Origin of the sequence: Pseudomonas kielensis (assembly GCF_014236655.1) — a bacterium.
Taxonomy (GTDB): Bacteria; Pseudomonadota; Gammaproteobacteria; order Pseudomonadales; family Pseudomonadaceae; genus Aquipseudomonas; species Aquipseudomonas kielensis.
This window is the reverse complement of sequence record NZ_JACMYG010000012.1, coordinates 57,467-112,440: the sequence shown is the minus strand read 5'-3', so window position 1 is coordinate 112,440 and position 54,974 is coordinate 57,467. Positions and strand designations below refer to the sequence as shown.

The 54,974-nt window shown below is 64.2% G+C and carries 55 protein-coding genes (2 of these 55 running past the window's edge); 22 read left to right on the top strand and 33 right to left on the bottom strand.

Features of this window, described 5'->3' with window-relative positions; all coding sequences use genetic code 11:
• Both aguB and H7995_RS14175 read right to left on the bottom strand, forming a co-directional pair.
• A protein-coding gene (gene aguB, locus H7995_RS14180) for an N-carbamoylputrescine amidase (protein WP_166591801.1) crosses the window boundary here: on the bottom strand, positions 1-90 show its start. 825 nt of this gene lie to the left of the window's left edge; 90 of the gene's 915 nt are visible here — the first part of the coding sequence; it begins with the start codon at positions 88-90; its stop codon lies off the left edge, out of view.
• A gap of 4 nt (positions 91-94) precedes the next feature.
• Positions 95-1,147 (bottom strand): agmatine deiminase family protein, encoded by a 1,053-nt coding sequence (locus tag H7995_RS14175; protein ID WP_166591800.1) that lies wholly within the window; start codon positions 1,145-1,147, stop codon positions 95-97.
• 134 nt (positions 1,148-1,281) lie between these two features.
• On the opposite strand from H7995_RS14175, the gene H7995_RS14170 reads away from it, so the two are divergent.
• Positions 1,282-2,145 carry a LysR substrate-binding domain-containing protein gene (locus H7995_RS14170; RefSeq protein WP_166591799.1) on the top strand — a complete coding sequence of 288 codons (864 nt, stop codon included), beginning with the start codon at positions 1,282-1,284 and terminating at the stop codon, positions 2,143-2,145.
• Positions 2,146-2,152: 7 nt separating this feature from the next.
• Here H7995_RS14170 and H7995_RS14165 read toward each other — a convergent pair whose 3' ends face one another.
• From H7995_RS14165 to H7995_RS14155, 3 genes are all read right to left on the bottom strand, one after another.
• A complete protein-coding gene (locus H7995_RS14165; RefSeq protein ID WP_166591798.1) occupies positions 2,153-2,818 on the bottom strand; it encodes a M24 family metallopeptidase in 666 nt (221 codons plus the stop codon).
• A gap of 86 nt (positions 2,819-2,904) precedes the next feature.
• Positions 2,905-3,297, bottom strand: coding sequence for a GFA family protein (locus H7995_RS14160; protein ID WP_166591797.1), 393 nt, complete (start codon positions 3,295-3,297; stop codon positions 2,905-2,907).
• A gap of 103 nt (positions 3,298-3,400) precedes the next feature.
• The gene (locus tag H7995_RS14155; protein ID WP_166591796.1) at positions 3,401-3,871 is read right to left on the bottom strand and encodes an Lrp/AsnC family transcriptional regulator; all 471 of its coding nucleotides are present in this window, start codon (positions 3,869-3,871) and stop codon (positions 3,401-3,403) included.
• A gap of 124 nt (positions 3,872-3,995) precedes the next feature.
• Between H7995_RS14155 and H7995_RS14150 the strand changes: the two genes are divergently transcribed.
• Genes H7995_RS14150 through H7995_RS14140 form a run of 3 tightly spaced genes read left to right on the top strand, consistent with a single transcriptional unit; the run spans position 3,996 to position 9,080 of the window.
• Positions 3,996-5,195, top strand: coding sequence for a methionine gamma-lyase (locus H7995_RS14150; protein WP_166591795.1), 1,200 nt, complete (start codon positions 3,996-3,998; stop codon positions 5,193-5,195).
• 12 nt (positions 5,196-5,207) lie between these two features.
• Positions 5,208-7,898, top strand: a complete 2,691-nt coding sequence (gene mdeB / locus H7995_RS14145; protein WP_166591794.1) for an alpha-ketoglutarate dehydrogenase — start codon at positions 5,208-5,210, stop codon at positions 7,896-7,898.
• Between the two features lie 48 nt (positions 7,899-7,946).
• On the top strand, positions 7,947-9,080 hold the full coding sequence (locus H7995_RS14140) for a branched-chain amino acid ABC transporter substrate-binding protein (protein ID WP_166591793.1): 1,134 nt from the start codon (positions 7,947-7,949) through the stop codon (positions 9,078-9,080).
• Positions 9,081-9,161: 81 nt separating this feature from the next.
• Here H7995_RS14140 and H7995_RS14135 read toward each other — a convergent pair whose 3' ends face one another.
• The 6 genes from H7995_RS14135 to H7995_RS14110 all read right to left on the bottom strand — a co-directional run bounded on the left by H7995_RS14135 (position 9,162) and on the right by H7995_RS14110 (position 14,427).
• The gene (locus tag H7995_RS14135; protein WP_185818514.1) at positions 9,162-10,178 is read right to left on the bottom strand and encodes a M14 family metallopeptidase; all 1,017 of its coding nucleotides are present in this window, start codon (positions 10,176-10,178) and stop codon (positions 9,162-9,164) included.
• Positions 10,179-10,196: 18 nt separating this feature from the next.
• The gene (locus H7995_RS14130; protein ID WP_166591791.1) at positions 10,197-11,168 is read right to left on the bottom strand and encodes a DMT family transporter; all 972 of its coding nucleotides are present in this window, start codon (positions 11,166-11,168) and stop codon (positions 10,197-10,199) included.
• Positions 11,168-11,866, bottom strand: a complete 699-nt coding sequence (locus H7995_RS14125) for an ABC transporter permease (protein WP_166591790.1) — start codon at positions 11,864-11,866, stop codon at positions 11,168-11,170. The genes H7995_RS14130 and H7995_RS14125 overlap by 1 nt, the downstream gene beginning before the upstream one ends.
• 5 nt (positions 11,867-11,871) lie before the next feature.
• Positions 11,872-12,585 carry an ABC transporter permease gene (locus tag H7995_RS14120; protein ID WP_166591789.1) on the bottom strand — a complete coding sequence of 238 codons (714 nt, stop codon included), beginning with the start codon at positions 12,583-12,585 and terminating at the stop codon, positions 11,872-11,874.
• Positions 12,586-12,856: 271 nt separating this feature from the next.
• The gene (locus tag H7995_RS14115; RefSeq protein ID WP_166591788.1) at positions 12,857-13,639 is read right to left on the bottom strand and encodes a transporter substrate-binding domain-containing protein; all 783 of its coding nucleotides are present in this window, start codon (positions 13,637-13,639) and stop codon (positions 12,857-12,859) included.
• A gap of 26 nt (positions 13,640-13,665) precedes the next feature.
• A complete protein-coding gene (locus tag H7995_RS14110; RefSeq protein ID WP_166591787.1) occupies positions 13,666-14,427 on the bottom strand; it encodes an ABC transporter ATP-binding protein in 762 nt (253 codons plus the stop codon).
• A 419-nt stretch (positions 14,428-14,846) separates the two neighbouring features.
• On the opposite strand from H7995_RS14110, the gene H7995_RS14105 reads away from it, so the two are divergent.
• Positions 14,847-15,893 (top strand): ornithine cyclodeaminase, encoded by a 1,047-nt coding sequence (locus H7995_RS14105; protein ID WP_166591786.1) that lies wholly within the window; start codon positions 14,847-14,849, stop codon positions 15,891-15,893.
• Positions 15,894-15,908: 15 nt separating this feature from the next.
• Here the strand turns inward: H7995_RS14105 and H7995_RS14100 are convergent, their stop codons facing one another.
• Complete coding sequence (locus H7995_RS14100; RefSeq protein ID WP_185818513.1) at positions 15,909-16,907, bottom strand: bile acid:sodium symporter family protein; 999 nt, start codon at positions 16,905-16,907, stop codon at positions 15,909-15,911.
• An 83-nt stretch (positions 16,908-16,990) separates the two neighbouring features.
• Here H7995_RS14100 and H7995_RS14095 point away from each other — a divergent pair, with 83 nt between their 5' ends.
• The 6 genes from H7995_RS14095 to H7995_RS14070 all read left to right on the top strand — a co-directional run bounded on the left by H7995_RS14095 (position 16,991) and on the right by H7995_RS14070 (position 23,102).
• Positions 16,991-17,779, top strand: coding sequence for an AraC family transcriptional regulator (locus tag H7995_RS14095; protein ID WP_095169077.1), 789 nt, complete (start codon positions 16,991-16,993; stop codon positions 17,777-17,779).
• A 136-nt stretch (positions 17,780-17,915) separates the two neighbouring features.
• On the top strand, positions 17,916-18,521 hold the full coding sequence (locus H7995_RS14090) for an SCO family protein (RefSeq protein ID WP_159996503.1): 606 nt from the start codon (positions 17,916-17,918) through the stop codon (positions 18,519-18,521).
• Entirely contained in the window at positions 18,521-18,991 is a 471-nt protein-coding gene (locus H7995_RS14085; protein ID WP_166591784.1) for a copper chaperone PCu(A)C, read from the top strand. The genes H7995_RS14090 and H7995_RS14085 overlap by 1 nt, the downstream gene beginning before the upstream one ends.
• Before the next feature lie 95 nt (positions 18,992-19,086).
• On the top strand, positions 19,087-19,593 hold the full coding sequence (locus H7995_RS14080) for a sigma-70 family RNA polymerase sigma factor (RefSeq protein WP_095169074.1): 507 nt from the start codon (positions 19,087-19,089) through the stop codon (positions 19,591-19,593).
• Positions 19,590-20,558: a FecR family protein gene (locus H7995_RS14075; RefSeq protein ID WP_185818512.1), complete on the top strand. Its 969-nt coding sequence runs from the start codon at positions 19,590-19,592 to the stop codon at positions 20,556-20,558. Before H7995_RS14080 ends, H7995_RS14075 begins: the two co-directional genes overlap by 4 nt.
• 102 nt (positions 20,559-20,660) lie before the next feature.
• Positions 20,661-23,102, top strand: a complete 2,442-nt coding sequence (locus tag H7995_RS14070) for a TonB-dependent siderophore receptor (protein WP_185818511.1) — start codon at positions 20,661-20,663, stop codon at positions 23,100-23,102.
• A gap of 131 nt (positions 23,103-23,233) precedes the next feature.
• On the opposite strand, the gene H7995_RS14065 is transcribed toward H7995_RS14070, so the two are convergent.
• From H7995_RS14065 to H7995_RS14055, 3 genes are all read right to left on the bottom strand, one after another.
• The gene (locus H7995_RS14065; protein ID WP_166591781.1) at positions 23,234-24,109 is read right to left on the bottom strand and encodes a hypothetical protein; all 876 of its coding nucleotides are present in this window, start codon (positions 24,107-24,109) and stop codon (positions 23,234-23,236) included.
• Between the two features lie 24 nt (positions 24,110-24,133).
• Positions 24,134-26,041: a hypothetical protein gene (locus H7995_RS14060; protein WP_185818510.1), complete on the bottom strand. Its 1,908-nt coding sequence runs from the start codon at positions 26,039-26,041 to the stop codon at positions 24,134-24,136.
• Positions 26,042-26,149: 108 nt separating this feature from the next.
• Complete coding sequence (locus H7995_RS14055) at positions 26,150-26,479, bottom strand: DHCW motif cupin fold protein (RefSeq protein WP_166590613.1); 330 nt, start codon at positions 26,477-26,479, stop codon at positions 26,150-26,152.
• A 229-nt stretch (positions 26,480-26,708) separates the two neighbouring features.
• On the opposite strand from H7995_RS14055, the gene H7995_RS14050 reads away from it, so the two are divergent.
• Positions 26,709-27,218, top strand: coding sequence for a MaoC/PaaZ C-terminal domain-containing protein (locus H7995_RS14050; protein WP_185818509.1), 510 nt, complete (start codon positions 26,709-26,711; stop codon positions 27,216-27,218).
• 63 nt (positions 27,219-27,281) lie between these two features.
• Positions 27,282-28,169: a YghX family hydrolase gene (gene yghX, locus H7995_RS14045; RefSeq protein WP_166590615.1), complete on the top strand. Its 888-nt coding sequence runs from the start codon at positions 27,282-27,284 to the stop codon at positions 28,167-28,169.
• Between the two features lie 481 nt (positions 28,170-28,650).
• Here the strand turns inward: yghX and H7995_RS14040 are convergent, their stop codons facing one another.
• The 4 genes from H7995_RS14040 to H7995_RS14025 form a co-directional block, all read right to left on the bottom strand.
• Positions 28,651-28,830 carry a DUF1289 domain-containing protein gene (locus H7995_RS14040; RefSeq protein ID WP_095169917.1) on the bottom strand — a complete coding sequence of 60 codons (180 nt, stop codon included), beginning with the start codon at positions 28,828-28,830 and terminating at the stop codon, positions 28,651-28,653.
• Between the two features lie 3 nt (positions 28,831-28,833).
• The gene (locus H7995_RS14035) at positions 28,834-29,148 is read right to left on the bottom strand and encodes a hypothetical protein (RefSeq protein WP_166590616.1); all 315 of its coding nucleotides are present in this window, start codon (positions 29,146-29,148) and stop codon (positions 28,834-28,836) included.
• 146 nt (positions 29,149-29,294) lie between these two features.
• A complete protein-coding gene (gene mqo, locus H7995_RS14030) occupies positions 29,295-30,941 on the bottom strand; it encodes a malate dehydrogenase (quinone) (protein WP_166590617.1) in 1,647 nt (548 codons plus the stop codon).
• 456 nt (positions 30,942-31,397) lie between these two features.
• The gene (locus tag H7995_RS14025; protein ID WP_185818508.1) at positions 31,398-32,012 is read right to left on the bottom strand and encodes a cell wall hydrolase; all 615 of its coding nucleotides are present in this window, start codon (positions 32,010-32,012) and stop codon (positions 31,398-31,400) included.
• Between the two features lie 152 nt (positions 32,013-32,164).
• On the opposite strand from H7995_RS14025, the gene H7995_RS14020 reads away from it, so the two are divergent.
• Positions 32,165-33,019 (top strand): CAP domain-containing protein, encoded by an 855-nt coding sequence (locus H7995_RS14020; RefSeq protein ID WP_185818507.1) that lies wholly within the window; start codon positions 32,165-32,167, stop codon positions 33,017-33,019.
• Positions 33,020-33,039: 20 nt separating this feature from the next.
• On the opposite strand, the gene H7995_RS14015 is transcribed toward H7995_RS14020, so the two are convergent.
• The gene (locus H7995_RS14015) at positions 33,040-33,255 is read right to left on the bottom strand and encodes a hypothetical protein (RefSeq protein ID WP_232534535.1); all 216 of its coding nucleotides are present in this window, start codon (positions 33,253-33,255) and stop codon (positions 33,040-33,042) included.
• Positions 33,256-33,324: 69 nt separating this feature from the next.
• Positions 33,325-33,528: a hypothetical protein gene (locus H7995_RS14010; RefSeq protein ID WP_166590621.1), complete on the bottom strand. Its 204-nt coding sequence runs from the start codon at positions 33,526-33,528 to the stop codon at positions 33,325-33,327.
• A 170-nt stretch (positions 33,529-33,698) separates the two neighbouring features.
• Here H7995_RS14010 and H7995_RS14005 point away from each other — a divergent pair, with 170 nt between their 5' ends.
• Positions 33,699-34,352 (top strand): peroxiredoxin, encoded by a 654-nt coding sequence (locus H7995_RS14005; protein ID WP_185818506.1) that lies wholly within the window; start codon positions 33,699-33,701, stop codon positions 34,350-34,352.
• Positions 34,353-34,400: 48 nt separating this feature from the next.
• On the opposite strand, the gene H7995_RS14000 is transcribed toward H7995_RS14005, so the two are convergent.
• The 4 genes from H7995_RS14000 to H7995_RS13985 form a co-directional block, all read right to left on the bottom strand.
• A complete protein-coding gene (locus H7995_RS14000; RefSeq protein ID WP_185818505.1) occupies positions 34,401-35,759 on the bottom strand; it encodes an MATE family efflux transporter in 1,359 nt (452 codons plus the stop codon).
• A gap of 183 nt (positions 35,760-35,942) precedes the next feature.
• The gene (locus tag H7995_RS13995) at positions 35,943-36,395 is read right to left on the bottom strand and encodes a GNAT family N-acetyltransferase (RefSeq protein WP_166590624.1); all 453 of its coding nucleotides are present in this window, start codon (positions 36,393-36,395) and stop codon (positions 35,943-35,945) included.
• A 90-nt stretch (positions 36,396-36,485) separates the two neighbouring features.
• A complete protein-coding gene (gene map / locus H7995_RS13990) occupies positions 36,486-37,277 on the bottom strand; it encodes a type I methionyl aminopeptidase (protein ID WP_166590625.1) in 792 nt (263 codons plus the stop codon).
• Positions 37,274-37,540: a ParD-like family protein gene (locus H7995_RS13985; protein ID WP_166590626.1), complete on the bottom strand. Its 267-nt coding sequence runs from the start codon at positions 37,538-37,540 to the stop codon at positions 37,274-37,276. Before H7995_RS13985 ends, map begins: the two co-directional genes overlap by 4 nt.
• Before the next feature lie 222 nt (positions 37,541-37,762).
• Here H7995_RS13985 and H7995_RS13980 point away from each other — a divergent pair, with 222 nt between their 5' ends.
• A complete protein-coding gene (locus H7995_RS13980; protein ID WP_182340745.1) occupies positions 37,763-39,472 on the top strand; it encodes an amidase in 1,710 nt (569 codons plus the stop codon).
• Between the two features lie 48 nt (positions 39,473-39,520).
• Here H7995_RS13980 and H7995_RS13975 read toward each other — a convergent pair whose 3' ends face one another.
• The 5 genes from H7995_RS13975 to H7995_RS13955 form a co-directional block, all read right to left on the bottom strand.
• The gene (locus tag H7995_RS13975; RefSeq protein ID WP_185818504.1) at positions 39,521-40,315 is read right to left on the bottom strand and encodes an energy transducer TonB; all 795 of its coding nucleotides are present in this window, start codon (positions 40,313-40,315) and stop codon (positions 39,521-39,523) included.
• On the bottom strand, positions 40,312-40,758 hold the full coding sequence (tolR, locus tag H7995_RS13970) for a protein TolR (protein WP_166590629.1): 447 nt from the start codon (positions 40,756-40,758) through the stop codon (positions 40,312-40,314). The genes H7995_RS13975 and tolR overlap by 4 nt, the downstream gene beginning before the upstream one ends.
• A 14-nt stretch (positions 40,759-40,772) precedes the next feature.
• Positions 40,773-41,483, bottom strand: coding sequence for a protein TolQ (tolQ, locus tag H7995_RS13965; protein ID WP_166590630.1), 711 nt, complete (start codon positions 41,481-41,483; stop codon positions 40,773-40,775).
• Between the two features lie 95 nt (positions 41,484-41,578).
• Positions 41,579-43,492 (bottom strand): phytase, encoded by a 1,914-nt coding sequence (locus H7995_RS13960; protein ID WP_185818503.1) that lies wholly within the window; start codon positions 43,490-43,492, stop codon positions 41,579-41,581.
• A 45-nt stretch (positions 43,493-43,537) separates the two neighbouring features.
• On the bottom strand, positions 43,538-46,081 hold the full coding sequence (locus H7995_RS13955; RefSeq protein ID WP_185818502.1) for a TonB-dependent receptor: 2,544 nt from the start codon (positions 46,079-46,081) through the stop codon (positions 43,538-43,540).
• A 452-nt stretch (positions 46,082-46,533) separates the two neighbouring features.
• Here H7995_RS13955 and H7995_RS13950 point away from each other — a divergent pair, with 452 nt between their 5' ends.
• The 4 genes from H7995_RS13950 (at position 46,534) to H7995_RS13935 (ending at position 50,211) form a co-directional block, all read left to right on the top strand.
• Positions 46,534-47,448 carry a GGDEF domain-containing protein gene (locus tag H7995_RS13950; protein ID WP_182340757.1) on the top strand — a complete coding sequence of 305 codons (915 nt, stop codon included), beginning with the start codon at positions 46,534-46,536 and terminating at the stop codon, positions 47,446-47,448.
• A gap of 9 nt (positions 47,449-47,457) precedes the next feature.
• Entirely contained in the window at positions 47,458-48,495 is a 1,038-nt protein-coding gene (locus H7995_RS13945) for an AraC family transcriptional regulator (protein WP_166590634.1), read from the top strand.
• Between the two features lie 80 nt (positions 48,496-48,575).
• Positions 48,576-49,781, top strand: a complete 1,206-nt coding sequence (gene chrA / locus H7995_RS13940; protein ID WP_166590635.1) for a chromate efflux transporter — start codon at positions 48,576-48,578, stop codon at positions 49,779-49,781.
• 31 nt (positions 49,782-49,812) lie between these two features.
• Positions 49,813-50,211, top strand: coding sequence for a GFA family protein (locus H7995_RS13935; protein WP_166590636.1), 399 nt, complete (start codon positions 49,813-49,815; stop codon positions 50,209-50,211).
• Here H7995_RS13935 and H7995_RS13930 read toward each other — a convergent pair.
• Together H7995_RS13930 and H7995_RS13925 are read right to left on the bottom strand one after the other, a co-directional pair.
• Positions 50,181-51,173 carry an NAD-dependent epimerase/dehydratase family protein gene (locus H7995_RS13930; RefSeq protein WP_185818501.1) on the bottom strand — a complete coding sequence of 331 codons (993 nt, stop codon included), beginning with the start codon at positions 51,171-51,173 and terminating at the stop codon, positions 50,181-50,183. The two genes, H7995_RS13935 and H7995_RS13930, sit on opposite strands and share 31 nt — an antisense overlap.
• A 144-nt stretch (positions 51,174-51,317) precedes the next feature.
• Entirely contained in the window at positions 51,318-52,763 is a 1,446-nt protein-coding gene (locus tag H7995_RS13925; RefSeq protein WP_182340766.1) for a SulP family inorganic anion transporter, read from the bottom strand.
• 202 nt (positions 52,764-52,965) lie between these two features.
• Between H7995_RS13925 and H7995_RS13920 the strand changes: the two genes are divergently transcribed.
• Entirely contained in the window at positions 52,966-53,865 is a 900-nt protein-coding gene (locus tag H7995_RS13920; RefSeq protein WP_166590638.1) for a bile acid:sodium symporter family protein, read from the top strand.
• A gap of 87 nt (positions 53,866-53,952) precedes the next feature.
• Here the strand turns inward: H7995_RS13920 and H7995_RS13915 are convergent, their stop codons facing one another.
• Positions 53,953-54,270 carry a hypothetical protein gene (locus tag H7995_RS13915; protein ID WP_185818500.1) on the bottom strand — a complete coding sequence of 106 codons (318 nt, stop codon included), beginning with the start codon at positions 54,268-54,270 and terminating at the stop codon, positions 53,953-53,955.
• Positions 54,271-54,633: 363 nt separating this feature from the next.
• On the opposite strand from H7995_RS13915, the gene H7995_RS13910 reads away from it, so the two are divergent.
• A protein-coding gene (locus H7995_RS13910; protein ID WP_185818499.1) for a TetR/AcrR family transcriptional regulator crosses the window boundary here: on the top strand, positions 54,634-54,974 show its 5' portion. The gene runs 241 nt beyond the window's last position; the window shows 341 of its 582 coding nt (coding positions 1-341); it begins with the start codon at positions 54,634-54,636; the stop codon falls past the right edge of the window.

The window sequence follows — 54,974 nt, the reverse complement described above, 5'->3', positions numbered from 1 at the left end:
CTCACGCACCCGCTGTTCGGCCTGGTCGAGGTTATGGGCCAGGTCCCAGCTGCAGGGCATCTGGATGGTAGCGATCGTCAACAGGCTCATGGCATCAACCCTCCACCGGCCAGGCCGGCTGTTGCTGGGTGATGCAATGCACACCGCCGCCGCCATGGGCCAGGTGGTTGATCCGCACGGGCACCACCGTGCGCCCCGCAAACGCGCGGGCCAACACCTCGGCCGCCGCCTGGTCTGCGCTGATGCCATAGGCCGGCATGATGATCGCGCCATTGGCGATGTAGAAATTGGTGTAGGAGGCGCAGAACACTTCAGCGCTGGCATCCACCGCCTCGCTGGCCTCATACAGTTCGATCAGTTCGAAGGGGCGTCCGCGGGCATCGCTGGCCAGTTCCAGGGCACGGCGGTTTTCCCGCACCACCTCGGCGTACACCGAGCCGCGATCGTGGGTCGCGTCCACCAGCAACACCCCGGGACGGGCAAACGCGCACACGCCATCGACGTGGCCATCGGTCATGTCGCCGGTCACCGCGTCCGGATCGCCAGGCAACCAGATGGTCTTCTTGATGCCCAGCAGGCGGGCGAAGACCTGCTCGATCTCGGCCTTGGTCATTCCCGGGTTGCGATTGGCATTGAGCAGCACCGATTCGGTGGTGATCAGCGTGCCCTCGCCATCGACATGAATGGCCCCGCCTTCGTTGCACAGTGGCGTGCCAAAACACCCAAGCCCCAGGTGATCGAGGGCCCGGCGCGCCAGGCTGGCGTCCAAGTCATGGGCCGACTTGCCACCCCAGGCATTAAAGCGCCAGCTCACCCCCGCCACACCCTGTTGCGGGTGGCAGACGAAGCTTGGGCCGGAGTCACGGCACCAACTGTCGTTGACCGCCAGTTCGATCAGCTCGATGTTCGGCCCACACCAGGCCTTGGCACTGGCGAGCGCCGAGGGGTCGACCACCATCTTCACCGGCTCGAAGCGCGCAATGGCATTGGCCACCCGGGCAAAGTCCTCTTGCACCTGGGGCAAGGTGACGCCCCAGCCGGACTCCCAGAGTGCCTGATTGTGCGGCCACACCATCCAGGTAGCCGCGTGCCGGACCCACTCGGCCGGCATCCACCAACCGTCGTTCAATTGTTCGTCGTGCTGCATGACAAGTACCTTTGAGTTAAGTCATTGTGTTCAATGAAATCGGCCTACGAGGTCTTGGCATGCATGCTACGGCTGTGAAAACGGGCAAACAAACGATGGATTTTGCGTAAAAGTGATTAGAGGAACTTATCAGTATGCTTAAGCACTGGCCGCCGCTCAGCACCCTGCGTGGCTTTGAAGCCGCCGCCCGGCTGGGCAGTTTCCACAAGGCCGCCACCGAACTGCACCTCACTCAGTCGGCCATCAGCCAGCAGATCCGCAGCCTGGAGGCGTACCTTGAACAACCGTTGTTTTTCCGCAATGGCCGCAGCGTTGCGCTGACCGATGCCGGGCATGATCTGCTCAGTACCACCCAGGCGCTGCTGCAACAATTGGCCGTGGGGATCCGCCGCCTGGGCCAGTACCAGAAGCCCAACCAACTGGTGCTCAACACCACGCCGGCGTTCGCCCGGCACTGGCTGTTGCCGCGCCTGGGGGATTTTCGTCGCCAGTACCCGGGCGTCGACCTGTGGCTCTTCAGCACCGATGAAGTCCCTGACATGAGCAGCCAGACCATCGACCTGGCGGTGCGCGATGACCTCAGCGCCCAGGCCGAGTGCAGCTTCAAGGTGTTGCACGCCGACCGCTTGTTCCCGGCATGCCACCCGAGCCTGCTGGCGATGCCCGGCGCACAGCGCAGTACCCTGCACGGCGAGCGGGAAATGGACTGGAGTCATTGGGCAGTGGAGGCTGGGATCGATGTCGGCCAGCAGGCCCAGGGGCTGAATTTTTCCGACCCCGGCTTGCTGCTGGACGCTGCCTGCGCAGGATTGGGCATGGCGTTGGTCAGCCAGTTGTTGAGCCACCAGGCCCTGGCCAATGGTTCATTGACCCCCTTGGTTGAGCAGACGATTCGGGGCCCGAACTGGGCCCTGCTGACCCATCGCGACAGCGAGAACAACCCGCTGGCGCGCAGTTTCAGCGAGTGGTTGGTGAACAATCTGCAAACGCCGCAATGATCCTTGATCAGATCAACAGGTCTTCATAGAACGCGCCAAACGGGCGCTGCGGGTGGGCGATCTGGATTTCCAGGATCCACAGACCGGTGTTGGGGTACTGGGCAAAATCGCCGAGATCACCGCCTCGGTGGATCGCGTGGGGGAAATCGCTGACCCGGTGGCCCTTGATGTCCAGGTTGAGCTTCCAGCCCATGCGCTGGGCTTCATCGGCGGCGTAACGGTACAGCTCGCTGCCGGCGACCCGCTCACTGCGCCAGTACCCTTCGACCCGCTGGAACAGCTCGCGGGCGGCCGCAGCGCAGGCGCTCATCTGTGGGTCGGAGCCGGTGGTGAAGGTGGCCCCGGCATCCCCTTCGTGGCCCTGCCAGACCACGCCCATGTCGACGAAAAAGATGTCGTCACGCCCCAGTTCCGGGTCGCCCTCGGAACGCTGCTTGAAGGTCTTGAGGGTATTGGCGCCGAAGCGGATCAGCAGTGGGTGCCAGATCCGGTCCATGCCCAGCTCTCCGAGGATCCGCTTGCCCAGCACCTGCGCGTCGGACTCGCGCATGCCCGGGGTGATTGCCGCGGCAATCTGCTCAATGGCCTGCCACGTCATCTGCTGCGCATGGCGCATGGATTGCAGTTCATAGCGCTCACCTACCGCTTCTTTGTTGCCCTGGGCCGTTGTCATCATTCATTCCCTTGGATAGAAACCGTCGATCGCTATATATTTTTATATATTGCGAAAAACTTCAACAACGGCATAGCCAAGACGCCTTACGCTTCCAGGCGCCCGCTGCCCTCACGGTCCTGCGGGTAGTGGTGGGACAGGGGAAATGCCGGCAACCAGGACTCGCGACGGATGACCCAGCTTTCGTACGTGGGCATCAACTGGTCTGGGGCATCCAGGGAACCCAGGTTGATTTCCACTTCGTCGGCGCTGCGGGCGAACACCGAGGAGCCGCAGCGCGGGCAGAAAAACCGTCCGGCGTAATCACGCGTTTCACCGGTGATGGTCACCGCTGTTTCGGGAAAAATCGCAGAGGCATGAAACAGCGCGCCGTGATGCTTGCGACACGCCAGGCAATGACACAGCCCAACCCGATAGGGCAGTCCTGCGGCTTCGATTCGGACCTCGCCGCACAGGCAACCGCCGGTAAATCGGTCCATGGTGCTGCTCCTCTGCCAGTCATCGATCAGCGCTGCCGAGTGCTACCTCGGTACGACCCTGTCGAGGGTAACAATAGCCGCTGGACAAGCGCGCCGGATCTCATCACCCCAACACTGGAATCACCCGCGAAGGCTTCACCGATTTAAACGAAAAGCTCGAATAAATCTCCTTCACCGCCGGCAAGGTCTGCAGCACTTCGCGGGCGAATTCGCCAAAGGATTCCAGATCCTTGGCCACCACCTCCAAGAGGAAATCGTAGCGTCCGGAGACGTTGTGACAGGCGACGATTTCCGGGATCTGCAGCAGCCGCTGTTCGAACGTGCGAGCCATTTCCTGGTTGTGGGATTCCATCATCACACTGACAAAAGCAGTGACGCCGTAGCCCAGGGCCTTGGGCGAGAGGATCGCCTGGTAGCCGGTGATCACCCCGCTTTCCTCGAGCATTTTCACCCGGCGCCAGCACGGCGAAGTCGTCAGGGCCACCTGGTCGGCCAGTTCGGCGGTGGTCAGGCGGGCGTTGCCTTGCAGGGCGTTCAGCAGGGCTTTGTCGGTACGATCCAGGCCGGCGGGCATATTTTGCCTCTTAATCTTGTTTTTATGGGTTTGTATTCCAATCAGGCGTTTATAAACGGGCAAGTTTGGAATTTATCGCGTTGAATTTGAGCATAGCATTGTAGGAAATCAGGGAGCGTTAACCATGAACAATAAAAACAACGAACTTGGCTTTTCTACCCGTGCGATTCACCACGGCTACAACCCGCTGGATAACCAGGGGGCGTTGATCCCGCCGATCTACCTGACGTCCACCTTCACCTTCCCCACCGCCGAATACGGCGCCGGCTGTTTTGCCGGCGAACAGCCCGGGCACTTCTACACGCGGATTTCCAACCCGACCCTGGCGCTGCTGGAGTCGCGCATGGCGACCCTGGAAAACGGCGAGGCCGCAGTGGCCTTCAGCTCCGGCATGGGCGCCATTGCCGCGACCCTCTGGACGTTGCTGCGCCCGGCGGACGAGATCATTGTCGACCGCACCCTATATGGCTGCACCTTCGCCCTGCTGCACCATGGCATCGGCGAGTTCGGGGTCAAGGTGCGGCATGTCGACCTGTCCAACCTCGACGAGTTGCGCGCAGCGATCAGCCCGGCCACCCGAATGATCTACTGCGAAACACCGGCCAACCCGACCATGCAACTGGTGGACATCGCCGCCGTGGCCAAGATCTCCCGTCAGCACTCGCAGGTCACCCTGGTGGTGGACAACACCTATTGCACGCCATACCTGCAACGCCCACTGGAACTGGGCGCGGACGTGGTGGTGCACTCGGCCACCAAGTACCTCAGCGGCCATGGCGATATCACCGCCGGCATCGTGGTCAGCAGCCAGGCACTGGCCGACCGGATCCGCTTGCAAGGCCTCAAGGACCTGACCGGCGCGGTGATGTCGCCCCAGGACGCCTTCCTGCTGATGCGTGGACTCAAGACCCTGGCCCTGCGCATGGAGCGTCATTGCAGTAACGCCCAGGTGATCGCCGAATATTTGCAGGCACACCCGGCAGTCGAGTGGGTGACCTACCCGGGCCTGGCGTCTTTTGCCCAACACGAACTGGCCTCGCGGCAGATGAAATTGCCCGGCGGCATGATCGCCTTCGAACTCAAGGGTGGCCTGGTGGACGGTCGGCGCTTCATGAACGCCCTGCAACTGTTCAGCCGCGCGGTCAGCCTGGGGGACGCCGAGTCCCTGGCCCAGCACCCGGCGAGCATGACCCACTCCACCTACTCCCCGGAGCAACGCGCCGAACACGGCATTTCCGAAGGGCTGGTACGTTTGTCCGTGGGCCTGGAGGACATCGCCGACCTGCTGGCCGACGTCACCCAGGCCCTCGACGCTTGCGCCTGAGGGAGGCCCACGATGACTACGCCAGTTTCGCGTCATGAGGGCATCCCCTGCGCCCAGGATGACGACCCGCAAGAAACCCGCGAATGGCTCGACGCCCTGGCCTCGACCCTCGCCGCCTGTGGCCCTGAGCGCGCCCGCTACCTGCTCAAGCGCCTGGAAGAATACGCCGGTGAACACGGCATCAACCGCGACGCCCAGGCCTTTTCCGCCTACCGCAACACCCTGTCGCTGGAGCAACAGGGCACCTACCCCGGCGACCTGCTGCTGGAAGAGCGCATCACCGGCCTGCTGCGCTGGAACGCCCTGGCCATGGTGGTCCGGGCCAACCATGCCTACGGTGAACTGGGTGGCCATATCGCCAGTTACGCCTCGGCGGCGGAGATCTTCGAGGTCGGTTTCCAGCATTTTTTCCGTGGCGATGGCGACACTGGCCAGCGCAACGCCGACCTGGTGTTTTTCCAGCCGCACTCGGCACCCGGGGTGTATGCCCGGGCCTTTCTCGAAGGGCGCTTGAGCGAAGAACAACTGGCCAACTACCGCCAGGAAATCAACGGCCCCGGGCTGTGTTCCTACCCTCACCCCTGGCTGATGCCGGACTTCTGGCAGTTCCCCACCGGCTCCATGGGCATCGGTCCGATCAGCGCGGTGTACCAGGCGCGGTTCATGCGTTATCTGCAGCACCGCGAACTGCTGCAGACCGAGGGCCGGCACGTCTGGGGGGTGTTTGGCGACGGCGAGATGGACGAACCCGAGTCCATTGCCGGCCTGTCCCTGGCCGCCCGCGAGCAACTGGACAACCTGACCTTTATCGTCAACTGCAACCTGCAACGCCTGGACGGCCCGGTGCGCGGCAACGGCCAGATCATCCAGGAGCTCGAAGCGCTGTTCGCCGGTGCCGGCTGGAACGTGATCAAGGTGCTGTGGGGCTCGGAGTGGGATGCACTGTTTGCCCGCGACACCGACAACGTGCTGCTCAAGCGCCTGGCGGCCACCCCGGACGGCGAATACCAGACCCTGGGTGCCCATGACGGTGCCTACAACCTGGAGCACTTCTTCCAGAAGGACCCGCACGTGCGGCGCCTGGTGGAACACATGAGCGTCGAGGAGATCAATGGCCTCAAGCGCGGCGGCCATGACTTGCGCAAACTGCACGCCGCCTTCGCCGCCGCCAAGGCCTGCAAGGGCCGGCCGACGGTGATCCTGGCCAAGACCAAAAAGGGCTATGGCATCGGCGCGGCCGGCGAGTCGCGGATGACCGCGCACCAGGCGAAAAAACTGGATGTCGCCGCCCTGCTGGCGTTCCGCGACCGCTTCCACCTGCCGTTGTCGGACCAGGATGTCGAGCAGTTGCGCTTCTATCGTCCGCCCGAGGACAGCGCCGAAATGCGCTACCTGCGCGCCCGGCGCCAGGCCCTGGGCGGTCCGCTGCCGGCGCGCAAGAGCGCTGCGCCGCAGATCCCGGTGCCGGCGCTGGCGCTGTCCGGCGGTTTTGCCCTCAAGGCCGAAGGCAAGGAAATGTCCACCACCATGGCCGCCGTGCGCCTGCTGACCGCCTGGCTCAAGGCGCCAGAGCTGGGGCCGCGGGTGGTGCCGATCGTCGCCGATGAAGCGCGCACGTTTGGCATGGCCAGCCTGTTCCGCCAGATCGGCATCTACTCGCCCCACGGCCAGTTGTACGAACCGGAAGACAGCGGCTCGATCCTCTCCTACCGGGAGTCACGCAATGGCCAGTTGCTCGAAGAAGGCATCACCGAGGCCGGCGCCCTGTCCTCCTGGGTCGCGGCCGCGACCTCCTATTCCGTGCACGGCGTGCCGATGCTGCCGGTGTACATCTACTACTCGATGTTCGGCTTCCAGCGGGTCGGCGACCTGATCTGGGCCGCCGCCGACCAGCGCTCCCGGGGTATTCTGCTCGGCGCCACGGCCGGTCGCACCACCCTCGGTGGCGAGGGCCTGCAACACCAGGACGGCTCCAGCCTGGTGATGGCGGCGATGGTGCCCAACTGCCGCGCCTGGGACCCGTGTTTTGCCGGGGAACTGGCCGTGATCCTCGACCACGCGGCCCGGCGCCTGCTGGAACAGCAGTGCGACGAGTTCCACTACGTCGCGGTGATGAACGAAAACTACCCGCAGCCGAGCCTCGACGACAGCCTGCATGCCGATGTCCTGCGGGGCCTGTATCGCTACTCGCGCAGTTGTACCGAGGCGTCGCGCATTCGCCTGCGCCTGGTGGGCTCCGGGGCGATCTTGCGTGAAGTGCTCGCTGCCAGCGAACTGCTCGCCAATGACTGGGGCATTCACACCGAGGTGTTCAGCGCCACCAGCTTCAGCGAACTGGCGCGCGAGGCCCGCGAGATCGAGCGCGACAATCGCCTGCACACTGGCGAGCCGCGCCGCAGTCATCTGCAAGACCAACTCGGCGGTCGCCAGCCGATCATCGCCGCCAGCGACTACGTGCGTGCCTGGCCGCAACTGATCGGCCAATACCTGGAGGCGCCCTACACCACCCTGGGCACCGACGGGTTCGGCCGCAGCGACAACCGGGCCAACCTGCGGCAGTTCTTTGAGGTGGATCAGCACAGCATTGCCCTGGCCGGTTTAAAAAGTCTGGTGGACCATGATGGCCTCGACGCTGGCATACTCAGCGAGGCGATCCGCCGCTACCGCCCCGATCCATCGCGCAGCGCGCCCTGGGATCGCTGAATCAACTGCAAGACCTTTATGAGTCATTACCCACAGGAGTGGAACACCATGAGTCGTATCAATAAAAAAACCACCCAACTGCTCAGCGCCATGATCCTTGCCGGCCTGTCCTGCCATGCCCTGGCTGAGGACACCATCCGCATCGGCATCGCCGGGCCGAAAACCGGCCCGGTGGCGCAATACGGTGACATGCAGTTCAGCGGTGCCCGCATGGCCATCGAGCAGATCAACGCCCGTGGCGGCGTCGACGGCAAACAGCTGGTGGCCGTGGAATACGACGATGCCTGCGACCCCAAGCAGGCGGTGGCGGTCGCCAACAAAGTGGTCAACGACGGCATCAAGTACGTGGTCGGGCACCTGTGCTCCAGCTCCACCCAGCCAGCGTCGGATATCTATGAAGACGAAGGCATCGTGATGATCACGCCAGCGGCAACCAGCCCGGAACTGACCGCCCGCGGCTACAAGATGATCTTCCGCACCATCGGCCTGGACAACGCCCAGGGCCCGGCGGCGGCGCGCTACATCGTGGGCCTGAAACCGGCCAATGTCGCGGTGCTGCACGACAAGCAGCAGTACGGTGAAGGCATCGCCACCTCGGTGCGCGATATCCTCGGCAAGGAAGGCATCAAGGTGGCGATGTTCGAAGGCATCAACGTCGGCGAACGCGACTACTCCTCGATCCTGACCAAGCTCAAGCAGGCCAATGTCGACTTCGTGTACTTCGGCGGCTACCACCCGGAAATGGGCCTGCTGTTGCGCCAGGCCAAGGAAAAAGGCCTCAGCGCCCGCTTCATGGGGCCGGAGGGCGTGGGTAACGACTCGATCTCGCAGATCGCCAAGGACGCGGCCGAAGGCATGCTGGTAACCCTGCCCAAATCCTTCGACCAGGACCCGGCCAACCAGGCGCTGGTGGCCGCATTCACCGCGAAACAGGAAAACCCCAGCGGCCCGTTTGTGCTGCCGACCTACTCGGCGGTGGACGTGATTGCCGGCGCGATCGTCGCGGCCAAGAGCGAAGACCCGGAAAAAGTTGCCGCCGCGATCCACAGCGGCACCTTCAAGACTCCTACCGGTGACCTGAGCTTCGATGAAAAAGGCGACCTCAAGGACTTCAAGTTCGTGGTCTACGAATGGCACTACGGCAAGCCGAAGACCGAAGCTGAGCAAAGCGCCGGTCTCTGACGCTATGCCGATCAGTTAAGCAATTTGCGCAGCCCTTGTAGCAACTGCTGTCGCTTGACTGATCGGCGCGCACCGCTTGCCTTAATCCGGGTCCAGCAACCCACCGTTCCAGTTGCGCGACACCTGGCTGCCGGTGAATTTCGCCACCACCATGCCCTGGGGCACCAGGCGGTCCCGATAGCGGGTGACCATCCGCCCGGCCTGCTCGGCCAGCAACACCACCTCGGAAGACGGATCCCCCGGGCGCCCGATGATCCGCGCAAACCGTTGCCCTTGCTCGACGAAATCCCCCAGCGTCTTTTCAAACACCAGCACCCCCGCACGCGGCGCCAGAATGGTTTCCATCTGGCCCATGTCCATGGCCTCCACGGGCCAGTCCGCAGGCTCACGCGCCTCATCAATGACCCCATGGCCACACAGCCAGGCATACAGGCCCTCGGCGTCCTGCGTGGCATGGTCATCGCTGACATCGCCCTGCCCGCGCAGCTCCAGGGTCGCGGCCATTTGCCGCTCGTTCCCCCCCGTACGGAGCCAGGGGGTTATCAGGGTTTCTTCGAACGAACCGTCACCGCCGTCATCCCAGATGATCACCACCTCCATGCGCATCGCCGCCGCCAGCGCGCGGCCGCGGGGCCAGAAGCTGCGGTGCAGGTAGAGGTAGGGCAAGGCTTCATCGTCGGTGTGCAGGTCCAGCACCACGTCGGCGTTGGAGGCCAATTGCACCAGGCTTTTTTGCCAGTGCTGAACCACGGTGGACGGCTGGAGCATCGCCGCCGACTGGTCGAATCCACGGTTGAAATTGTGCCCCGTGGCCTCGTGGAAACGCCCAAGAATCCGCCCCTGGCGAAACTGTCCGATGCCCAGCGGATTGGCCTGGGGCACCACCGTGACCGAGCCCTTGAGCCGGCCCGCGGCTTCGGCTCGCGCCAGCTTGGGCATCAGCAGGTGCAGCACCAGCATGCCGGCGATTTCATCGGCGTGCACCGCAGCCTGCAGGTGCACGGTCGGTCCCTGGCCATCGCCGGCGAAACGCCAGGCGCCGACCCGCACCGGGTCGCCGTTATTGTTCGGCACACTGAATGAAATATCCTCGGCCATCCCCCTGTCCTCCCCTGTTCATTGCTGCTGCTCAATGGATTGTCGGTCGCACTCGGCCTGCTCCTGCGTCACCGGCGGATACAGCGGCTGCGAGACCGAACATTCAGCACCGACCACCTCCTGGGAGCCATGCCGACCAAAGATCATCGCCAGGGTGCCGCTGACCGCGATCAACCCGGCGCCCAGGATCAGCGAGCCGTCCAGCAGCGTGCCCCAGACCAGGCTCGACAGGGCAAAGGCCCAGATCAGCCCGGTGTACTCGAAGGGGGCGAGCAAGGTCGCGGTGGCCCGCTGGAAGCTGGCGAACAGCAGGAACTGGCCGATCCCGCCCACCAGCCCCGCCGCAAGCATGCCCAGCCAGGCCGGGGTCGGTGCCGGGGTGTGGGTCCAGGGCAGCGCCACCAGCATGCACACCACAAACACCCCATTGGTGATCAGCATCTGCTCCAGCACTGAGGTCTGTTCATCGACCTGGCGTAACTGGATGTAGGTGAAGGCCCAGCACATGGCGGCCAACAGGGTCAGCACCACCGGCCAGGGGTCCTGTATCTGGGTCGGGCGGCAGGCAATCACCACTCCGACAAAACCGATGATCAGGCTCACCCACTGCCAGGCGTTGGCGCGCTCCTTGAGCATCAACGCCGCCAGCACCGTGACCATGATCGGTGCCGAGAAATACAGGGTCGTCATCTCCGCCAGCGTCAGGTCGCGGGCGGCGGTGTAATACAGCAGCCAGGCGACAATCGACAACAGGCCGCGCACCACCAGCAAACGCCGGCTCGGCGAACGCCAGGCCCGTTGCACCAGTTGCAGGCGGCCCACCAGCAGGCAGGCGACGACCACCACCAGGCCGCGCCAGAACAGGATGCTGACCACCGAGTAATCGGCCACCAGCCACTTGATAGCCGCGTCCTGCAAGGCCAGGAAGGCGTAGCCCAGGGTGCACAGGCCAATGCCCTGCAATGAACGGTCGACGCGCGAACTGTTCATCACACCGACCTGCGCACAGGGGTGCCGCGGCGTTCGACGAAGGCAAACAGCGCCTCGATCAAAAACGTCAGGCAAACGTACACCAGGGCCACCAGCAGCAACGGTTCATAGACCTGCAGGGTCTGGGCCCGGACGACGTTGGCCGCGCCCAGCAGGTCGATCACCGCGATGGTCGAGGCCAGCGCCGTGGACTTGAGCAGCATCACGCACTCGCCGGCCAGGGTCGGTAACAGCAGGCGCATCGCCCGAGGCAGGCGCACCCGCAGCAGCGCCTGGCGCGCGGTCATGCCAAAGGCCGAGGCCGCTTCCATCTCGCCCTTGGGCACGGCCAGCAGGCCACCGCGAATCACTTCACCGACATAGGCCCCCACCGACAGCACCAGGGCGAACACGATGTACCAGTAGCCATCGCGCAGGTAGGGCCAGAGGAAGCTGGCGCGCAGCAGCGGGAACTGGGCAAACAGGCTGCCCAGGCCGTAGTAGAAGATGTAGATCTGGATCAGCAGCGGCGTTCCGCGCCACAGGCTGGTGTAGAACAGGCTGGCCTTGGCCAGCAGGCGGTTTTTCGAGATCCGCGCCAGGGCCACCAGCACCGCCAGGACGAAGCCCAGCACGCTGGCGATCAACAGCAGGCTGATGGTGGTCTGCAACCCTCGGCCCAACAGGGCCGCGTACTCGGTTATCCACGCTGCAATCATGTCATTTACTCAGCCAATGGCATCCAGCGACGAATGCGTCGCTCCAGCCGTCCCGACAGGTAGTTGGACAGTAGCGTCACCGCGTAATACAGCGCGGCGGCGGTGAGGTAGAACAGCAGGTAGTGACGGGTCGAACCCGCGCCCTGCTTGGCGGTGTACAGCAACTCGTTGGTGCCGACCACGCTGATCAGGGCGCTGTCCTTGATCAGGTTGATCCACAGGTTGGCCATGCCGGCCATCGCATAGGGCGCCATGATCGGCAGGGTGACGCGCCGGAACAGGCCAAAGCCGCTGAGGCCGAAGGCTCTTCCCGCCTCGATCAGGCCGAAAGGTATTGCCTGGATTGCCGCGCGGAAAATCTCCGAAGCGTACGCCCCCTGCACCAACCCCAGGACGAGGATCGCCGCCAGTGGCCCGCTGACGTCGAGCGCGTCGTAGCCCATGCGCGCCATAAGGGCGTTGAGCAGCATGGAACCGACGTAGTACAGCAGCAGGATCAACAGCAGTTCCGGGACCGCACGGAACAAGGTGGTGTAGCCGCGCATCAGGGCGGCGATCGGTTTCGGCGCGCCCAGCTTGAGGCAGGCCACCACCAGGCCGATCAGCAGCCCGACCACGAAGGCCCCGGCGGATATCTGCAGGGTCATCCACAACCCGCGCAACAAAGCCCCACCCCAGCCTTGTTCGCTGAAGCCGATCAATTCGAACATTGCAGGCATTTCACTCTCCGGTTACCGACCGCCAACCCCCTGTGGGTCTTGCTCGCGAACGACTCAAGAACGCCGCGTTGAATCAGGCTCGGCGCGTTATCGTTAACGACCATCGCGAGCAGGCTCGCTCCCACAGACCGGGTTCACAGCATCATCATGTGCACCACTGCACCCCATGTGGGAGCTGGCCTGCCAGCGATGGCGGCCTGAGCCATGGCGCATAATCCAAAGGCCTCATCGCGCCCACAGGGGGATTGGTTGCAGATTGCGCGTGCCGTCGTCAGAAGGCGGGTTTTACGCTGGTTCCGAAGTAGTGTTGCGACAGGTCGTCATAGTCCTTGCTCGCCAGCAGGGTCTGGATCGCCTGGTCCAGGCGTGCCTTGAGTGCGGCGTCGTCCTTGCGCAGGCCGGCGCCGACGCCTTTGCCGAAGATCGGGTCGTACGGCACGGTACTCAGGTAGGCGAGGTCCTTGGCATCGGCCGTCTTGACGAACTCAGTCATGGCGGTGCCGTCGGCCATCATCAGGTCAAGACGCCCGGCGATCAGGTCGGCGTTGGCCGAGTCCTGGGTGTCGTAGTACTTCACGTCGGCGATTTTTTCGTATTTGGCCTTCAGGTAGCTGGCGCTGACGGTGGAGTTCTGCACGCCGATGATCTTGCCCTTGAGGTCATCCGGGTACTTGCTCACCGTGCTGCCCTTGGGCCCGACCACGGCGATCGCCGAGTCGTAGTAGGCCTTGCTGAAGGCGATCTGTTTCTCGCGTTCGCTGGTGACTGACATCGAGGAAAAAATCACGTCGATCTTCTTCGCCAGCAGCGAGGGGATGATGCCGTCCCACGCCACTTCCTTGATCTCGCACTCGGCCTTCATTTCGCTGCACAGCTTGTGGATCAGGTCGACCTCAAAACCTTTCCACTCACCGTTGGCCTGCTTCTCGGTGTACGGCGGATAGGGTTCGGCCGCCACCGCGAACCTGATCGGCTGTGCCTGCGCGGCGCTCATGCCGGCCAGCATCACGCAGGCCACGCCCGTCAACCAGTTTGCCAAACGTCGATTTACCATGATGTTTCCCGTCTTGTTATTGTGCTTTAGCGAGTCTGATGAGCGTTGACGAACTGCCGGCAACGCTCGCTGCGTGGGTGTACAAACACTTGGTCCGGCGTACCGCTTTCCTCGATCAGCCCCTGGTGCAGAAAAGCGACGTTGGATGAGACATCGCGGGCGAAGGCCATTTCATGGGTCACCAGGATCATGGTCCGGCCTTCTTCGGCGAGTGAGCGGATCACCCGCAGCACCTCGCCCACCAGTTCCGGGTCGAGGGCCGAGGTGGGTTCATCGAACAGCATGACTTTGGGACGCATGGCCAGGGCCCGGGCGATAGCCACCCGCTGCTGTTGGCCGCCGGAAAGAAATGCCGGGTATTCATTGCGCTTGGCGGCCAGCCCCACTCGTTCGAGCAAGGCTTCAGCGCGTTCGGTGGCCTCGGCCCGGCTCTCGCGCAGGACCTGGGTCGGCGCCTCGATCAGGTTCTCCAGTACCGTGCGATGGGGCCAGAGGTTGAAGTTCTGGAACACCATGCCCAGGCTCGAACGAATCCGCACCAGTTGCCTGGCGTCGGACACCAACGGCGCGCCGGGACGGGAATGGTTGAGGCGGATGCTTTCGCCGTCCACCAGGACGCGCCCCTGGTCCGGCACTTCGAGCATGTTGATGCAGCGCAGCAAGGTGCTTTTGCCCGAGCCACTGGCGCCGATCAGCGAAACCACTTCGCCTTCGCGGGCCGTCAACGAGACGCCCTTGAGCACCTCGATATTGCCGAAACGTTTATGCAGGCGATCGACCTCGATCATCGTCCGGGCTGCCTGAGGAGTTTCCCTGACGTCAGCATCCAGGCCTGGGATTCGCTCTACCAAGGGTGAAAACCGCATGCCAGTGCCTCGTTCGAAAAGAAGAAAGCCAAGCCCGCAACCAGCCGGGGAAAGAAGGTGCGCTCAACATAGTTCAAGCTGAACAGTCGTTCAACAGAAAACTCGGCGGGGTTCGCGTTCGATGCCAACAGGTCGTTTTCACGACAGTGCCGATGGCAGCGGCCGCGGATTGGTGGTGCACTGAATGCCACAGCCGATTCGGCTGTGGGGCTGGGGTTTTCGACCGCAACCGCTGCGCCATGGCCACGGATTGGCCGAGATTGTCCGACGATTGCCCCGACAATGGCGCTATGGCCAACCCCCTGCATCTCCCCCTCAAACACTAATAAAAAGGTACGCCTATGACCCGTTACGTTGACGTCAATGACCTGAGCCGCCTCGTCCAGGCCAAAGGCCTGACCTGCTGCCTGACTGAGATGGCCGAGTACATCCGCCAGGACTACCTGCGCTGGGAAGACTTCGAGAAATGTGCCCGCCTGGCCAACCATTCGCCCGAGGGCGTGATCGAGTTGATGCCGGTGTCGGATGCTGCGCTGTACGCCTTCAAGTACGTCAACGGCCACCCGAAGAACACCCACAACGGCCTGCTGACGGTCATGGCCTTTGGTGCGCTGGGGGATGTCGATACGGGCAAGCCAGTCCTGCTCAGCGAGATGACCCTGACCACCGCCATTCGCACCGCCGCCACTTCCGCCCTGGCCGCGCGCTACCTGGCCCGCCCGGACAGCCGACGCATGGCGCTGATCGGCAACGGCTCGCAAAGTGAATTCCAGGCCCTGGCGTTCCACACCCTGCTGGGCATCGACGAACTGAGCCTGTACGACATCGACCCGGCCGCCAGCGCCAAACTGCAGGCCAACCTGAGTACCTACCCGGCCCTCAAGATCACGATTGCCGCCAGCGTCGCCGATGCGGTGCGCGGGGCCGATATCGTCACCACCGTGACCGCCGACAAGGCCTACGCGACCATTCTCACCCCGCACATGATCGAACCCGGCATGCACCTCAATGCCGTGGGGGGCGACTGCCCTGGCAAGACCGAGCTGCACCGCGAGATCGTCGAGCGGGCCCGGGTGATCGTCGAGTACGAACCGCAAAGCCGCATCGAGGGCGAGATCCAGCAGATGCCCGCGGATTCGCCGGTGGTCGAGTTCTGGAAAGTCGTCAACGGCCAGGAACAGGCCCGAAGAAACCCCGAGGAAGTCACCCTGTTCGACTCCGTGGGTTTCGCCCTCGAGGACTACTCGGCCCTGCGCTACGTGCTGGACGTGGCCAAGGCCCTGGACATCGGCAGCGAGATTGAACTGGTGCCGACGCTACAGGACCCGAAAAACCTGTTCGCCCTGCTGCAGCCGCCCGTGGCCGCCGCGCACTTGCGCCGCGCCTGAGTAACCGCCCTCGGCTCAGGGATCGACCTGGCCCATCAGTTCGGCCACCGTCTCCGGGCGTTTGGCATACCGCTGGGCCAGTACCGCACAGACCATCAGTTGAATCTGGTGGAACAGCATCAGCGGCAGGATCAACAGACCGATGGTGCTGCCGGCGAACAGCACCTGGGCCATCGGTACGCCGGTGGCCAGGCTTTTCTTCGAGCCGCAGAACAAGATGGTGATGCGGTCTTCCTGATTGAAGCCAAAGGCTTTGCCCAGCAGCGTCGCCGCGATCAGCACCAGCGCCAGGACGATGCAGCAAGCCAGCACCAGGCCCGCCAGTTCCCACAGCGGAATCTGCTGCCACAGCCCTTCGCTCACCGCCTCGCTGAAGGCGCCGTAGACCACCAGCAGAATCGAGCCCTGATCGACGAACTTCAGCCAATGCTTGTTGCGCCCCACCCAGGCGCCGATCCAGCGGCGCGCGATCTGCCCGGCCACAAACGGCAGCAGCAACTGCAGGCTGATCTTGAGGATGGCATCGAGGGTCGAGCCGCCATCGCCGTGCACATTCAGGAGCAAGGCCACCAGCAAGGGCGTGAGGAAGATTCCGAACAGGCTGGACGCCGCCGCACTGCAGATGGCCGCCGGAATGTTGCCGCGCGCCAGGGAGGTAAAGGCAATCGCCGACTGCACCGTTGCCGGTAACGCGCAGAGGTAGAGCATACCCATGTACAGCTCGTTGCCGACCATGGGTGAGAGCAGCGGCTTGAGCGCCAGACCCACCAGCGGGAACAGTACAAAAGTCAGGCCGAACACCAGCAGGTGCAGGCGCCAGTGGCCGGCGCCGGCAATGATCGACTCACGGGACAGTTTGGCCCCATGCATGAAAAACAGCAGGGCAATCGCGGCATTGGTCAGCCAGCCAAAGCCGACCGCGACTTGGCCGCTGACGGGCAGCAGGCTGGCCAGGAGCACCACGCCGATCAGGGTCAGGGTGAAGTTGTCGGGCAGGAAACGGGGGCGGGTCATCGGGATCATCCGGGGGTTGCCAAGAACGTAGCGGCGACTCTAACGTGACTGCGTATTACCGACTAACGCCAAAGAGCCAGCAGATGCCGCCTAAAGGACATGACCAGAGCTACCGGCGCAGTGTGCCCGGGCTGCCCAGCCTGCCACGACCGGTCTACGGGCGCACCGAATCGCTGCCCAATCGCGCCCTGACCCGCCGCCACAGCCATCCCTGGGTGCAGTTGTCCTACGCCATTCAAGGGGTGCTTGAGGTGCAGACCAGCGCCGGACGCTTCGTCGCGCCGCCGCAACGGGCCGTGTGGATCCCCGCCGGCGTGCCACACCGGGTGTTCAGCTCGCCGCGCACGGAAATGCGCAGCCTGTACCTCGATTGCAGCGTCACCGCCTGGGCGCAGCCGCGATGCCATGTGCTCGGAGTCAGCGACCTGTTGCGCGAACTGATCCGCCGCTTCAGCCAGATGCCGGTGGAGTACCAGGAGGACGGCGCCCAGGGGCGACTGGTGCAGGTCCTGCTCGACCAGTTGGCCGAGGCGCCGCAGATCGACCTGATGCTGCCGCTGCCCCAGGACAGTCGCCTGCAGAAAATCTACCAGAGCCTGCAACTGCACCCGGAGCAGGCCACCACCCTGGGCCACTGGAGCGAAAAGTTCGCGGTCACCGAGAAGACCCTCAGCCGGCTGTTCCTGCGCGATACCGGCCTGACCTTTCGTGCCTGGCGCCAGCGCTTGCGCCTGCTCGGCGCGCTGACCCCGCTGGAACAGGGCGAGCGCGTCACCGACGTGGCGCTGGCCTGCGGCTACGACTCGACCTCGGCTTTCATCGCCGCCTTCCGCCAGCAATTCGGCGCCACACCCGGGGAGTTCTTTCCCTGAGCGCACGACGAGCGTGCTGCGACCAATTGTCCCGAAGCCGGCACCCTACGCCGCGATTTTGATAGGATGCTGCCCTTTCACGGTGACCCCCCTGCCAGGTCAACTCGACTGCCAGGTGGCCAAAGGGCGTTGACGCATGAGTGTTTTGATGAATCGCCGCAAGGTGATTGCAGGTATGGGGCTGTTGGGCCTGGGGCTGCTGACCGGCTGCGACACTCGCGGCGAGCTGTCGTACAAATACGGCAAGGACCTGAGTGACAAGATCCTGGGGCGCACCTTCAAGTTGAAAGACACCAACGGTGATGTGCAAACCCTGTCGAGCTTTCGCGGCATGATGCCGATGGTGTTCTTCGGGTTTACCCAATGCCCGGCGATCTGCCCCACCACGCTTGCGCGTGCGGCGAAAATCAAGAAGCTGATGGGCAAGGATGGCGACCGCCTGCAGGTGATCTTCATCACCCTGGACCCGGAACGCGACACCCCACAAGTGCTCGACGCCTACGTCAAAGCCTTCGACCCGTCGTTTGTCGCGCTGTACGGCAGCCTCGAAGAAACCGCCGCTACGGCCAAAGAGTTCGACGTGTTCTTCGAGAAGGTCCCCAGCGGCTCGACCTACACCCTGTCCCACACCGCCACCAGTTATGTTTATGACTCCCGGGGCACCCTGCGCCTTGGATTGTCCCAGTCACTTTCGGCACAAGAGTGTACGGAAGACCTGCTCACTGTCATGGAGGTCTGCTAATGACCGCAACGTTCAGCAAAAGCCGTATCAAACAGTTGGTCCTGGGTGTTTCCCTGCTGGGCCTGGCCTTGCAGGCCTCGGCCCAGACCCAAGTCGATGACGCCTGGGTTCGCGCCACCGTTGCCGGACAGCAGGCCACCGGGGCGTTCATGACCCTCACCGCCAGCACCGACAGCAAGCTGTTGGGCGTGCAATCGCCAGCGGCGAAAATCGTCCAGGTGCATCAGTCGACCATGAAAAACGACGTGATGAGCATGCAAGCGGTGGAGTCCGTCGTCCTGCCGGCCGGCAAGGCGGTGTCGTTCGACCCCCACGGCTACCACGTGATGCTGATTGACCTGGTGGCCCAGGTGAAGGAAGGCGACACCGTGCCGCTGACCTTGATCGTCGAAAACGCCAAGGGCGAAAAAGAGTCAATTGAAGTCAAGGCTCCGGTGCGGGCGCTGAACATGGCCGACCACAAGATGTAAACCAGGGTCGTGGCGCACCGGTTGGCGATTGCAGTGTTGATCCTCTCGAAGGTAGTATTGAGAACGATTCACACTAACATCTGGAAAGCCGACCGGTGCAACCCCCTTCGACCCGCAAGCTGGGCTTCTTCTTCAGCGACCATCACCGCTGGCTGTTGCAGCATATCCAGCGTCGCCTGCGCAATCACGCGGACGCCGAGGACACTGCCGCCGATACCTTCTGCCAGATGCTGGTGGCCCGGGTCGACCCCGACAGCATCGAACAACCGCGCGCCTTCCTGGCGACCATCGCCCGCCGCCTGATCTTTGACCGCCATCGTCGGCGCAAGCTGGAGCTGGCGTACCTGGAGCGCTTGTCGGCACTTCCCGAATTGCTCGCGCCCTCCCCCGAAGAACAATTGCAGCTGATTGAAGCCCTGGTGGCGATTGACCGGGCCCTCGACGGCTTGCCCCTGGTCGTCAAGGCCACCTTCCTCTACAGCCAACTGGACGGCCTGACGTACGTCGAGATCGCCCGCCGGCTGGACTTGTCCGAGCGCACCGTCAGCCGCTACATGAAACAGGCCCTGCGCCAGTGCTGCCTGAGCGAGATGAGCTCATGAGTGCGCCGCGCCTGGACCCTCTCAGCGAGCAGGCCATCGACTGGATGGTCAAGCTGCGCGCCGGCCAGCCCGACGCAGGACTGCAAGAACGCTTCGATGCCTGGCTGGCCATGGACCCTGCCCACGCACAGGCCTGGGCCACGTTGCAGGAACGCCTCGGCGGCTCGTTTAATACCCTGCGCGCCCTTGATCGACGGGTTCCCGGCCAGGCCGCGCAAGCTCGACAGTTGCTCCTGCAACCCCAGGAATCGCGCCGCGATGCACTGCGGCTGATCGCCGGCCTCGGCCTGCTCGGTGGTGGTCTGTGGCTGGGGGCGCGCAGTTCACTGGGCGACAACCTGTTCGCCGACCTGCACACCGGGCGTGGGCAGCGCCGGGACTTCAACCTGGCCGATGGCAGCCGCCTGAGCCTGAACGCCGAGAGCGCGGTCGACTTGCAGTTCGATGGACAACAACGACTGGTGATCCTGCGCCACGGCGAACTGCTGATCCAGGTGGCCGCCGATCCCCGGCGTCCGTTGCGCGTACGCACCGCCCAAGGCGAAGTGCGCGCGCTGGGCACGCGTTTCCTGGTGGCCCAGGAGCGTGATGCCAGCCGGGTTCTGGTGCTTGAGCATGCGGTCCAGGCGAGCCTGTTCGACGGCAGCCAGGCGGTCCTGCAGGAAGGCCAGTCGGCTCTGCTCTACCGGCAACGGATAGTCCGTCTCGCCGGTGATCAACGGCATCGCGCCGACTGGCTGGACGGGCGCCTGAACGTGCTCGACGAACCTCTGGAACAGGTGGTGGATGCCCTGCGCCCCTACAGCCGTGGTTTTGTCCGGGTGGCCCCCGCGATTCGCGATCTGCGGGTGCAAGGGGTATTCACCCTCAACGACCCGGACAAAACCCTGGCCGCCCTGGCGGAAACCCTGCCGATCCGGGTCCAGCGCTACAGCCCCTGGCTGACCCTGATTCAAGCGAAATGACAGCGGCCAGGATTATTTTTTGAAAATCGATCTTATTTGTGTCTGGTTTTCATTTCTTATCCCACCTATCTCCTGACACATCCACACGATCAGGAGAACGCTGTGTTTAACCCGTGGCCCAATGCCCTTTCCTTCGCCGTTGCCCTGGCAACCCTGGCCAGCCCTGCCCTGGTACAGGCGCAGAGCCTGTCCTTCAACCTCCCGGCCGGTCCGCTGGCCCGCACGCTGAATGCCATTGCCAGCCAGAGCGGGCAGATCATTTCCCTGGACCCTGCCCTGGTACGGGACAAGCTGGCACCCGCCGTGATCGGCCAGATGCCCACCGAGCAGGCCCTGCACACGGCCCTGGCCGGCAGCGGCCTGCAACTGCGCGTGACCGGGCAAGGCAACTACAGCGTCGAACCGACCACGGACAACCAGGACGCCCTGCAACTGGGGCTCACCAGCATTGTTGAACAAAGCACCGACGCCACCACCGAGGACTCGGGCTCCTACGCTGCCCGCGCGGTGACCATCGGCAAGGGCAACCACAGCCTCAAGGAAATTCCCCAGTCGGTCAGCGTGCTGACCCGCAAGCAAATGGATGACCAGGGCCTCACCGACCTCAAGGATGCGGCCAACCAGACCACCGGCCTGGTGGGCGTCCAGGGCGTCGGCAAAGGCATGATCCTGACTTCCCGCGGGTTCCAGATCGATGACTGGCAGTACGACGGCGTGCCCATCCCGCGCAATACCTACGCGCTCGGCAACTGGGCGACCCAGGACCTGATCTTCTTCGACCGCATGGAAGTACTGCGCGGTGCGTCCGGCCTGCTCCAGGGCGCGGGCAGCCCGGGCGGTGCGATCAACCTGGTACGCAAGCGCGGCCAGAACGCGCCGACCGTGGCCCTCACGGCCAAGGCCGGGACCTGGGATCACTACGGCCTGCAACTGGACGCCGGTGGCCCGCTGAACAGCAGCGCCACCGTGCGCGGCCGGGTGGTGGCAGACGAGGACCAGAGCCAGTCGTTCATCGACTATGAATGGAGCAAGACCCATTCGTTGTACGCGGCACTGGACTTCGACCTGCAGGACGACACCACCCTGGGCCTGGCCGTGAGCAATTCCGACGCCTCCGCCCGGCCCATGCTGCGGGGCCTGCCGCGCTACGCCAACGGCGATCCGGTGGACGTTCCGCGCTCGACCTACACCGGCTCCGGTTGGAACCGCTCGCACATCGACGTCACCACCGTCTATGCCGACCTCGAGCACCGTTTCAACGACGACTGGAGCGCCAAGGTCGGCGCGGTACGCATGAACGAAAACAACGACTCGACCCAACAGCGGGTGCAAAGCAGCGGGGATGGCCTCAACCTCGATGGCAGCGGTGTGCAATATGCCGACTGGGTGACCGACTTCGACTCCACCAAGGTCGGCCTGGACGCCAACCTGGTCGGCCGTTTCGAAGCCCTGTCGATGGCCCAGGAAATCATCGTCGGTGGCAACTACTCCAAGTTCACCTCCGATGACCGTATCGCCCGGACCTTCAACGACAGCAGCGACAGCATTTTTGCGATCAACCACCAGCGCCCCGCCATCAGCTACGACAGCCTGCTCAACACCCCGGGAGGGCGTGGCACCAGCAGCCGCTACGACATTCGGCAAAAAGGCCTGTACGGCACCTGGCGGGTCAAGCCGATCGAGCCCCTGACCCTGATCTTTGGCAGCCGGGTCAGTTGGTACGACTACCGCTACAGCGCCTCCAACGAGGCTGCCATCAGCCACGTCGTTACGGTCAATGAGCCCAGTAGCATGAGTGAAACCGGCGAAGTCACGCCCTTCCTCGGCGCCATCTACGCGCTCAACCCGCAATGGTCGGTCTACACCAGCTACACCGACGTGTTCCAGCCGCAAAGCGAGCGCGACGCCAGCGGCTCGGTGCTCAAGCCGGTGATCGGCAGCAACTACGAAATCGGCCTCAAGGGGGAGTTGCTGGACGGGCGGGTCAACACCTCGCTGGCGCTGTTCCGCTATGACCAGGAAAACCGCGCGGTAAATGACGTCGCGGCGGGCTATGCGTGCGATGGCTGGTACTGCTCGACGGCCTCGGGCAAGGTCCGCAGCCAGGGGCTCGACGCCGAGATCAGCGGCGAAGTGCTGGACGGCCTGCAACTGTTTGCCGGCTACACCTACAACACCACCAAGTACCTCGACGACCCGGTCAACGAAGGGCGAGTCTTCAGCCAGTGGACGCCCAAGCACATGTTACGGGTGTGGAGCGACTACCAGTTCAGCGGCGACTGGCGCCAGGTCAGCACCGGCCTGGGCTTCACCAGCCAAAGCCACACCCTGGGTTACGAGCGCACCTACGACGTCCCGGGCTACACCCTCTGGAACGCGCGCCTGGGCTATCAACTGAGCCCGGAAATCGGCCTGGCGCTCAACGCCAACAACCTGTTCGACAAACACTACTACGCGGCGGGCTACAACCAGCTCGATGGCAACAACAACTTCGGCGACCCGCGCAACCTGATGTTCAGCGTCAAATACACGCCGAGCTTCTAAATCCGTACTGTCAGGCGAGCGTGCTCGCGATGGACCTTAACAATGACGCGCAATGCCTGAGTCAATGCGTTGTGGTTGAGTTCATCGCGAGCAAACGTAGCCCCATCCGGCTCTTTCCGACCTCTGCTGGCTCAGGGAATCGCCTGGGCGATGGCCCTGGCAATGCGCGGGTCACTGAGGTAGCCGAGGATCGAATGGGGGTCGTCATGGCCGTTGTCGATGTCGGGATAGTTCTCGATCCCCGGGCCAAAATTGTCGTTGGTGAGCTCGGCCCGCAACGCGACAAAGTCTTCCGGGTCGGCACCGTTGACCCAACGCTGCACGTTGTCCGGCCGGGTCCGTGGCTTGGCGAATCCCTTGCGCACGCTGTCGATGCCCAGCGGCGAGCCGAGGGTCAGCAACAGCGAAGACTGGCGTGGCCGATCGTTTCTGGCGAATTCGCGCAGCAGGGAGTACGCCACAATCGTGCCCAGGGAATGGGACACCACGATGGCAGGTTCATCGTCCTCGAACAGCGGGCGCACCAGCTTGTTGACCTCATCGTGCACGTGCTGGTTGCGGATGTACGCGTGTGCCTGCCCCAGCACGCGCAGGGCCAGAGTGCCACGCAGCGGGGAAACGGTTTCGATGGCCCGGGCAATCGCCTTGACCCATTTCTTGTTGATGCCGGCGCCTTGCGGCACCACGGTGAGCTGGTCCTGAGCCTGGATCTGCGCTTGGGTGACCCCCAGGCGCAGGGCGATTTCTTCCAGCGCCTCGACCGCGAAGTCATCGAAGTCATCGACCGTGGCCTCGACCCCGAGGGCAATGGCCTGGTCCGGCACCTTGACTGAGCTGAGCGCCTCCAGCGTATCGCCGTAGTACGCGGCCTCGATACGCGACAGCCGGGCCAACGGATCGGGCCCATGGACCGCATAGGTTTTGTGCAGTTGGCCAAGCCAGGCATCGAGGATTTTCTGCGAACTTTTGCCTTGCTGGTTGATACCGTGGACCAGAATCATGCGCATGGTCGTGACCTCCGCGTCAGTGGCTCAAGAGAGTGGGACAGGTTCGAGTGGCTCCTGCGTGACCTGGATGTCAGCCAGTTGCGCCAAGGCCGCCTCGCCGGACGGCTGGATAACGCTGAACAGGCCCGGGCCCAGGTGCTCCACCACCTCCAGCGCCTGCTGGCGCCAGGTCGCCGCACTGACATCGCAGCGGGCGGTGGCGAGCGCGCTCCAGGCCTGGCGCATCCAGGGGATACGACCGGCAACCGGATGGTGGGCAAAGCCCGGCGTCGACTCGTAGGTGAAGCGTTGCTCGCGCTCTTGCGCGGTACGCGGTTCACGCGCCGCGACTGCGGGGATGTCGGCGTACAGCCGCCCCTCGACGGCGCTAAGCGTGCCGCCGCCGTAGAGAATGATATCCAGCGGCACCGGCTGCTGGTGCAGCCCATAGAACGCGGCCATCGAGCGCAGGCTGTCGACGTCACGCAGGCCGTCATAGAACTGCGCGGCGATGCAACCGAGGGTAATGATCCGGTGCTTGCCGTCGCGCAACAAGACGGCGCTATCGATGATAGCCTGGCGGCTGAGCAGGCCGGCCTGGGCCTGGGCCAGCAACTCGATGGCTTCCCGGCCTTCGTATTCGCTGGCACCCAGCGGGCGGTGGAACAGGCTCAGCGAGTCGGCGTCGATGATGTGCAGCGCCGCGACAAAGCCGTTGAGCACACAGACCGGGACGATGCGCCCGTCGGCCAGGGTCACCAAGACGTCACTCCAACCCAGGCTATCGCCACTGCCAGAGGACAACTCGATGCGCCACCAGCTCGGTTGCCCGTCGATGGCGCTGACCTCCGCGCTCGACGCCTGGACACTGATGACCTCGGCACCACTGACGCAGAGCCCGCACCCGGTCTCGAAATGGTCACGCACCGGGGCGCTGCCGACCTCGCTGACGAAGGCTTTGCGCCGGGCCTCACGGCCTGCCTGCAAGGCCCGGGTCTGGCTGGCCAAGGCAGCCTTGGCCGATCGAGGGGCTTTCAACCTGGCCTTGTCCACTGCCCGCACGCGGGCCTGGAGCATTGGCGGTTCGAGTTCAATCCAGGGGGCGGCCCCCGCGGTGGGCAGATTGATCTCGGCATTGAAGTGGATGGAGGGTGGTTCGGGTAATGGGGGCGGGCCCGGAATCTTCAGGTAGGTACGGTCGGTATAAAACCCCGGCCGGGGTCGCGCAACCATCCGCACCCCGTACTTGCCCGCCTGCTGGGCGAGCGTGCTGTCGAGGTAGCGCGCCAGGGACTGGCTGGTGACCAGTCTGTCCGCCCCTTCGGCATCGAAGAAGTCACCCTGGGCATCGCCCTCCAGTGCATCCAGCAAGACTTCGGTGAACAGACAGAAATCCTTTTGCTCGCCCTGGGCCTTGATCATGAACGCCTGCTTGCCGACATCGACCGCAAAGAACTGGTCCAGCTCATAGGGTCGTTGCTCCTCATCAGGCTGGAAGAGCACCGCACTGCCGACCAGATTGATGAATTGCGCGGAAAATTCCTGGCAGGCGTCACCGATCACTGAAACCTGCCGCGGGCCGTAGTACTCGAGCATGCGCTGCAGTGCGGAGACCTTGATCGCCTGACTGGAGTCTTTCTTCCAGTGGGTCAGGATCCAGTACTGGTCACCGACCGCCAATGCCGCACCGTGGCCGGCGAAAAAGATCACCAGCCGTTTGAGCAGGGCGTGGTCCGTGACCTGGTTGATGGCCTGGCTGATCGCCTCGCGCAGCAGCTCAACGGTGATTTCCGGCAGGTTGCCATCGTGTAGCAGCACGGTGATGTAGCCCTGCCCCCGGGCCCAGGCCGCCATCCGCTCCGCCGCCGTGATGGCGCCCGGCAGCGGGTCGAGCCCGCCGCCGGGCCTGGAAACCGCAATGGCAACGAATATCCGCTCACTGGCACTTGGCATGACCGCGCTCCGTTCCGGTACTGGCAAGCCCGTTGGCCGGCGTACCGGGTAGCAACCCCACCTGCAATCCTAGCAGTCACTGCGAAGGTGCGACGTGTCACGCCGGCATCAATCGACCACGAACAGCTTTGCCCCCTGGGCAGTGGAGGAACGGTGCCCTTCAGCGTCGTTGCCCACCTGATAGCTCATGCCCGGCGTCAGGGTGAACTGGCGCCCGTCTTCAAGTTCGGTGAGCAACTCCCCTTCCAGGCACAACAGGATATGCCCGCGCCAGCACCAGTGATCGGCCAGGTAGCCGGGGCTGTACTCCACCATCCGCACCCGCGTCGACGCAAACTGGCAGGTCCGCCAGTACGCCGTACCCGTTTGCCCCTCGTGCCGGGTGGGTTCGATGGTTGACCAATCGGTGGTGGCGAAGGGAATGTTTGTCAGATCCATGGGTGCCTCCTTGAGCACAGTTGATCGGCGCAAACTACCCATCCATCAGGACGGCCGATAGACACAGATGAGCTGCATTTGCGGGATACAGGCGCGCCGGGTCGATCGCGTTGCGGGCTCATGCCGACCTGGCCAGTACCTGTGCGGGTGATGAAATTGCTCATTGACGCAGGACCACCCGCCGCTTATTGATAGGCCCCGCCGATCACCTCACTATAAGGACGACTCAGTGACCAGCCTCAGACAGCGTGCCGCCCAGGGCCTGAAGGTGGGCGACAGCTTTACCCTCAGCCGCCACTTCAGCGACGCCGACATCCAGGACTTCGCGAAGATTTCCCGTGACTACAACCCGGTGCATTGTGATGCCCGCTTTGCCGAGGCTCGGGGCTTTCGGGCGCCGGTGTCCCACGGCCTGCTGACGGCCAGCCTGCTCACCGAAATCGGTGGGCAGATTGGCTGGCTGGCGGCAGGCATGACGTGCGACTTCAAGAAGCCGGTGTACGCAGGCGATCGCATCACCTGCCACTGGGTCATCACCGAGATCACCGACAACGACCGGGCCACGGCGACGGTGACCATGACCAACGAGGACGGCGTTGTGGTGTTGCAGGCCCATACCCGCGGCATCCTGCCGAGGGCAGAAGAACGGGAAATCCTCAGCCGGATGCTGGCCGAAGGCGACCCCAGCAACGGCGCCCGTGAAGTCTGCGCCCTGGCGACGCCTGCTATGCTGCCCTGACACCGCAACAGCCCGCCCCTCCTGCTGCTGGGGTCCGCCAACGATTTTCACGGGAGCGCCCAGATGAACCGTCTCACTGCGAAAGACTTTGCCCCTGAATTGCTGGAGCTCTACGACTACTACGCCCATGGGCGGATCAACCGCCGCCAGTTCCTCGATCGTGCGGCGTTGTTCACCTTCGCGGGCATGAACGCCAGTGCCCTGCTCGCCGCCCTGAGCCCCAACTATGCGCTGGCCGAACAGGTGGCCTTTACCGATCCAGAGATTCTCGCCGAGTACGTCACCTACCCCTCGCCCAAAGGCCATGGCGACGTTCGCGGGTACCTGGTGCGTCCGGCCAAGGCCAGCGGCAAGCTGCCGAGCGTGGTGGTGGTGCATGAGAATCGCGGGCTCAACCCCTATATCGAGGATGTCGCCCGACGCCTGGGCAAAGCCGGCTTCCTCGCCCTGGCGCCCGATGGCCTGAGTTCGGTTGGCGGCTATCCGGGCAACGATGACAAGGGGCGCGAGCTGCAGGCGAAGGTCGATCCGGCGAAGCTGATGAACGATTTTTTCGCCGCGATCGAGTGGCTGATGAAACACGACGCCAGCAACGGCAAAGTCGGCATGACCGGCTTCTGTTATGGCGGTGGGGTGTCCAATGCCGCCGCAGTGGCCTACCCGGAACTGGCGGCGGCCGTGCCCTTCTATGGCCGCCAGCCGGACGCCAAGGATGTACCACGGATCAAGGCGCCGCTGCTGTTGCACTACGGCGAACTGGACAAGGCGATCAACGAAGGCTGGCCGGCCTATGAACAGGCCCTGAAGGCCAATGGCAAGACCTATGAAGCCTACATCTACCCCGGCGCCAACCACGGCTTCCACAACGACTCGACCCCGCGCTACGACAAGGAAGCCGCCGAACTGGCCTGGAGCAGGACCCTGGCGTGGTTCAAGCGATACCTGGTCTAGCGGCTGCCCTGACAAGGGACCAAGTTGTTCGCAGATTTTGCATGTACCCACTCAACCTGGGGGAGCGAGCCCTGCTCGCGAAAAACCCGAGGGCGCTGCTGGGTGTCAGACTGTACGCGTCATCGTTGACGACCATCGCGGGCCAGCCCGCGCCCACCGTTATTTGCGGTGCTTGCAAATCCCGCATACACCCACTGAACCTGTAGGAGCGAGCCCTGCTCGCGAAAAGCCTGAGGGCGCTGCTGGGTGTCAGACTGTACGCGTCATCGTTGACGACCATCGCGGGCAAGCCCGCTCCCACCGTTATTTGCGGTGCTTGCAGATCCTGCATGCGCCCACTGAACCTGTAGGAGCGAGCCCTGCTCGCGAAAAACCCGAGGGCGCTGCTGGGTGTCAGACTGTACGCGTCATCGTTGACGACCATCGCGAGCAGACGGAGCGCCGCCCGACTCGCTCCCACCAAAAAGAGGGGGTAGTCCGTTCAGCTGGATTTTTTCAGTTTCTTCAAACGTAGCGTTGCCCGTTGCACCGCCGCCATCTTTTCCGGGCGCTTCATGCGTTTCCATTGGCGGATGTCGTCCTTGGTCCGGCCACAGCTGACACACAGCTCGCCGCTCAACTGGCAGACGGCGATGCACGGATTCTCGATGTCCTTGGCCATGGCTCAGCCCCGCAGCGCTTCGCAGGCGAACTGCACGTGAGTCGCGATCTGCTGGAACGCCACCTCGGCCTCCCGCAAGGCCACTGCCGTCAGCTCGAGCATGCGCTCGCCCTCACCGCTGGCCAGCGCCCGATCCAGTTGGGCCTGGTCCTGGAACACCCAGGTCACCCGCAGGCTGGCGGGGAACCGTTGATAATCGACCTCGTGGGTCAACCAGCAGAAGCCGACGATCTCGGCCTTGGCTGTTTCGCAGGCCTCGGTCAGGGTAGCGATCAGGCGGCGCTCGATGTGCGCCTGTTCGCGTTTACTCAGTGCCATGGGGGTTCCTTGAATGACGGGCAGCTAAAGCGCCCATCATACGTGAGCGGCGCCACACCACAAAAAAGCCCAGCACTAGGCTGGGCTTCTTCACATCGATTCAGAACCTGCGCGCCCCTCAAACCTGTTGAGGGGCGCTCAAGGTCTTACAGCGCCATGTCGGCCGCCGGGTTGCTCGGCAGCGGCTTGGCCGGGGCTGCCGGGGTTGCAGTCGGCACCAGGGCCGGGTTGATCGCCGGCGGCGGGGTCAGTTGCAGGACCTCGCTGGTGTAGGCCCATTCCTGGGCTACGCGGGCTGGATCATCATTGAGCTTGGTACCGTAGCTCGGCACGATCTGGTGCAGTTTTTCCTGCCAGGCCGGGGTCGCGACCTTGTCCTTGAAGACCTTCTCCAGCACGCTGAGCATGATCGGTGCCGCAGTCGATGCGCCTGGCGATGCGCCCAGCAAACCGGCGATGCTGCCGTCTTGCGAAGCCACGATCTCGGTACCCAACTTCAGCACGCCACCCTTCTCTTCGTCGCGCTTGATGATCTGCACGCGCTGACCGGCCTGCCACAGACGCCAGTCTTCAGCCTTGGCGTTCGGGAAGTATTCCTTCAGGGCGTCCATGCGGTCGGCGTCCGACAGCATCAACTGACCGGCCAGGTATTCAACCAGTGGGTACTGCTCGATGCCCACCTTGGTCATTGGCCAGAAGTTGTGAGTGGTGGTGCTGGTCAGCAGGTCGAAGTACGAGCCTTCCTTGAGGAACTTGGTGGAGAAGGTCGCGAATGGGCCAAACAGGATCACGCGCTTGCCGTCCAGCACGCGGGTGTCCAGGTGTGGGACCGACATCGGCGGTGCGCCAACCGACGCCTTGCCGTAGGCCTTGGCCAGGTGTTGCTGGGCAATGGTCGGGTTCTCGGTGACCAGGAACGAACCACCCACCGGGAAGCCGGCATATTCCTTGGCTTCCGGGATACCGGACTTCTGCAGCAGGTGCAGGGCACCGCCGCCAGCGCCAATGAACACGAACTTGGCGTCGGTCTGGGTTTCGCTACCGTCTTTGAGGTTCTTGTAGGACACACGCCAGGTGCCGTCCTCGTTGCGCGCGATGTCTTCGACTTCGCTCGACACTTTCAGCGAGAAGTTCGGCTTGGTCTGCAGGTAACCGGCGAACTGGCGGGTGATCTCGCCGAAGTTCACGTCGGTGCCCAGGGGCGACCAGGTGGCGGCGATCTTCTGGTTCGGATCACGGCCTTCCATCATCAGCGGCACCCATTGCTTGATCTGGGCCGGGTCTTCGGAGTACTGCATGCCAGCGAACAGCGGGCTGGCCTGCAGGGCTTCGTAGCGCTTCTTGAGGAACTTGATGTTGTCCTCACCCCACACAAAGCTCATGTGCGGCGTGGAGTTGATGAACGAACGCGGGTCCTTCAGGACACCGTTCTTGACCTGCCAGGCCCAGAACTGACGGGAAATCTGGAAGGCTTCATTGATTTCAATGGCCTTGGGGATTTCAACCTTGCCGTTCTTGTCTTCCGGCGTGTAGTTCAGCTCAGCCAGGGCGGAGTGGCCGGTACCGGCGTTGTTCCAGCCGTTGGAGCTTTCCAGGGCGACGCCGTCGAGACGCTCGACCATCTCCATCGACAGGCCTGGCTCGAGTTCATTGAGCCAGACACCCAGGGTGGAACTCATGATGCCGCCACCGATCAGCAGCACATCGACTTTTTTGGTTTCAGCTGCATGCACAGGCATCAGGGCCATCGACATGGCCAGGCCAAGTAGCCCCTTGTTCATTTTTTTTAACATTCGGTAATACCTAGGATAGAACGCCATTCACCCCCACTCATGATCATGAGGCGCCCTGGCTGGCAACATGCGCTGGCGCATGCCATCGAACCCCGCACTCAGGAAGACCGGTGGGTGAACATATAAGGCCGACAAACACTGTCGACTTCACGTTTAGGCCCCTCCCGCGCTGACTTTTTTGTAAGTCATTGGCTTCAGCTACATGGGTGACACTAATTTCGGATACAACATCAAGCGCAATGATTAAACAGAGTAGACCCGCTCGCTCAACTACGCCCGTCAACCGCTTCGCGGCACTCACACCCAACGCCTGAAGACGCCGGATGCCCATGATCCCCGAGGCCGCGAGCCTCCGTGCCGCGGCATTCTACCTCAGGTGCGCCGTTCAACGAACCCGCAAAGCCGGTTGATTGCAGCCTGCCACGGGCATGGGGGAAAACCGGTTACATTGCCCCCTTACTGCGCCGTGCCATTACGCGGTTTATAGAACAGAAACTGACTGGTCTCGGCCGTCTTGATGTAGGTGCGCGACCAGTCGGGTTTCACATTGCGGTCATGGAAATACAGGGCGCCCAGGGTACGGTCCTTGAGTTGCTGGTTGAGTGCCTTGCGCGCGATCTCCTTGGCTTCGGTGTATTCGCCCTCCTCCCGGACCTGATCCGAGCGCCCGTCACACCACCAGGAAAACTGGCAGGCACGGGTCTCGACGCCCTGCTTGACCACGCCACACACGGTATCGGGAAAACCTTCATGGCCCAGGCGGTTCATCACCACGCTGGCCACCGCTTCCATGTCCGCCGTGGAGATACCTTTCGCCTCCCAGTAGATCGTGCGGGACAGGCAGGTGATGGCATCGTCCAGCGGCGCCTTGCCCGCCGGATCGACCACCTGCACCTCGCCGGGGGTGATGGCCTGGGCCTTGGGTATCGGGGCCTTGTCGGCGCCTTTCTGTTCGAGGACCTCGGCCTTGTCCTCCACCACCGCCGCCGGCTTTTCCGCCGTTTCGGCCACGATCGCCTGGCTGCCCAGGAGCGCGAGTACAAGACCACTGACCATCCAGATGCAACGCATGAGCGCACCCTGCTGATAGATTGGCGACAGGCCCAAACAGTCGACACTGCGGCCGATTGACAGGCTTAAGCGTAGCTGCCACGTAAAAACCCGTTGCGCGACCCGGGGCAAGATCGCGCATCATGTGCCCAGTCAGTTCAAGGGAGACCTCCATGCGCGTCCTGTCATCCGTTTTGCGTCTTGCCACGTTGTCGCTGGCCTTAGGCTTTGCCAGCAGCGCGACGGCCACCGAGGAAAGCCAACTGGTGGAGTCGATCAACGCCTATCGCAGTCAGATCCAGCGCTGCGCGGGCCAGCCGGCCGGCGAACTGCCGCCACTGGCAGCCGACCCGCGCCTGGTGCTGTCGCCCGACAGCAACATCGGCGACCTGCAACAGGCCATGGCCCGCGCGGCCTACCCGATGGTCAACGTCCAGGCGATCACCCTCAAGGGCCCAGTCAATGCCCAGGCGGCGATGAAAGCGGTGCAGGAAAGCTTTTGCCAGGTGGTGCTCGATCCGCAGTTCGTCGATATCGGGGTCAGCCGCGCAGGCCCGGCATGGCGCATCGTCCTCGCGCGACCGCTATTGAGCGGTCGCCTGGGGGATTGGCAGGCCGAAGGCCAGAAGCTCCTGGAATTGATCAACAGCGCCCGTGCCCAACCGCGCCAGTGTGGCACCCAGGCGCTCAGCGCCACCACGCCTCTGGCCTGGAACGCCACGCTCGCCAGCGCCGCCCTGGACCACACCCGGTCCATGGCCAACAACAACTTCTTCGATCACAAGGACCGCGACGGCCGCACACCCGGCGACCGCGCGGAATTGGCCGGCTACAGCGGCCAACTGGTGGGCGAGAACATCGCCGCCGGCCAGGACACGCCGCGTAAAGTGCTCGACGGCTGGCTGACCAGCCCCGGGCACTGCGCCAACCTGATGAACCCGCAATTCAGCGAACTGGGCGCGGCCTATGCGGTCGACCCGAAAAGTGACGCGGGCATCTACTGGACCAGCCTGTTCGGCGCGCCATAACCCTGCGCCCTGCCCCGTGCCTAGCGCCGGTCATCCGACAACGGCGATGGCTCGTTAGGCCTGGGTACCTGGGGAATGGCGCCGGGCGCATCCGGGTCCATCGGGCGCTCGACATCAGTGCCCTTATCCTGGCGATCGGCATCGCCATTGACGTTGGGGTCGGTTACCGGGTCGTGTTGCCGGGCGGGATCCGGTGGATCGCTGGGGCTGGGTTGGTTAGGGCTAAACATGGCCATCGTCGTACACCTCATTAAAGACGCCTGAGGGGGCATCCGGCCCCGCCAGGCGTGCGGTTCAAATGGCAATCAGTCATTGGGCAGCGGCATATCCTTGTCACTGGGAATGCCATCGCCCTCGCTGGGTTCGTTCCAGTCCTCAGAGCGTTTGCGGGGCGCCACATCCGGACGCGCCAGCGGATCGGACACCCGTGGGTCGTCCTCCGGTGCCGGGTCGACAGTGGATGGATCATCTTCCAGGGGCTCGTCCTGGAAACTCGAGTCAGTAGACATAGTCACCTCACCGATTGAGGTCCAGAAAGCCTGGGCCGTACTGGTTGGAAGGCGGCCGCGCGCCTCGGTGCGGGCGAGATGACGAACGGTTTGCCGGTGCCAGACCAGGCGGCAAATCCCGACTAGGCTGAGTCAGGCTGCACCTCACCCCACGACACAAGGAGACTCCCATGGCATTGCGCATCAACGACCTCGTCCCCGACTTCAGCGCCGACACGGACCAAGGCCCGATCCAGTTCCATGACTGGATCGGCTCGGGCTGGGCGATTCTGTTTTCTCATCCCAAGGACTTCACCCCGGTGTGCACCACCGAATTCGGTGCGGTGGCGCAACTGGCCGCCGAGTGGGCCAAGCGTGGCACCCAGGTGATCGGCGTGTCCGTGGACAGCGCCGAGTCGCACACGAAATGGAAGACCGACATCGAAGGTTTCTGCCGCGCCAAGGCCGACTTCCCGATCATTGCCGACGAAGGCCTGGCCGTGTCCAAGGCCTTCGACATGCTGCCGGCTGAGGCCTATCTGCCCGATGGCCGGACGGCTGCCGACACCGCCACGGTGCGCTCGGTGTTCATCATCGGCCCAGACAAGAAGCTCAAGTTGTCGATGACTTACCCGATGTCCGTCGGGCGCAACTTTGCCGAGGTGCTGCGCGCCCTGGATGCCTTGCAGCTGACTTACAACGTCCCGCTGGCGACGCCGGCCAACTGGCAGGCGGGCCAGGACGTGATCGTCGCCCTGGCACTCAACGATGAACAGGCCCGGAACCAGTACGGCAGCCTGGACATCCACCTGCCGTATCTGCGCACCACGCCAGCGCCGAAGTAAGCGCAACCGACAAACGCCCGGGCCGTGGCAACGGCACGGGCAGTTGCCCTACACCAGGCGTTCGATCTTCTGATGGCGCCACACCAGCCGGTAGTAGGCCGTCTGCAGGGCCAGCATGCTCAGGTAGGCCACTGGAAAAGCCATCCACACCCCGGGCAGACCGAAATGTGCATTGAGCAGGTAGGCCACCGGCAACTCGACACCGAGGATGCAAAACAGCGAGATCGCCACCGGCACCAGCACCGTACCGCTGGCCCGCATGATCCCGCCAATCACCGACTGGAAGCCGAACACCAGCATGCTCCAGAGCATGATGTGCAACAGGTGCTGGGCCTGTGCCTGGGTCGCCGGCTCCGTGATGAACAACCCCAGCAGCCAGTGCGACAACAGGTAGCCCAGCAGCACCAGGCCGCCAGTCAACCAGACGTTGATCAACAGGCCCGTGCGCAGGATCGGGCCAATGCGCTCGACGCGCCCGGCGCCAATGGCCTGGGCCCCGAGAATCGAGGCGGTGATGGCGATCGACAGCGCGGGAAACTGCACGTAGTTGACGATCTGCGTGACCGCGCCGTACGCCGCCGTGGCCTGGGAACCGTGCTGGTTGACCAACGCCAGGATCACCAGTTCGGACAGCGAAATCACCACCATCTGCAGCCCCGTGGGCAAGCCGATCCGCAGCACCTTGGCCAGGATCACCCGGTCCAGGCGCATCGCCGCCAGCAGGGCGCGATCCGGCGCCAGCACATGGGCCTTGCGGTTCAGGCGCCAGACCAACCACAGCATCGCCGCCAGGTTACCCGCCAGGCCCGCCCACGCCGCACTCTGGATGCCCATCTGGGGCAAGCCGAACCAGCCGCGAATCAACGCCGGCGTCAGCAACAGGCCAATGCAGGTCGACACCACCAGCGCCAACAAAGGCGACAGCGTATCGCTGACCCCGCGCAACAACTGGGTGAACAGCACAAACACCAACAGCAGCGGCATGGTCCACATCATCACCCGGGCATAGGCGACCGCATCCTCCAGCACGTCCGCCGGGGTGCCCAAGCCCTGCAATGCCTGCCGGGCGAACACACTGCCCAGCAACGCCGCCACCAGGCCGATCAGCGCTCCCAGCAGCAGCGTGGTGCCGGCGATGGCCTTGACCATCGCTGGCTCCCGCGCGCCCCAGGCCTGCCCAATCAATACCCCGGCGCCAGCGCCCAGGCCGATCACCAGGGCAATGAAGAAAAACACGATGGGGAACATCCCGGACACCGCCGCCAACGCCTGGGTGCCGAGCATCTGACCGATGTAGATACTGTTGACCGTCCCCGACATCGACTGCAGGAAATTCGACAGCACCATCGGGGCGAGGAACAGCAGGTAGATTTTCCAGAGGGGATGTTGCGGAGCCGGGTTGTGCATGGAGGATCCATCTCGGACGAGCAAGAGAATGTGCTCGCCGCAGTCTACGGCAAATCACTCCGCACCTTATAGGCACTGGCGTGCCCGCCAAGATCCGCCGGGTGCCGCATGCCTCCAGGCAGTACCCGTCATCGTTGACGTCCATCGCGAGCAAGCTCGCTCCTACACGGGCGTCGACCCAGGTTATTTCAGGTCCAGGCAATAGGTGTAGTAGCCGGGGTCGCGGACGTAGCCCAGTGACTCATACAGGCGTTGCGCGGTGTGGTTGTCCGTGGCGGTTTCCAGGACCAAGCCCTTGGCCCCGGTGGCCAGGGCAAAGTCCCGGGCGGCGTTCATCAACAAGGTCCCTACCCCGCGTCCGCGGGCCTGGGAGGCGGTGAACAGGTCGCTGAGCAGCCAGGTGCGATGGGCATCGATCGAGGAAAAACTGGGGTACAACTGCACGAAACCCAGCGCCTGGCCGGACTCATCCTGCGCATAGAAGATCACCGATTCGTCGCGGGCCAGGCGCTCGGCCAGGAACTGCCGTGACTGAGGCAGGTTCGCCGGCTGGCCATAGAAACCTCGGTAGGCGTCGAACAGACCGGCGACTTGATCAAGGCTGGAGGCATCGGCACGTAGCAGTTTGAGGGTCATAGGCAACTCGGCTCAGGTCAGGGCTCGACCCTGGAGTCTAGCCAAGCCCGCCAATCGAGCACGGGCTTTTCTGAGTGCAAGACTTGGCGATCAAACAATCGGCGCAAACCCGGCCGGGGTGTCCGGCCAGGGGCTCAGCACCTCGAAGCCATCGGCGGTCACCGCCACCATGTGCTCCCACTGCGCCGAGAGCGAGTGATCCTTGGTCACCACCGTCCAGCGGTCACCCAGGGTCCGGGTGTGGGGCTTACCGGCGTTGAGCATCGGTTCGATGGTGAAGATCATCCCCGGCTTGAGGATCAGGCCCTGGCCAGGATGGCCGTAGTGCAGCACCTGCGGCTCGTCGTGATAGACCTTGCCGATGCCGTGACCGCAGTACTCGCGCACCACGCTGTAGCCCTCGCGGTGGGCCACGGTCTGGATCGCATGGCCGATATCGCCCAGGGTCGAGCCCGGGCGCACGGTGCGGATCCCGGCACACATTGCTTCATAGGTGGTCTCGACCAGGCGCCGGGCGTCTGCGCTTGGTTCGCCGACGTAGTACATGCGGCTGGTGTCGCCGTACCAGCCATCCTTGACCACCGCGATATCGATGTTGAGGATATCGCCGTCGCGCAGGGCCTTGCCCGAAGGGATGCCATGGCAGACCACCTGATTGACCGAGGCGCACACGGTTTTCGGGAAGCCGTGATAACCGACGTTGCCGGGAATGGCTTTCTGCACGTTGACGATGTAGTCGTGGCAGATTTTATCCAACTGGTCGGTGGTGACCCCCGCCTTGACGTGCGGGGTGATCATCGCCAGCACTTCAGCGGCGAGCATTCCGGCTGTACGGGACTGGGCGATCTGTGCCGGGGTATTGAGCGGGACTTTCGCACTCATCGCGTGCCCCCCCCGACCGCCCGCACTGCCGGACTCAAGGCCTGGTCCGCTGGCGCGCACAGCTGGTTCAAGTCCAGGCCACCCGCCTGTTCGGCACGAATCAGCAAGCGGCAGATATCGCTGTGGTCGAGGTTGGGATGCAACTCGCTCAACATGCCAATGCGCATCCAGTGCTCGGCCTGGGCGTTGATCGAGCGGCTGAGCGCATCGCTGGCGACACGCAGGTTCTCATGCATGCCTTCGGAAATTTTTACGATACCCATGGGGTCACTCAATATGAAATATATACGTTTCGTATATTACGCCAGTCCCGGGCGCAATCGCAATTGGCGGTTTACCGGGGTCGGTGAAGGCGTCCTTCCCCTGGGGTGATGGTCCGCGAAAATCCCCTGGGCTGATTCTTTTAACCGCGCCTTGGTGTTAAATAGCCCGCTCAGGGCGCAAGCCCGGACCCTGGCGGGTAATACAGTGCAACGAGAGCCGATATGAAACAGCAGTTTGAGGTCACCGAGGTATCCATTGCGCAGCTGCGGGCTGCGCTCGAATCCGGTCAGACAACTTCGGTTGAGCTGGTCCAGGCCTACCTTGCGCGAATCGCCGCCTACGATGGCGCCGACACCCCCACCGCGCTGAATGCCGTGGTGGTGGCCAACCCGGATGCGCTGCAGGAAGCCCAGGCCAGCGATGACCGGCGTGCCAAGGGCCAGGTCCTCGGGCCGCTGGATGGCATCCCCTACACCGCCAAGGACAGCTATCTGGTCAAGGGCCTCACCGCCGCCTCCGGCAGCCCGGCCTTCGTCAACCTGATCGCCTACCGCGATGCGTTCACCATCGAACGGCTGCGTGGCGCCGGGGCGATCTGCCTGGGCAAGACCAACATGCCCCCGATGGCCAACGGCGGCATGCAGCGTGGGGTCTACGGCCGTGCCGAAAGCCCCTACAACGCCGCCTACCTCACCGCGCCCTTCGCCTCCGGCTCCTCCAATGGGGCCGGCACGGCAACCGCAGCCAGTTTTGCCGCCTTCGGCCTGGCCGAGGAAACCTGGTCGAGCGGTCGTGGGCCAGCGTCGAACAATGGCCTGTGCGCCTACACGCCGTCGCGCGGGGTGATCTCGGTGCGCGGCAACTGGCCGTTGACCCCGACCATGGACGTGGTGGTGCCCTTTGCCCGCACCATGGCCGACCTGCTGGAAGTCCTCGACATCGTGGTCGCCGAGGATCCCGATACCCGTGGCGACCTGTGGCGCCTGCAACCCTGGGTGCCGATCCCCAGCGTGACCTCGGTGCGTCCGGCGTCCTACCCGGCGCTGGCCGCCAACGCCCAGGCCCTCGCCGGAAAACGCTTCGGCGTGCCCCGCATGTTCATCAACGCCGACCCGGATGCCGGTACCAGCGCCGCGCCAGGAATCGGTGGCCCGACCGGGCAACGCATCCACACCCGAGCGTCGGTGATCGGCCTCTGGCAAGACGCGCGCAAGGCCCTGGAAGCGGCTGGAGCCGAAGTCCTCGAAGTTGACTTCCCGCTGGTCTCCAACTGCGAAGGCGATCGCCCCGGTGCGCCGACCGTGTTTACCCGTGGCCTGGTCTCCAAGGAGTTCCTCCATCACGAACTGTGGGACCTGACGGCCTGGGCCTTCGACGATTTCCTGCAGGCCAACGGCGATCCACAGTTGCACCGCCTGGTGGACGTCGACGGCGCGCTGATTTTCCCCCACGACCCTGGCACCCTGCCCAACCGCGAAGGCGACCTGGTCGCCGGCATGGACGAATACGTGCGCATGGCCGAACGCGGCATCACCCCCTGGGACCAGATCAGCACGGTGCCTGACGGCCTGCGTGGCCTGGAACAGACCCGGCGCATCGACCTCGAAGAGTGGATGGACCGCCTGGGGCTCGACGCCGTGCTGTTCCCGACCGTCGCCGACGTGGCGCCGGCCAATGCCGATGTCGACCCGGCGGCCGCGGATATCGCCTGGAGCAACGGCGTGTGGGTGGCCAACGGCAACCTCGCGATCCGCCACCTGGGCGTGCCAACCGTCACCGTGCCCATGGGCATCATGCCGGACATCGGCATGCCCGTAGGGCTGACCTTCGCCGGTCGTGCCTATGACGATTCGGCCCTGCTGCGGTTTGCCTCGGCGTTCGAGTCCACCGGTTCCAAGCGCCTGATCCCGCCACGCACCCCGCCACTTTGACCCACAGGGGATTGGCGCCTCCCTGGCGCCAATCCCCTGCCCCCCACCTCACTTGATCCGATAATGGAAGGTATTGCGCACCGCCGGCACGGCCACCGCGCGGCCGTCCACCAGCCGTGGCTGGTAGCGAAAGGTGTTGGCCGCCGCCAGTGACGGACGCATGAACAACGGATGGCAGCCGTCGAGCACCCTCGGGTTTTCCACCTTGCCCTGGGGGTTGACGGTGTACTCCACCGAGCAGTCGCCCTCGATGTTCTTGTCCAGGGCCCGCTGCGGATAATCCGGCGCCTCCTTGCTCAACGGCAGGTACTGACGACTGTCGGCCGCCGCCTGCTGGCGCGCGCGTTCGGCTGCCTGGCGCGCCTGGTCTGCCTGATGCTGGGCCAGGCGTTGCTGCTCGGCCTCGCGTGTGCGCTGTTGATCCTGGGCCACGCGCTGACGTTGTTGCTCGGCCTCACGCGTGCGCTGCTCTTCGACCCGCTTGCGAGCGAGGGTCGCCTGTTCCAGTTTGCGGGCCTGGATCTGCGGGTCGACCGTCGGCTTGACCGGAGCCGGGAGCACCGGCGTGGCCACTGCCGGCGCAGGCGGTGCTGGCTCGACCACCGCTGGCAGCGGTTCCGCGGCGGGAGCTGGCGGCGCCGGGGGCAACATCACCAACTGGGTCCGCAACACGGCTTGCGGCGCAGGCGCTGGCATCTGCACCGACCAGGTATGCACCAGCAAGGCCAGGACCAGCACATGCAGCGCCACCGCCAGACCCGCCGCCAGGCCATTGCGCCAGAAGCCCGAGTGATCGGCGCGTGGCACCCCCAGTTCTGGATGGGCCATGCTCATGCTGGTCATTGCGGCGCCTCGGTAACCAGTCCGAGGTTGCTCACCCCGCCCTGCTGCAACGCCGCCATGGCCGCCACCACCGTGCCGTAGCCGGCGTCTTTGTCGGCGCGGATGTAGACCTGGGTCTGGCTGTTGGCCGCAACGATGTCCGTGACCTTGGCCCGCATCTCGTCCAGGGTCAGTGCGCTGTCGGTCTGCTGCCGAGTGTCGAGTTCACCCCCCAGGTTCCAGTAATAACCGCCCTCGGCCTTCACCGACAGCGTCAGGATCTGTTGGCGACTGTCGGTGGCCAAGGCTTCACTGGCGACCTTGGGCAGCTCGATCTTCACCCCCTGGGTGAGCATCGGCGCGGTGACCATGAAAATCACCAACAGCACCAGCATCACGTCGATATAGGGCACGACGTTCATTTCGGCCTTGGGCCCGTGTTTGCGTTGCGGCCTGACTAACATCGGCTCTCTCCTGCTCAGGCGGCTACGGCCAGGTTGATGGAGCCGCCGTGCAACGTGCGGTGCAGGCGTACCTGCAGCTCATTGCCGAAGGCGTAGTAACGGGTCAGCAGGGTCTGGCTGCGGGCGGAAAAACGGTTGTAGGCAATCACCGCCGGAATCGCCGCGAACAGGCCGATGGCCGTGGCGATCAGCGCTTCGGCGATGCCCGGTGCCACCGTGGACAAGCTTGCCTGTTGCACTTGGGACAGGCCGAGGAAGGCGTTCATGATCCCCCATACGGTGCCGAACAGGCCGATGTAAGGGCTGACCGAACCGACCGTGGCGAGAAACTGCAGACCCTTTTCCAGCTTGATCTCCTGCTCGCTGAGGGCCACGAACATCGCGCGCTCCACACCTTCGAGCACCACCTCGGGGGTGTTGCCGGGGTGCTGGCGCAATTGGCTGAAGGCCTGCAAGCCGCTATGGAAAACCGGTTCGATGCCAGCCTCGGGATCGCTGCCCTGCGCGGTCTCGCGGTACAGCGGCTGCAAGTCCGGGGCGCTGCGAAAGCGCTGGATGAATGCGTTGGCCTGGCGCTCGCGCTGACGCAGCACACGGCTGCGGGCAATAATCAGGTACCAGCTGAGCACGGATGCCAGTAACAGCGTGAGCATGACGGCTTTGACCAACAGACTGGCGTCGCTGATCAGCCCCCAGACGGTCATGTGTTCCAGTGTGGCCTGCATGGTGAAGCTCCTTGGTTGGCGCCCGGTGGCGGTTGCCGTGCAACGGCCGCCAGGCTATTCGATGAAAAACCGATGACAGGTTGATGACGGCGCGCTCAGGGCAACTGCAGCGCCTGGGTGACTTCGGCCCAGGGCACGAACTTGAAGTTCTGGGTCTGTTCGGGCATGCGCTTGCGCCCGTCCTGCACCACCAGCATGCCCTTGCTCCAGGCACCGCCGAGGTTGACCGCGGTGACTTCCAGGCCGTCGGTTTCCGAAGCACCGTCGATGCCGGCCGCCGCATTCAAGCCGACCCGGAAGGCGCCACGGGAGGCAAATGGCGGCTCGGCGTCCAGCACCAGATAGCTGTCATTGCCTTGGCTGGAGATCACCAGGTAGTCACGGCTCGGGCTTTGATACAGCGCCAGGCCCTCGACATCGGCGTGCAGTTGCGGGCCGACCTTGATCACGCTGGTCAACTGCGCCGGCTGATCGGCGCGGGCATCCACCGCCCAGACCCCAACGTCCTCCTCGCCCAGGAACAAGCGCTGGCGCTGATCGTCGGCCACACAGCCTTCAGGCTGGCTGTCGACCTTGAACTGACGCACCAGCTCACCCTGCACCACACCACTGGGGGCACTCAGGCGGTATTGCAGGAAGGTGCCATCCTTGCCGTTGGCAATCGCATACAGCTCGCCACTGGCAGGCTGGAACAGGCAGATGCCATAGATCTCCTTGAGCGGCGTGGCGATCTCGCCGGCCTCGCGCAACTCACCGCTGCTGCGGTCGATGCTGAACAGGCTGAGGCTGTTGTGATCGCGGTTGCTCGCCACCGCAAGGTCGACCGTCTGCTGGCCCAGCTTGAAGTTGGGCCGCACGTCGACATTGTTCAGGCGCCCCACCGACAGCTCCTGAAGCAGCTTGCCTTGCAGGTCATAAGCCAGCAGCCCCTGCTTTTTGTTGGTGCCCAGGACCCGGCTCAAGGCCGGTTGTTGCGGGTGAATCCAGATCGCCGGATCGTCCGCCGCATCACCCTGGCGCCCGACCGGCTCGCTCTGGGCCAACGCGCCGACGCTGGGCAACACTGGCGCCAGGGGCACAGGCTTGGCCTGCCAGTCCAGCTCGCCCTGGTACAAGCGCCCGTCATCGTCGTCACGCAGCAACAGTTGCAGGCCCTTGGCGGTGGCCCGCAGGGCGAGGTTTTCCGGTTCTTTCAAGCCACTCACTGCCAGCGTTGCCGCGCCAGTCCAGGCGGCGCCCTGCTGCTGGTACAGATGCAGCTGTGCCGCCTTGGGGTCGAGTGCGACCACGCCGCCCGGCACCAGCGCCATGGCCCCGGCCACCTGGCTGACATCGCCAAAGGGCGCGCGCAGGGCCACCGGCACCCGCACCACCTCGGCCTCAGGGTGGGCCGGATAGGCCCACCAGCCGACGTTCTCCTCGTTGACCAGTAACTGATTGGCGCCATCGTCGACCTGGCAGAACTGGGCCGAAGGCGGCAGCGGCACACCTCGAACTCGCTGCGGTTGCGGGTTCAACTGTGCACCGTGGCCCACCAGCCACTGCTCACCCTTGCCCTCCTCGCCCACCAGGAACAGGAACAGGTTGCTGGCGTCGTCGCGGTACAGGCACAGCCCGCTGACCGGGAAGTCCCGCGTTGGCAGATACACCGGTTGGCCAAAACGCCGCTGGCGCGGGTCGAGGCTGACCAGCAGTGCCTGTTGCCGACGGTTGTCGAGACTGGCCAGCAACACCTGCTGGCCGGCCGCCCGGCGGTCCAGGCCACTGAAGGTGCCAGGCAGGCTGGCCAGTGGCGCACCTTGTTCGTCGAGCAACAGCAAGCCATCACGCTCACTGGCCGCCAGGCGCTGCGGGCCGAGGTCGGCTGGCAGGAAAGCCAGGGTCTCAACAGTGAGACCGGGGGCCCAGGGGCTGAGGGTCAACTTCGGCCCGGCGGCCAGTGCCTGGCCCGTGCCCAGGCAGATCAAGGCGGCCAACAGGCAGCGCGTGGGGGAAAACGAAATAGTCATGGAAGTCCTTGGTGTGCAATGCCCGAATCTGTGGCAAGCAGGGAATCAAAAATGGGTAAAGGTCAGGCCAAGCTTGAAGGTCGGGCCGTACTCTTCGTATTGGGCGTTGTAGGCGCCGTGGCCGGCGTAGACGTAGTACGACTCGTCCGTGAGGTTCTGCGCCTCGAAGTTGAGCTGCAGGTTCTTGGTCAGCGAGTAACGCGCACTGAAGTCGACGAAAGTCTGGGCATCCACGTGCAGGTCGTGGGCCTTGTCGTTGATTGCGGCCAGCTCATAGAGGTAGTCGGACTTGTAGTTGGCCGACAGGCGCAGGCTGAGGGTGTCGTCTTCCCAGCCGAGCATCAGGTTGCCGACGGTGTCCGACTGGCTCGGCAGGTCGATGCTGCGTTTGCGGTTACCCCCGCTGGCGGCGTCGAAGCCTTCGATCTGCGCGTCCGAACGGCTGAAGGTGGCGTTGGCCCCCAGCAGCAGGCCGTTCCATGGGGCGGGCAGCCAGTCGTATTTCTGCGAGTAGGCCAGTTCCAGGCCGTAGAGCTTGGCGCTGTCACCGTTGGTGAAGGTGTGGGCCTCGGAGAAATCGACCCAGGCACCGCTGCCGGCGACGTCGGTGTTGTAGACGAAATTCTGGATGTCCTTGTAGAACACGAACGCCGAGATCGTGCCCGCGCGGCCCATGTAGTGCTCGATGCCCAGGTCCAGGTTGCTCGATTCCAGGGGCTTGAGGTTGGGGTTGCCAAAGGTTGCCTCGTCATCGTCGATGACAAACCCCGGCGCCAGTTGCCCGAAGGTCGGCCGCACCACGGACTTGGTCCAGGCCGCGCGCACCTGGGTGTTCTTGTCCAGTTGGTAGCGCGCGTGCAGGCCGGGTAACCAGTGGTGGTAGCTGCGCTTGCTGTCGTTGGCCTCGAACTCGCCGTCGTTGACCCCGGTGCCCTTGGCTGCGAATTCGGTGCCTTCGTAGCGCATACCGGCAATGAAGCGCCAGTCGTCGATGTCCAGGGTGTTCATCAGGTAGCCGGCGTTGATGTCCTCGCTCATCTTGAAGTCGTTGACCCGCGACTCGGTCTCGTCATAGAAGTCCGCCCGGTCGAGGCCGCCAATCAGGTTCTTGATCGCGCTGGAACTGATACCCGGGCCGAACTCGCCAAGGCGGTAGTGGACCTTGCCCTTCTGGAACTGGCTGAGGTTGAGTTGTTCATCGCTCAAGCCCAGGTCGTCGAAGTCCTCATAAACCCAGGCGTCGAGGTTGTTGTCTTTGTTGCGCCGGCTGACCTTGCCGCCGAACTTGACCTGGGACGCATAACCGCTGAGGTCGTAGTCGCGGGCCAGGTCCAGGCGCAGGTTTTTCTCGGTGTCGGTGGTTTTCTGCTTTTCCCAGTCGACCTTGTCGAGGCTGAAGTTGTCGGGGTTGTAGAAGTCCTGGCCAATGATCAGCCGCGGCTTCTCGGTGTCGTAGAAACCGCTGCCGGCAAAGTCGTCGGCGCCACTGAAGGCGGCATTGGCGATGTGCCCCGGGCTGTCTTCGCTGGAGCGGCTGTAGCCGGCCTGGCCGCTGAGGGTCCACAGGCCCAACAGGCGCTCGCCACCCAGCACGTAGGACTGGATCTCCTGGGTTTCCTCGCGCTGTTTGAGCTTGCGCTTGCCGTCGGCGTCCCCCCGTTCTGCGGCGGCCTGGGGCTCGGCGAACTCGATGCTGGTGGAGTTGCGCGTCTCGCTGTCCTTGTAGCGGCTGTAGAGGGTGCGCAGGTAATAGCTGCTCAGGTCATCGGGCTTGTAGTCGAAGTTCAGGCCGCCACCGGTGCGTTCCCGGCTGATGTCGTAGTCACGCTGCTCGAACTCCTCAAGCCTTGCACCGCGCTCGAAGTCCCAGGCGCCGCCGGTCTCGACGTTGTCCGAACCGAAGTCACGCTTCTGCCAGCTCAGCGCCGCGGCCACGCCGAAATTGTCGATGCCGTCGCCCAGGCTGAAGCGGTCGCTGATCGCCCCGGAAAATTTCGGGCTGGTCTGGTGGCTGTTCTGGTCGTAGCTGGCCTCGCTGCTGCCGGTGTAGAACAGGCCCGGGTGATCGAAGGCCGACAGGCTCTGCACATCCACGGTGCCACCGAGGGAGTTGGCGTCCATGTCCGGGGTCAGGGTCTTGATCACCGACAGCGATTGCACCAGCTCCGCCGGCAGTACATCGAGGGCCACGGCGCGGCGCTCGCTTTCCGGCGAAGGCACCAGGGTACCGTTGATGGTCACGCTGTTGAGGTCCGGACCCAGGCCCCGCACGCTGACAAACCGGCCTTCGCCCTGGTCGCGCTCGACACTGACGCCCGGCATGCGTTGCGCTGCCTCGGCCACGTTCTCGTCCGGCAACTGCGCCACGCCGTCGGCATGCACCACGCTCTTGATACTGTCGGAGCGGCGCTGTTCCTTGAGCGCCTGATCGATACTGGCGGCCTGGCCGACCACTTCGATGTGCTCGGTCTGGCCGGCGGTTTCGGCGGCGTGCAAGCGTTCGCTGGCAATCGCCAGGGCCAGGGCGGTCAGTGTGAAACTGACGAGCCCGGCGGTGCCGCTGCGCGGGTGGCTGCTGCGCTGGTACATGGTGGTCCCCCCAAGAGTCCGATGACGCCAGGCAAGAGGCCCGGCAACTGGGAGGGCACGCTAGGGGTGGGGAATGACGGTTCTGTGACAGCCTGAGCCAGGTAGCCCGGTAAACAGGGGGTTTAGCGCGGTTTTGCCGCGACAGTGAGCTGATTTGACCTCTGATACGAGGGGGCCGATCAGCATTTTGCCCTGACTTGAGAGCATCGCGAGCAAGCTCGCACCCACAGGTTTAGTGGCCGTACGCAAGATTTGCAGGCAACCAGACTGTGGGAGAGGTCGGGCGGCGCTCCGTTTGCTCGCGATGGCGATTTTCCAGGCACCATTCGCTGGGTGGCGAAAAAATCGCGTGTTCCAGGCTGAGCTGATTCGACCTCCCCGCCCCGTCACCCAACTGTCACAGACATCTGCTGTGCTGGCGCGCACTGCTCGTTCGCCAAAGGATCACGGCCATGTTCTCGGTACTCAAACCCCACCGCTGGAAACTGCTCCTGCTGCTGTTGGCCGCCAACCTGGGGCTGATCCTGCACCTGGCCTGCGGCGAGTTGAAAAGCGTCAGCGAATGGGTCTGGCTGGACATCGTCGGTGAAGGCGGCTCGGCCCTGCTGGCCCTGGTGTGGCTGGGCCTGGTGCTCAAAAGCCGGCCTGCCGGGCGGGTCACCAATTACCTGGCGCTGGGCCTGGGCTGCATCTTTTTCTCCTGGTGGATCGACAGCCTCGACGAGTTTATCCGCCTGCCCGACAGCATCACCTGGGATCACTGGCTGGAGTCGGGGCCGATGCCGGTGGGCATGCTCCTGCTGACCCTGGGCATCTATCACTGGCACCGCGAACAACTGGCGATCAGCGCGCAGATGGAAAAGCGCGAGCGGCTGTTTCGCGAACACCGGCTGTTCGACAAACTCACCCCCTTGGGCGGCGCTGACTATCTCAAGCGCCAACTGGCCAGCAGCCTCGACGAAAGCCTGGCGCAGCAGCAACCGCTGTCACTGCTGGCCCTGGACCTGGACAACTTCGCCGCCATCAACCAGGCCTGTGGCCACGCCGAAGGCGACGCCGTGCTGCAGGCCGTGAGTCACTTGCTGCTGCTCAACCTGCGGCGTCAGGACCTGCTCTGCCGCCTGGCCGGCGATCGCTTCGTGGTGCTGCTGGCCAACACCGGCGAAAGCCAGGCACGGTTGCTGGCGCTGGAGCTGCAACAGGCGGTGCACGGCCTGGCCCACAAAACCCGCCAGCACGGCGAGCGCCTGCACCTGTCGGCAAGCACCGCGGTGGTGATGGCCATGGACGAATCCCCCGAGCAGGTGCTCAAACGCCTGAACCTGGCGCTGGCCCGGGCCAAGCAGCCGCTGGCCAAGACGGCCTGAGGCGCGCCCATGACCGGCAAATCCCTGTGGTACGAAAACGACAGTCGCTTCATTCCCGGGCATTACCAGCCGGCGACCCTGATCGACCTGGCCCTGTCGCGAGAGATCGACAGCCATCGCCTGCTGCGCGGCACCGGGCTGTTTCATGAAGACATCCTGGCCGGCCAGACCCGCCTCAGTCCCCAGCAGTTTGTTGCCTTGATCGGCAACAGCAAGCGTCTGCTCGACGCCGACGACAGCAGCTTCCTGTTTGGCCAGCGCCTGTTGCCCGGGCATTACGGCGCCGCCAGCCATGCCCTGCGCCACGCGCAGAACCTGCACCAGGCCCTCGACACCCTGGTCCTGCAGCAGGCGTTGCTCAGCCCCTTGGTGACGCCGCAACTGGTGCTGGATGAGCAGTACGCCTACGTCTACTGGTTCGACAGCTGCGGCGCTGGCGAGCAGTGGCGCTTCCTGCTGGAGGCGAGCATGACCTCGCTGGTCGCCATGAGCCAATGGCTCAGCGGCCAGCGCCTGCCGTGGCAATGCAGTTTCAGCTACGACGAGCCCCGTTATGTCGAACAGTACTGGGTACACCTGGGCGAGCAGACCCAGTTCCAGCGCCCGCTGGACATGATGCGCATTCCCCGCCAGTACCTGACGCAAGCCTGGCCCGGCGCCTCCGCCACGGCCGGCCAGGTCGCCCGCCAAGAGGCCCAGCAGCAGTTGGAGCAGTTGGGCCATGCCAGCAGCTTTCTCGGCTGCCTGTACCGTTACCTGCAAAGCCATGTCCGCCAGGCGCCGAGCCTGGAGCAGGCGGCCCAGGCCTTCGGCATGAGCCCGGCCACCCTCAAGCGCAAGCTGCACAAGCACGACACCGGTTTCCAGCAGCAGGTCGACCTGGTGCGCAAACACGTGGCGCTCTACCTGTACCAGGTCAAGGGCTTGAGCAACGAGGAAGTGGCCGCCTACCTGAACTTCAACGACCCGGCGAACTTTCGTCGCTCGTTCAAGCGCTGGACCGGCAGCACCCCCAAGCTGATCCGCCAGCTATTCAGTGGGGCTTGAAACGCCGCAGGCTATCGAAAGCGCAGCCGCGCGTTGTTATGCTCGTTGCCCGCCCCACCGCCTTTTACGTAGAGCCTTGCATGTCCCCACCCCCGAGCGCAGACCATAGTCCCTGGCAGGTATTTTTGCTGTTCCTGCGCCTGGGCCTGACCTCCTTCGGCGGCCCGATTGCCCATCTGGGCTACTTTCGCGAGGAGTTCGTGGTGCGTCGGCGCTGGTTGAGTGAGCGCAGCTATGCCGAATTGGTCACGCTCTGCCAGTTCCTGCCCGGCCCGGCCAGCAGCCAGGTCGGCATGGCCCTGGGCCTGTCACGGGCCGGCTACCGTGGCGCGCTGGCTGCCTGGTGCGGGTTCACTCTGCCCTCGGCCCTGGTGCTGATCCTGTTTGCCCTGGGGCTGCACGACTACGGCGACGCCGTGCCCGGGGGCATCGTGCATGGTTTGAAAGTGCTGGCGGTGGCGGTCGTCGCCCAAGCCGTGTGGGGAATGGCGCGGTTGTTGTGCCCGGACTTGCCGCGCATCCTGCTGATGATCGGCGCCGCGTGCCTGGTGCTGATGCTGCCTGTTGCCGGGGCCCAGGTCGGGGTGATTGCGGCAGCCGGTGTCGCCGGGCTGTTGCTGTTCAACCCGGCGCCCACCCTGGCGCACGAGCCATTGCCGATCACCATCAGCCCCCGTGCCGGGCTGTTATGGCTGGCGTTGTTTGCGGTGCTGCTGGTGGGCCTGCCGATCCTTGCCCAACTGCTGGCCAGCCCGACCCTGAGCATGATCGATGCCTTCTACCGCACCGGCTCGCTGGTGTTCGGTGGCGGCCACGTGATGCTGCCGTTGCTGCAGGCCGACGTGGTGCCCAACGGCTGGGTGAGCAATCAGACCTTTCTCGCCGGCTATGGCGCGACCCAGGCGGTACCTGGGCCGTTGTTCACTTTCGCCGCGTTTCTCGGCGCCTCGATGCAGGGCCCGCAGTCGGGCTGGCTCGGTGGCCTGTTGGGGCTGCTGGCGATCTTTGCGCCGTCGTTCCTGCTGGTGTTCGGCGCACTGCCATTCTGGGAGCGGCTGCGGCGCAACCTGCGCATGCAGGCGGCGCTGCTGGGGATCAACGCCGCGGTGGTCGGCCTGCTGCTGGCCGCGCTGTATCAGCCGGTGTGGACCAGCGCCATCCTCACCCCGGCAGACTTTGCCCTGGCCCTGGTGGCGTTGGTGGCGCTGATGTTCGGCAAGGTCGCGCCGTGGAAGGTGGTGCTGGGGTGCGGCTTGGCGGGCTGGGGCCTGGATGTCATCCTGTGAGCCACTCAACGACTAGGCGCAAACTCGGAACATGGATCAGTCACTCCACGGCAGTTGCCTGTGCGGCGCCGTCAGCTACCAACTGAGCAGTGCGCTCAAGGCCTTCACCCATTGCCATTGCCGCAAATGCCAGAAAGCCCACGGTGCGGCGTTCGCCACCTATGCCAGTGCGCCCAGATCGGCACTGGCGATTACAGCCGACGCCTCGGCGCTCAAGGCCTACCCCTCTTCCCCTGGGGTCACCCGTCAGTTCTGCGGGCACTGCGGATCATCGCTGTTCTGGTCGGATGCCCGGGGCGCGTTCCCGGACTGGATCTCGATTGCCGTCGCAACCCTGGACACCCCCTTCCAGCCCGCCAAGCAACGCCACAGCTGCATCGAGGACAAAGCCTGCTGGTATCAGCTCGACGACGCGCGGCGACCCAGATAGCGAAAGACTGATTGCAGCGCGGCCTCGGGCGTGCGCGGGGCAAAACCCAGTTGCTGCCTGGCCTTGTCGATGCAGTAGTGCTGGCGCACCTGGTGGAACATCCGCACCTGACTTTGCAACAACTGCGCCGGCCGCCCGGTCATTCGCGCGCGCGCCTCCTCGACCCAGGCCAGCGCCAGCAACAGCCAGCGCGGCGCCGGCGCGGGCAGCCGATAGCCCGGAGTAACCGCATTGGCCGCATCGATGATCTGCGCCAGGGACGAACACCGTTCGTTGGCCAGAATGTACCGCTGCCCAGGCTGGCCCTTGTGCGCGGCCAGGATCATGCCCGCGGCCACGTCCCGCACATCGACAAAATTGAAATGAAAGCCCGGGTCCAGCGGCAGTTTGCGCTGCCTGACGGACTCGATGAACCCCATGGTGTCGGTCAGGCGCGTCGCATTCGGGCCGATCATGGCCGAAGGCAAGACCGCGACCATCCACAGGTCAAGGGCTCGCGCCGTGTCCCAGGCAACTTGCTCGGCGAGGATCTTCGAGCGGTAATAGGCGTTGTCCTGCTCGACGTTCCACTGCTGCTCATCCAGTGCCTGCCCGTTGTGCCCGATGGCCGCCACGGAGCTGACGTAGACCACCCGCTTGACCCCGGCCCGCTTCGCTGCCCGCAGGACCCGGCGAGTCCCCTCGACGTTCGGCTGGACAATCTCGGCCTGGGGATCTCGGGCCCAGTGCTTGAACACCGCCGCCACCTGGAACAACACCTCGACCCCCTGCAACGCCTTGAACAGCGCCTCCTCGTCGAGCAATTCGGCGTACACCAACTCGCAATCCAGGCCCTGGAACGCTGCGCGGTCGTCGATATCGCGAACCCCGGCCCGCACCCGATAGCCCTGCTCGAGCAAGGCCCTGACCAGGGTATTGCCCAGGTGCCCATTGGCCCCGGTGACCAGACATGACTGACTCATAGCGCCTCGTTGATCCCTGTCGTGGCGGCCAGCATGGACTCTGCCCCTGGGGGGAGAGTCAAGGGCGCAGGGCCTGGCCGGTGATGGGCCTGCCCCTGGCGTTCGAGAGACCGATCGAACGCATCGGTGACGATCAGGCCCCCCTCAGTCGTGAGCCACCCGGGCGCGCTTGAGCAGTTTCTTGCAGCGCTCGGACAGGTGCAGCACGCGCAGGTGCTTGCCGGCCTTGGCGTAGCGCTCGCGCAGGGTGTCCAGGGCGGCGATGGCCGAGTAGTCGACGAAGCTCAGGTGCCGGCAGTCGAGGGTCACCTGGGGTGGGTCGCCGGCGCTGTCGAACTGGTTGAGAAAGGGCGTGGTCGAGGCGAAGAACAGCGTGCCATGGACCCGGTAGAGCTTGCTGCCGTCGGCCTCCAGGTGGCTGTCGGCATACAACTGGCGGGCTTGCTGCCAGGCAAAGTTGAGCGCGGCAATGATGATCCCGCACAACACGGCGGTGGCCAGGTCGGTGAAGACCGTGACCAGGGTCACCGCGACAATCACCAGCACATCGTTCAGCGGCACCTTGTTCAGGACCCGCAGGGAGGCCCAGGCGAAGGTCTGCTGCGAAACCACGAACATCACCCCGACCAGGGCCGCCAGGGGAATGCGCTCGATCAGCGGTGACAGGAACAGCACGAACAACAGAATCATCACCCCGGCCACCACGCCACTGAGCCGCCCGCGCCCGCCGGAGCTGAGGTTGATCACGGTCTGGCCAATCATCGCGCAGCCACCCATGCCCCCGAACACCCCCGAGACCATGTTGGCCGCGCCCAGCGCCACACACTCACGGTCCGGGTAACCACGGCTCTCGGTGATCTCATCGGTCAGGTTCAGGGTCAACAGGGTTTCCAGCAGTCCCACCAGTGCCATCAACACCGCGTAGGGGGCAATGATGCGCAGGGTCTCGAGGGTCCACGGCAAGTCGGGGAATGCCAGCACCGGCAAGCCGCCGGCAATGTGTGCCATGTCCCCCAGGGTCCGGGTCGGTAGGCCCAGCAGGTAGACCGCCGCACCCACCCCCAGAATCGCCACCAGGGCCGGCGGCACTGCACGGGTCAGGCGCGGCAGCAGGTAGACAATGGCCATGGTCGCGGCCACCAGGCCGAGCATCAGGTACAACGGTGTTCCGCTGAGCCAGGCCTCCCCGCTCTTGAAATGCTCCAGTTGCGCCAGGGCGATGATGATCGCCAGGCCGTTGACGAACCCCAGCATCACCGAATGCGGCACCATGCGCACCAGCTTGCCCAGGCGCAACAGGCCGAACGCAAGCATGATCAGCCCGCCCAGCAGCACGGTGGCGAGCAAGTACTGCACGCCGTGCTGGACCACCAGCGCGACGATCACCACCGCCATCGAACCGGCCGCACCGGAGACCATGCCCGGCCGGCCGCCGAACAGTGCGGTCAGGGTGCAAATGATGAAGGCGCCGTAGAGCCCCATCAACGGATTGAGGTGGGCCACCAGGGCGAAGGCGATGCACTCGGGCAACAGGGCAAAAGACGTGGTGAGTCCGGCCAGGACATCGGCGCGCAGACGTTGAGGTTTCATGGCTTACCTGAAGTGGCGACCGGAGCAACCGGCCGTGGACGATGACGGGAAAAGGCGGTGAATGTTACGCAATTGCCAGCGGGCGGACCAGTCGTGGCGGGCTCCAATCGTCAATGGGGATTTTGTAACAACTGGCGACCTGTCCATTTCCAGACTGCGTGCTACACCTTGGTGAGCGTCCTTTCCCACGAGTCGACCGACCATGACCGCAACGCCACTGCTGACCGCGTTCCTGCCCATTGCCCTGGGCATCATCATGCTGGGCCTGGGCCTCTCACTGACCCTGGCCGACTTCACCCGCGTGGTGAAATACCCCAGGCCCGTGCTGATCGGCCTGGTCTGCCAGTTGCTGGTACTGCCATTCCTGTGCTTCCTGATCGTCCAGGGTTTTCGCCTGGAGCCGGCGCTGGCCGTGGGCCTGATGCTGCTGGCCGCCTCACCCGGCGGCACCACCGCCAACCTCTACAGCCACCTGGCCCACGGCGACGTGGCGTTGAACGTGACGCTGACGGCGGTCAACTCGATGATCGCGATCCTCAGCATGCCGCTGCTGGTGAACCTGTCGCTGCTGTATTTCATGTCCGCCGACCAGGCCATCCCGCTGCAATTTGCCAAGGTGCTGCAGGTGTTCGCGATTGTCCTGCTGCCGGTCGGCCTGGGCATGCTGGTGCGCCGCTTCTGGCCACGCTTTGCCAGCCGCATGGAAAAACCAATGAAAATCGTCTCCGCCCTGTTCCTCGTCGGCACAGTCACCATCGCCTTCATCAAGGACTGGCAGACCGTGGTCGACTACGCGCCGGTCGTGGGCCTGGCCGCGCTGCTGTTCAACCTGCTCAGCCTGGCCATCGGCTACGGCGTCCCCCGCCTGCTACGCCTGCCACAACGCCAGGCCGTGGCCATCGGCATGGAAATCGGCATCCACAACGGCACCCTGGCCATCGCCCTGGCACTCAGCCCGAGCCTGCTGAACAACGCCACCATGGCCATTCCGGCCGCGATCTACAGCTTCATCATGTTCTTCACCGCCGCAGGATTCGGCTGGTGGGTCAACCGCGTACACGGTAAGCAGTTGGCGTTGGAGGAGCGGGAATTGGCGGGGTGAGTGGGGCAAACGCGGCGAGAACTGCGTCCTTGAACGCAGCCTCGCGGGCTCGGCAGCAGTGACAGGGGATGGGCGGACTTCCAGATTCTATGGCGCACCATCCCCCCGCTCCACCACCGAACTATCACTGCAAATACCATTGACCCCATGCTTGCCCGTGTACGACAGACTGAAACTCTGATCGGGATTACGGGAAATCGAGATTGTCACTCCCTCCCCCGTCGCTTCGTAGTAATTGTCATTGAAGCGCTTGAGCCTGGCTTGCTTGCCATTGATATAGACCGGCCCTCCCTCATCGGCATGCACCTCGATACCACCGGGACAGGTGTAATTGAGCAGCGGGATCGCCGCCTGGACAAGCGAGCTGCTCAACAGCAACAGGGGCAGAAGGAATAATCGGTTCATGGGACAACGCCTTATCCGTGAGTGGCAAGTTCGACACCGGACAGTGTAGCCAAACAAACTGCCCCGCGGTCAGCGAGGCTCCTACCGTCACTCACCAGCACCACGTCGAAGCCCTCTACGTGGGCCAGGCTGGCTATACGCCTGGCTGCAGCGAAGACTGGGAACCGAGTGGAGCGACAATTGGAGCCTGGAGGCCGATGACGGCAATGAAGGCAAGACCTCCAGCGCCATCCCCCCCAAAAACAACGTCAATACCTGACGCTGACCCTGCGCGCACAGTATTGAGGGTGATGCACCGCGCTTGACGGAACAGGCGGCGGTGCGTAGCCTTTCTGGAATGATCATTCCAGAAAGGCATCAACGATGCGCACCAAGGCTTTCAACCACGACGAGATAGTCGACGCCGCGATGCAGGTGTTCTGGCAACTGGGCTATAGCGCCACTTCGATCCAGGACCTGGTGGACGCTACCGGACTGTCTCGCAGCAGCCTGTACAACGCCTTCGAGAACAAGCATGGGCTTTACGCGCAGGCGCTACGTCGTTATCACGAGCTGACCGCCCGCAACATCACGCTGCTGCAGGAGCCGGGTCCGGTCAAGGAACTGGTCCGGCGCCTGCTGATGCGCATCGTCAACGACGAACTCGATGGCAGTGCCCAACGGGGTTGCCTCGCGGCCAATGCCGCACTGGAGTTGGCCGGTCC

Excerpts from the sequence above, each read along its gene's own strand:
- H7995_RS14175 (WP_166591800.1), bottom strand. The coding sequence starts at position 1,147 with ATGCAGCACGACGAACAATTGAACGACGGTTGGTGGATGCCGGCCGAG.
- H7995_RS14170 (WP_166591799.1), top strand. The coding sequence starts at position 1,282 with ATGCTTAAGCACTGGCCGCCGCTCAGCACCCTGCGTGGCTTTGAAGCC.
- H7995_RS14165 (WP_166591798.1), bottom strand. The coding sequence starts at position 2,818 with ATGACAACGGCCCAGGGCAACAAAGAAGCGGTAGGTGAGCGCTATGAA.
- H7995_RS14160 (WP_166591797.1), bottom strand. The coding sequence starts at position 3,297 with ATGGACCGATTTACCGGCGGTTGCCTGTGCGGCGAGGTCCGAATCGAA.
- H7995_RS14155 (WP_166591796.1), bottom strand. The coding sequence starts at position 3,871 with ATGCCCGCCGGCCTGGATCGTACCGACAAAGCCCTGCTGAACGCCCTG.
- H7995_RS14150 (WP_166591795.1), top strand. The coding sequence starts at position 3,996 with ATGAACAATAAAAACAACGAACTTGGCTTTTCTACCCGTGCGATTCAC.
- mdeB (WP_166591794.1), top strand. The coding sequence starts at position 5,208 with ATGACTACGCCAGTTTCGCGTCATGAGGGCATCCCCTGCGCCCAGGAT.
- H7995_RS14140 (WP_166591793.1), top strand. The coding sequence starts at position 7,947 with ATGAGTCGTATCAATAAAAAAACCACCCAACTGCTCAGCGCCATGATC.
- H7995_RS14135 (WP_185818514.1), bottom strand. The coding sequence starts at position 10,178 with ATGGCCGAGGATATTTCATTCAGTGTGCCGAACAATAACGGCGACCCG.
- H7995_RS14130 (WP_166591791.1), bottom strand. The coding sequence starts at position 11,168 with ATGAACAGTTCGCGCGTCGACCGTTCATTGCAGGGCATTGGCCTGTGC.
- H7995_RS14125 (WP_166591790.1), bottom strand. The coding sequence starts at position 11,866 with ATGATTGCAGCGTGGATAACCGAGTACGCGGCCCTGTTGGGCCGAGGG.
- H7995_RS14120 (WP_166591789.1), bottom strand. The coding sequence starts at position 12,585 with ATGCCTGCAATGTTCGAATTGATCGGCTTCAGCGAACAAGGCTGGGGT.
- H7995_RS14115 (WP_166591788.1), bottom strand. The coding sequence starts at position 13,639 with ATGGTAAATCGACGTTTGGCAAACTGGTTGACGGGCGTGGCCTGCGTG.
- H7995_RS14110 (WP_166591787.1), bottom strand. The coding sequence starts at position 14,427 with ATGATCGAGGTCGATCGCCTGCATAAACGTTTCGGCAATATCGAGGTG.
- H7995_RS14105 (WP_166591786.1), top strand. The coding sequence starts at position 14,847 with ATGACCCGTTACGTTGACGTCAATGACCTGAGCCGCCTCGTCCAGGCC.
- H7995_RS14100 (WP_185818513.1), bottom strand. The coding sequence starts at position 16,907 with ATGACCCGCCCCCGTTTCCTGCCCGACAACTTCACCCTGACCCTGATC.
- H7995_RS14095 (WP_095169077.1), top strand. The coding sequence starts at position 16,991 with ATGCCGCCTAAAGGACATGACCAGAGCTACCGGCGCAGTGTGCCCGGG.
- H7995_RS14090 (WP_159996503.1), top strand. The coding sequence starts at position 17,916 with ATGAGTGTTTTGATGAATCGCCGCAAGGTGATTGCAGGTATGGGGCTG.
- H7995_RS14085 (WP_166591784.1), top strand. The coding sequence starts at position 18,521 with ATGACCGCAACGTTCAGCAAAAGCCGTATCAAACAGTTGGTCCTGGGT.
- H7995_RS14075 (WP_185818512.1), top strand. The coding sequence starts at position 19,590 with ATGAGTGCGCCGCGCCTGGACCCTCTCAGCGAGCAGGCCATCGACTGG.
- H7995_RS14065 (WP_166591781.1), bottom strand. The coding sequence starts at position 24,109 with ATGCGCATGATTCTGGTCCACGGTATCAACCAGCAAGGCAAAAGTTCG.
- H7995_RS14060 (WP_185818510.1), bottom strand. The coding sequence starts at position 26,041 with ATGCCAAGTGCCAGTGAGCGGATATTCGTTGCCATTGCGGTTTCCAGG.
- H7995_RS14055 (WP_166590613.1), bottom strand. The coding sequence starts at position 26,479 with ATGGATCTGACAAACATTCCCTTCGCCACCACCGATTGGTCAACCATC.
- yghX (WP_166590615.1), top strand. The coding sequence starts at position 27,282 with ATGAACCGTCTCACTGCGAAAGACTTTGCCCCTGAATTGCTGGAGCTC.
- H7995_RS14040 (WP_095169917.1), bottom strand. The coding sequence starts at position 28,830 with ATGGCCAAGGACATCGAGAATCCGTGCATCGCCGTCTGCCAGTTGAGC.
- H7995_RS14035 (WP_166590616.1), bottom strand. The coding sequence starts at position 29,148 with ATGGCACTGAGTAAACGCGAACAGGCGCACATCGAGCGCCGCCTGATC.
- mqo (WP_166590617.1), bottom strand. The coding sequence starts at position 30,941 with ATGTTAAAAAAAATGAACAAGGGGCTACTTGGCCTGGCCATGTCGATG.
- H7995_RS14025 (WP_185818508.1), bottom strand. The coding sequence starts at position 32,012 with ATGCGTTGCATCTGGATGGTCAGTGGTCTTGTACTCGCGCTCCTGGGC.
- H7995_RS14020 (WP_185818507.1), top strand. The coding sequence starts at position 32,165 with ATGCGCGTCCTGTCATCCGTTTTGCGTCTTGCCACGTTGTCGCTGGCC.
- H7995_RS14015 (WP_232534535.1), bottom strand. The coding sequence starts at position 33,255 with ATGGCCATGTTTAGCCCTAACCAACCCAGCCCCAGCGATCCACCGGAT.
- H7995_RS14010 (WP_166590621.1), bottom strand. The coding sequence starts at position 33,528 with ATGTCTACTGACTCGAGTTTCCAGGACGAGCCCCTGGAAGATGATCCA.
- H7995_RS14005 (WP_185818506.1), top strand. The coding sequence starts at position 33,699 with ATGGCATTGCGCATCAACGACCTCGTCCCCGACTTCAGCGCCGACACG.
- H7995_RS14000 (WP_185818505.1), bottom strand. The coding sequence starts at position 35,759 with ATGCACAACCCGGCTCCGCAACATCCCCTCTGGAAAATCTACCTGCTG.
- H7995_RS13995 (WP_166590624.1), bottom strand. The coding sequence starts at position 36,395 with ATGACCCTCAAACTGCTACGTGCCGATGCCTCCAGCCTTGATCAAGTC.
- map (WP_166590625.1), bottom strand. The coding sequence starts at position 37,277 with ATGAGTGCGAAAGTCCCGCTCAATACCCCGGCACAGATCGCCCAGTCC.
- H7995_RS13985 (WP_166590626.1), bottom strand. The coding sequence starts at position 37,540 with ATGGGTATCGTAAAAATTTCCGAAGGCATGCATGAGAACCTGCGTGTC.
- H7995_RS13980 (WP_182340745.1), top strand. The coding sequence starts at position 37,763 with ATGAAACAGCAGTTTGAGGTCACCGAGGTATCCATTGCGCAGCTGCGG.
- H7995_RS13975 (WP_185818504.1), bottom strand. The coding sequence starts at position 40,315 with ATGACCAGCATGAGCATGGCCCATCCAGAACTGGGGGTGCCACGCGCC.
- tolR (WP_166590629.1), bottom strand. The coding sequence starts at position 40,758 with ATGTTAGTCAGGCCGCAACGCAAACACGGGCCCAAGGCCGAAATGAAC.
- tolQ (WP_166590630.1), bottom strand. The coding sequence starts at position 41,483 with ATGCAGGCCACACTGGAACACATGACCGTCTGGGGGCTGATCAGCGAC.
- H7995_RS13960 (WP_185818503.1), bottom strand. The coding sequence starts at position 43,492 with ATGACTATTTCGTTTTCCCCCACGCGCTGCCTGTTGGCCGCCTTGATC.
- H7995_RS13955 (WP_185818502.1), bottom strand. The coding sequence starts at position 46,081 with ATGTACCAGCGCAGCAGCCACCCGCGCAGCGGCACCGCCGGGCTCGTC.
- H7995_RS13950 (WP_182340757.1), top strand. The coding sequence starts at position 46,534 with ATGTTCTCGGTACTCAAACCCCACCGCTGGAAACTGCTCCTGCTGCTG.
- H7995_RS13945 (WP_166590634.1), top strand. The coding sequence starts at position 47,458 with ATGACCGGCAAATCCCTGTGGTACGAAAACGACAGTCGCTTCATTCCC.
- chrA (WP_166590635.1), top strand. The coding sequence starts at position 48,576 with ATGTCCCCACCCCCGAGCGCAGACCATAGTCCCTGGCAGGTATTTTTG.
- H7995_RS13935 (WP_166590636.1), top strand. The coding sequence starts at position 49,813 with ATGGATCAGTCACTCCACGGCAGTTGCCTGTGCGGCGCCGTCAGCTAC.
- H7995_RS13930 (WP_185818501.1), bottom strand. The coding sequence starts at position 51,173 with ATGAGTCAGTCATGTCTGGTCACCGGGGCCAATGGGCACCTGGGCAAT.
- H7995_RS13925 (WP_182340766.1), bottom strand. The coding sequence starts at position 52,763 with ATGAAACCTCAACGTCTGCGCGCCGATGTCCTGGCCGGACTCACCACG.
- H7995_RS13920 (WP_166590638.1), top strand. The coding sequence starts at position 52,966 with ATGACCGCAACGCCACTGCTGACCGCGTTCCTGCCCATTGCCCTGGGC.
- H7995_RS13915 (WP_185818500.1), bottom strand. The coding sequence starts at position 54,270 with ATGAACCGATTATTCCTTCTGCCCCTGTTGCTGTTGAGCAGCTCGCTT.